This window comes from Massilia sp. 05N420, from assembly GCF_056397205.1.
The window spans coordinates 1-54,356 of record NZ_JBFTMX010000032.1 but is presented as its reverse complement, the minus strand read 5'-3'; the positions used below and the strand labels follow the sequence as shown (position 1 = coordinate 54,356).

The 54,356-nt window shown below is 65.5% G+C and carries 58 protein-coding genes and 1 tRNA gene (1 of these 59 running past the window's edge); 29 read left to right on the top strand and 30 right to left on the bottom strand.

The features are described from left to right. The 3 genes from AC1DIX_RS19545 to AC1DIX_RS19535 form a co-directional block, all read left to right on the top strand. Positions 1-1,147: the 3' portion of an EAL and HDOD domain-containing protein gene (locus tag AC1DIX_RS19545; RefSeq protein WP_477326639.1), read on the top strand. It extends 11 nt beyond the left edge of the window; 1,147 of the gene's 1,158 nt are visible here — the last part of the coding sequence; its start codon lies off the left edge, out of view; the stop codon is at positions 1,145-1,147. Continuing rightward, positions 1,140-3,197 (top strand): putative bifunctional diguanylate cyclase/phosphodiesterase, encoded by a 2,058-nt coding sequence (locus AC1DIX_RS19540; RefSeq protein WP_477326637.1) that lies wholly within the window; start codon positions 1,140-1,142, stop codon positions 3,195-3,197. The genes AC1DIX_RS19545 and AC1DIX_RS19540 overlap by 8 nt, the downstream gene beginning before the upstream one ends. 141 nt (positions 3,198-3,338) lie before the next feature. Further along, positions 3,339-3,428: transfer RNA gene (locus AC1DIX_RS19535), tRNA-Ser, on the top strand. A gap of 228 nt (positions 3,429-3,656) precedes the next feature. Here the strand turns inward: AC1DIX_RS19535 and AC1DIX_RS19530 are convergent. Continuing rightward, entirely contained in the window at positions 3,657-5,432 is a 1,776-nt protein-coding gene (locus AC1DIX_RS19530; protein WP_477326635.1) for a class I SAM-dependent methyltransferase, read from the bottom strand. A gap of 105 nt (positions 5,433-5,537) precedes the next feature. Continuing rightward, a complete protein-coding gene (locus tag AC1DIX_RS19525; protein WP_477326633.1) occupies positions 5,538-5,909 on the bottom strand; it encodes a hypothetical protein in 372 nt (123 codons plus the stop codon). A gap of 154 nt (positions 5,910-6,063) precedes the next feature. Here AC1DIX_RS19525 and AC1DIX_RS19520 point away from each other — a divergent pair, with 154 nt between their 5' ends. Further along, the gene (locus AC1DIX_RS19520) at positions 6,064-6,456 is read left to right on the top strand and encodes a hypothetical protein (RefSeq protein WP_477326631.1); all 393 of its coding nucleotides are present in this window, start codon (positions 6,064-6,066) and stop codon (positions 6,454-6,456) included. A 52-nt stretch (positions 6,457-6,508) separates the two neighbouring features. Here the strand turns inward: AC1DIX_RS19520 and AC1DIX_RS19515 are convergent, their stop codons facing one another. Both AC1DIX_RS19515 and AC1DIX_RS19510 read right to left on the bottom strand, forming a co-directional pair. After that, positions 6,509-7,072 (bottom strand): PEP-CTERM sorting domain-containing protein, encoded by a 564-nt coding sequence (locus AC1DIX_RS19515; protein WP_477326629.1) that lies wholly within the window; start codon positions 7,070-7,072, stop codon positions 6,509-6,511. Positions 7,073-7,185: 113 nt separating this feature from the next. Continuing rightward, positions 7,186-8,682 (bottom strand): amidase, encoded by a 1,497-nt coding sequence (locus tag AC1DIX_RS19510; RefSeq protein WP_477326627.1) that lies wholly within the window; start codon positions 8,680-8,682, stop codon positions 7,186-7,188. A 67-nt stretch (positions 8,683-8,749) separates the two neighbouring features. On the opposite strand from AC1DIX_RS19510, the gene AC1DIX_RS19505 reads away from it, so the two are divergent. Further along, positions 8,750-9,481: a transcriptional regulator gene (locus tag AC1DIX_RS19505; protein ID WP_477326625.1), complete on the top strand. Its 732-nt coding sequence runs from the start codon at positions 8,750-8,752 to the stop codon at positions 9,479-9,481. A 6-nt stretch (positions 9,482-9,487) separates the two neighbouring features. Here AC1DIX_RS19505 and AC1DIX_RS19500 read toward each other — a convergent pair whose 3' ends face one another. Next, the gene (locus AC1DIX_RS19500; RefSeq protein ID WP_477326623.1) at positions 9,488-11,632 is read right to left on the bottom strand and encodes a TonB-dependent receptor plug domain-containing protein; all 2,145 of its coding nucleotides are present in this window, start codon (positions 11,630-11,632) and stop codon (positions 9,488-9,490) included. A gap of 138 nt (positions 11,633-11,770) precedes the next feature. Between AC1DIX_RS19500 and AC1DIX_RS19495 the strand changes: the two genes are divergently transcribed. The 3 genes from AC1DIX_RS19495 to AC1DIX_RS19485 are packed head-to-tail and all read left to right on the top strand — an operon-like array spanning position 11,771 to position 12,844. Next, positions 11,771-12,100, top strand: a complete 330-nt coding sequence (locus AC1DIX_RS19495; RefSeq protein ID WP_442124072.1) for an ArsR/SmtB family transcription factor — start codon at positions 11,771-11,773, stop codon at positions 12,098-12,100. Between the two features lie 8 nt (positions 12,101-12,108). After that, positions 12,109-12,366: a hypothetical protein gene (locus AC1DIX_RS19490; RefSeq protein ID WP_442124073.1), complete on the top strand. Its 258-nt coding sequence runs from the start codon at positions 12,109-12,111 to the stop codon at positions 12,364-12,366. A gap of 43 nt (positions 12,367-12,409) precedes the next feature. After that, complete coding sequence (locus AC1DIX_RS19485) at positions 12,410-12,844, top strand: hypothetical protein (protein WP_442124074.1); 435 nt, start codon at positions 12,410-12,412, stop codon at positions 12,842-12,844. On the opposite strand, the gene AC1DIX_RS19480 is transcribed toward AC1DIX_RS19485, so the two are convergent. After that, positions 12,811-14,154, bottom strand: a complete 1,344-nt coding sequence (locus tag AC1DIX_RS19480; protein ID WP_477326621.1) for an alpha-amylase family glycosyl hydrolase — start codon at positions 14,152-14,154, stop codon at positions 12,811-12,813. The two genes, AC1DIX_RS19485 and AC1DIX_RS19480, sit on opposite strands and share 34 nt — an antisense overlap. Positions 14,155-14,359: 205 nt before the next feature. Between AC1DIX_RS19480 and AC1DIX_RS19475 the strand changes: the two genes are divergently transcribed. Further along, positions 14,360-15,352, top strand: coding sequence for a porin (locus tag AC1DIX_RS19475; RefSeq protein ID WP_477326619.1), 993 nt, complete (start codon positions 14,360-14,362; stop codon positions 15,350-15,352). Between the two features lie 49 nt (positions 15,353-15,401). Beyond that, complete coding sequence (locus AC1DIX_RS19470; RefSeq protein ID WP_442124077.1) at positions 15,402-15,839, top strand: hypothetical protein; 438 nt, start codon at positions 15,402-15,404, stop codon at positions 15,837-15,839. A 138-nt stretch (positions 15,840-15,977) separates the two neighbouring features. Here the strand turns inward: AC1DIX_RS19470 and AC1DIX_RS19465 are convergent, their stop codons facing one another. Both AC1DIX_RS19465 and AC1DIX_RS19460 read right to left on the bottom strand, forming a co-directional pair. After that, complete coding sequence (locus AC1DIX_RS19465; protein WP_477326617.1) at positions 15,978-17,000, bottom strand: sulfate ABC transporter substrate-binding protein; 1,023 nt, start codon at positions 16,998-17,000, stop codon at positions 15,978-15,980. 119 nt (positions 17,001-17,119) lie between these two features. Further along, entirely contained in the window at positions 17,120-17,332 is a 213-nt protein-coding gene (locus AC1DIX_RS19460; RefSeq protein WP_258845858.1) for a hypothetical protein, read from the bottom strand. A 218-nt stretch (positions 17,333-17,550) separates the two neighbouring features. Between AC1DIX_RS19460 and AC1DIX_RS19455 the strand changes: the two genes are divergently transcribed. From AC1DIX_RS19455 to AC1DIX_RS19445, 3 genes are read left to right on the top strand one after another with little or no spacing between them, the layout of a single operon-like run. Beyond that, positions 17,551-18,216 (top strand): phosphatase PAP2 family protein, encoded by a 666-nt coding sequence (locus tag AC1DIX_RS19455; protein ID WP_477326615.1) that lies wholly within the window; start codon positions 17,551-17,553, stop codon positions 18,214-18,216. Further along, the gene (locus AC1DIX_RS19450) at positions 18,213-19,190 is read left to right on the top strand and encodes a diacylglycerol/lipid kinase family protein (protein WP_477326613.1); all 978 of its coding nucleotides are present in this window, start codon (positions 18,213-18,215) and stop codon (positions 19,188-19,190) included. Before AC1DIX_RS19455 ends, AC1DIX_RS19450 begins: the two co-directional genes overlap by 4 nt. Next, positions 19,165-20,004: a metallophosphoesterase family protein gene (locus tag AC1DIX_RS19445; protein WP_477326611.1), complete on the top strand. Its 840-nt coding sequence runs from the start codon at positions 19,165-19,167 to the stop codon at positions 20,002-20,004. The genes AC1DIX_RS19450 and AC1DIX_RS19445 overlap by 26 nt, the downstream gene beginning before the upstream one ends. 82 nt (positions 20,005-20,086) lie before the next feature. Here AC1DIX_RS19445 and cls read toward each other — a convergent pair whose 3' ends face one another. After that, complete coding sequence (gene cls / locus AC1DIX_RS19440; RefSeq protein ID WP_442124082.1) at positions 20,087-21,469, bottom strand: cardiolipin synthase; 1,383 nt, start codon at positions 21,467-21,469, stop codon at positions 20,087-20,089. After that, on the bottom strand, positions 21,466-23,565 hold the full coding sequence (locus tag AC1DIX_RS19435; protein WP_477326610.1) for a site-specific recombinase: 2,100 nt from the start codon (positions 23,563-23,565) through the stop codon (positions 21,466-21,468). Before AC1DIX_RS19435 ends, cls begins: the two co-directional genes overlap by 4 nt. 173 nt (positions 23,566-23,738) lie before the next feature. Here AC1DIX_RS19435 and AC1DIX_RS19430 point away from each other — a divergent pair, with 173 nt between their 5' ends. Next, positions 23,739-24,575: a branched-chain amino acid aminotransferase gene (locus AC1DIX_RS19430; protein WP_477326608.1), complete on the top strand. Its 837-nt coding sequence runs from the start codon at positions 23,739-23,741 to the stop codon at positions 24,573-24,575. Positions 24,576-24,862: 287 nt separating this feature from the next. On the opposite strand, the gene AC1DIX_RS19425 is transcribed toward AC1DIX_RS19430, so the two are convergent. The 7 genes from AC1DIX_RS19425 to AC1DIX_RS19395 form a co-directional block, all read right to left on the bottom strand. After that, positions 24,863-25,426 carry a DUF3617 domain-containing protein gene (locus tag AC1DIX_RS19425; RefSeq protein WP_477326606.1) on the bottom strand — a complete coding sequence of 188 codons (564 nt, stop codon included), beginning with the start codon at positions 25,424-25,426 and terminating at the stop codon, positions 24,863-24,865. 81 nt (positions 25,427-25,507) lie between these two features. After that, complete coding sequence (locus AC1DIX_RS19420; RefSeq protein ID WP_477326604.1) at positions 25,508-26,116, bottom strand: NUDIX domain-containing protein; 609 nt, start codon at positions 26,114-26,116, stop codon at positions 25,508-25,510. Between the two features lie 110 nt (positions 26,117-26,226). Beyond that, the gene (locus tag AC1DIX_RS19415; protein WP_477326602.1) at positions 26,227-29,082 is read right to left on the bottom strand and encodes a TonB-dependent receptor plug domain-containing protein; all 2,856 of its coding nucleotides are present in this window, start codon (positions 29,080-29,082) and stop codon (positions 26,227-26,229) included. 379 nt (positions 29,083-29,461) lie between these two features. Beyond that, positions 29,462-30,133 carry a YiaD family glycine zipper/OmpA-like lipoprotein gene (locus AC1DIX_RS19410; RefSeq protein WP_477326600.1) on the bottom strand — a complete coding sequence of 224 codons (672 nt, stop codon included), beginning with the start codon at positions 30,131-30,133 and terminating at the stop codon, positions 29,462-29,464. A gap of 104 nt (positions 30,134-30,237) precedes the next feature. Beyond that, positions 30,238-30,384, bottom strand: coding sequence for a lmo0937 family membrane protein (locus AC1DIX_RS19405; RefSeq protein ID WP_105378160.1), 147 nt, complete (start codon positions 30,382-30,384; stop codon positions 30,238-30,240). Between the two features lie 90 nt (positions 30,385-30,474). Then, positions 30,475-30,705, bottom strand: a complete 231-nt coding sequence (locus AC1DIX_RS19400) for a hypothetical protein (protein ID WP_442124089.1) — start codon at positions 30,703-30,705, stop codon at positions 30,475-30,477. 187 nt (positions 30,706-30,892) lie between these two features. Next, on the bottom strand, positions 30,893-31,750 hold the full coding sequence (locus AC1DIX_RS19395) for an outer membrane lipoprotein (RefSeq protein WP_477326598.1): 858 nt from the start codon (positions 31,748-31,750) through the stop codon (positions 30,893-30,895). A gap of 178 nt (positions 31,751-31,928) precedes the next feature. On the opposite strand from AC1DIX_RS19395, the gene AC1DIX_RS19390 reads away from it, so the two are divergent. After that, positions 31,929-32,660, top strand: a complete 732-nt coding sequence (locus AC1DIX_RS19390; protein ID WP_477326596.1) for a Crp/Fnr family transcriptional regulator — start codon at positions 31,929-31,931, stop codon at positions 32,658-32,660. A gap of 115 nt (positions 32,661-32,775) precedes the next feature. On the opposite strand, the gene AC1DIX_RS19385 is transcribed toward AC1DIX_RS19390, so the two are convergent. The 3 genes from AC1DIX_RS19385 to AC1DIX_RS19375 all read right to left on the bottom strand — a co-directional run bounded on the left by AC1DIX_RS19385 (position 32,776) and on the right by AC1DIX_RS19375 (position 35,546). Continuing rightward, positions 32,776-32,997, bottom strand: a complete 222-nt coding sequence (locus AC1DIX_RS19385) for a glycine zipper 2TM domain-containing protein (RefSeq protein WP_442124092.1) — start codon at positions 32,995-32,997, stop codon at positions 32,776-32,778. A 24-nt stretch (positions 32,998-33,021) separates the two neighbouring features. After that, a complete protein-coding gene (locus tag AC1DIX_RS19380; protein ID WP_442124093.1) occupies positions 33,022-33,333 on the bottom strand; it encodes a BON domain-containing protein in 312 nt (103 codons plus the stop codon). A gap of 89 nt (positions 33,334-33,422) precedes the next feature. After that, entirely contained in the window at positions 33,423-35,546 is a 2,124-nt protein-coding gene (locus tag AC1DIX_RS19375; protein WP_477326594.1) for an AsmA family protein, read from the bottom strand. A gap of 188 nt (positions 35,547-35,734) precedes the next feature. On the opposite strand from AC1DIX_RS19375, the gene AC1DIX_RS19370 reads away from it, so the two are divergent. The 6 genes from AC1DIX_RS19370 to AC1DIX_RS19345 all read left to right on the top strand — a co-directional run bounded on the left by AC1DIX_RS19370 (position 35,735) and on the right by AC1DIX_RS19345 (position 38,872). After that, entirely contained in the window at positions 35,735-36,130 is a 396-nt protein-coding gene (locus AC1DIX_RS19370) for a DUF4398 domain-containing protein (protein WP_477326592.1), read from the top strand. Positions 36,131-36,186: 56 nt separating this feature from the next. Continuing rightward, positions 36,187-37,110 carry an OmpA family protein gene (locus AC1DIX_RS19365; RefSeq protein ID WP_442124095.1) on the top strand — a complete coding sequence of 308 codons (924 nt, stop codon included), beginning with the start codon at positions 36,187-36,189 and terminating at the stop codon, positions 37,108-37,110. Between the two features lie 39 nt (positions 37,111-37,149). Beyond that, positions 37,150-37,686 carry a ferritin-like domain-containing protein gene (locus AC1DIX_RS19360; protein ID WP_477326590.1) on the top strand — a complete coding sequence of 179 codons (537 nt, stop codon included), beginning with the start codon at positions 37,150-37,152 and terminating at the stop codon, positions 37,684-37,686. A gap of 135 nt (positions 37,687-37,821) precedes the next feature. Beyond that, positions 37,822-38,088, top strand: a complete 267-nt coding sequence (locus AC1DIX_RS19355) for an ElaB/YgaM/YqjD family protein (RefSeq protein WP_442124134.1) — start codon at positions 37,822-37,824, stop codon at positions 38,086-38,088. A gap of 18 nt (positions 38,089-38,106) precedes the next feature. After that, positions 38,107-38,493, top strand: a complete 387-nt coding sequence (locus AC1DIX_RS19350) for a phage holin family protein (RefSeq protein ID WP_442124097.1) — start codon at positions 38,107-38,109, stop codon at positions 38,491-38,493. Positions 38,494-38,518: 25 nt separating this feature from the next. Continuing rightward, on the top strand, positions 38,519-38,872 hold the full coding sequence (locus AC1DIX_RS19345) for a hypothetical protein (RefSeq protein ID WP_442124098.1): 354 nt from the start codon (positions 38,519-38,521) through the stop codon (positions 38,870-38,872). A 136-nt stretch (positions 38,873-39,008) separates the two neighbouring features. Here AC1DIX_RS19345 and AC1DIX_RS19340 read toward each other — a convergent pair whose 3' ends face one another. After that, on the bottom strand, positions 39,009-39,452 hold the full coding sequence (locus tag AC1DIX_RS19340; protein WP_477326588.1) for a hypothetical protein: 444 nt from the start codon (positions 39,450-39,452) through the stop codon (positions 39,009-39,011). Between the two features lie 61 nt (positions 39,453-39,513). Then, the gene (locus AC1DIX_RS19335) at positions 39,514-40,020 is read right to left on the bottom strand and encodes an outer membrane lipoprotein (RefSeq protein ID WP_477326586.1); all 507 of its coding nucleotides are present in this window, start codon (positions 40,018-40,020) and stop codon (positions 39,514-39,516) included. A gap of 208 nt (positions 40,021-40,228) precedes the next feature. Here AC1DIX_RS19335 and AC1DIX_RS19330 point away from each other — a divergent pair, with 208 nt between their 5' ends. From AC1DIX_RS19330 to AC1DIX_RS19320, 3 genes are all read left to right on the top strand, one after another. Then, positions 40,229-40,759 carry a hypothetical protein gene (locus AC1DIX_RS19330; protein WP_442124101.1) on the top strand — a complete coding sequence of 177 codons (531 nt, stop codon included), beginning with the start codon at positions 40,229-40,231 and terminating at the stop codon, positions 40,757-40,759. Positions 40,760-40,847: 88 nt separating this feature from the next. Beyond that, the gene (locus tag AC1DIX_RS19325; RefSeq protein WP_477326584.1) at positions 40,848-41,162 is read left to right on the top strand and encodes a BON domain-containing protein; all 315 of its coding nucleotides are present in this window, start codon (positions 40,848-40,850) and stop codon (positions 41,160-41,162) included. Positions 41,163-41,315: 153 nt separating this feature from the next. Next, the gene (locus AC1DIX_RS19320) at positions 41,316-42,599 is read left to right on the top strand and encodes an AI-2E family transporter (protein WP_477326582.1); all 1,284 of its coding nucleotides are present in this window, start codon (positions 41,316-41,318) and stop codon (positions 42,597-42,599) included. 173 nt (positions 42,600-42,772) lie between these two features. Here the strand turns inward: AC1DIX_RS19320 and AC1DIX_RS19315 are convergent, their stop codons facing one another. Together AC1DIX_RS19315 and AC1DIX_RS19310 are read right to left on the bottom strand one after the other, a co-directional pair. Continuing rightward, positions 42,773-43,792, bottom strand: coding sequence for a YihY/virulence factor BrkB family protein (locus tag AC1DIX_RS19315; RefSeq protein WP_477326580.1), 1,020 nt, complete (start codon positions 43,790-43,792; stop codon positions 42,773-42,775). Positions 43,793-43,913: 121 nt separating this feature from the next. Then, complete coding sequence (locus AC1DIX_RS19310) at positions 43,914-44,945, bottom strand: OmpA family protein (protein WP_477326578.1); 1,032 nt, start codon at positions 44,943-44,945, stop codon at positions 43,914-43,916. A gap of 608 nt (positions 44,946-45,553) precedes the next feature. On the opposite strand from AC1DIX_RS19310, the gene AC1DIX_RS19305 reads away from it, so the two are divergent. From AC1DIX_RS19305 to phbB, 5 genes are all read left to right on the top strand, one after another. After that, the gene (locus tag AC1DIX_RS19305; RefSeq protein WP_047825542.1) at positions 45,554-46,159 is read left to right on the top strand and encodes a winged helix-turn-helix domain-containing protein; all 606 of its coding nucleotides are present in this window, start codon (positions 45,554-45,556) and stop codon (positions 46,157-46,159) included. A gap of 186 nt (positions 46,160-46,345) precedes the next feature. Further along, the gene (locus AC1DIX_RS19300) at positions 46,346-47,116 is read left to right on the top strand and encodes a glutathione peroxidase (RefSeq protein WP_442124106.1); all 771 of its coding nucleotides are present in this window, start codon (positions 46,346-46,348) and stop codon (positions 47,114-47,116) included. Beyond that, a complete protein-coding gene (locus tag AC1DIX_RS19295; RefSeq protein WP_477326656.1) occupies positions 47,116-47,991 on the top strand; it encodes a M90 family metallopeptidase in 876 nt (291 codons plus the stop codon). The genes AC1DIX_RS19300 and AC1DIX_RS19295 overlap by 1 nt, the downstream gene beginning before the upstream one ends. An 89-nt stretch (positions 47,992-48,080) precedes the next feature. Beyond that, positions 48,081-48,635 (top strand): hypothetical protein, encoded by a 555-nt coding sequence (locus tag AC1DIX_RS19290; protein WP_477326576.1) that lies wholly within the window; start codon positions 48,081-48,083, stop codon positions 48,633-48,635. A 127-nt stretch (positions 48,636-48,762) separates the two neighbouring features. Further along, positions 48,763-49,521 (top strand): acetoacetyl-CoA reductase, encoded by a 759-nt coding sequence (phbB, locus tag AC1DIX_RS19285; RefSeq protein ID WP_477326574.1) that lies wholly within the window; start codon positions 48,763-48,765, stop codon positions 49,519-49,521. Between the two features lie 12 nt (positions 49,522-49,533). Here the strand turns inward: phbB and AC1DIX_RS19280 are convergent, their stop codons facing one another. The 6 genes from AC1DIX_RS19280 to AC1DIX_RS19255 all read right to left on the bottom strand — a co-directional run bounded on the left by AC1DIX_RS19280 (position 49,534) and on the right by AC1DIX_RS19255 (position 54,026). Next, positions 49,534-49,917, bottom strand: a complete 384-nt coding sequence (locus AC1DIX_RS19280; protein ID WP_442124109.1) for a TraR/DksA family transcriptional regulator — start codon at positions 49,915-49,917, stop codon at positions 49,534-49,536. An 82-nt stretch (positions 49,918-49,999) separates the two neighbouring features. Further along, positions 50,000-50,509 carry a hypothetical protein gene (locus AC1DIX_RS19275; protein WP_477326572.1) on the bottom strand — a complete coding sequence of 170 codons (510 nt, stop codon included), beginning with the start codon at positions 50,507-50,509 and terminating at the stop codon, positions 50,000-50,002. A gap of 21 nt (positions 50,510-50,530) precedes the next feature. Further along, positions 50,531-51,397, bottom strand: coding sequence for a hypothetical protein (locus AC1DIX_RS19270; RefSeq protein ID WP_477326570.1), 867 nt, complete (start codon positions 51,395-51,397; stop codon positions 50,531-50,533). 84 nt (positions 51,398-51,481) lie between these two features. Further along, on the bottom strand, positions 51,482-52,261 hold the full coding sequence (gene otnI / locus AC1DIX_RS19265; RefSeq protein ID WP_477326568.1) for a 2-oxo-tetronate isomerase: 780 nt from the start codon (positions 52,259-52,261) through the stop codon (positions 51,482-51,484). 10 nt (positions 52,262-52,271) lie between these two features. Further along, positions 52,272-53,570: an MFS transporter gene (locus tag AC1DIX_RS19260; protein WP_477326566.1), complete on the bottom strand. Its 1,299-nt coding sequence runs from the start codon at positions 53,568-53,570 to the stop codon at positions 52,272-52,274. 21 nt (positions 53,571-53,591) lie between these two features. Then, positions 53,592-54,026, bottom strand: coding sequence for a MarR family winged helix-turn-helix transcriptional regulator (locus AC1DIX_RS19255; RefSeq protein ID WP_477326564.1), 435 nt, complete (start codon positions 54,024-54,026; stop codon positions 53,592-53,594). Positions 54,027-54,356 lie beyond the last annotated feature (330 nt).

Genomic DNA, 54,356 nt, shown 5'->3' with positions numbered 1-54,356 from the left:
ACGCTCGGTAGCCAACGCGCAGAACGAGTGGGTTGCGCTGCTGCTGCGCGCGGCCGAGGGCGGACTCGACGACCCGACGCTGCAGGCCATGTTCGGCCCGCCGGACCTGCTGGCCGCGGTGGCGCCCCTGGATTGCATCGTGCTGCTGGATTCCCCGGCGCTGCTGACACCCCCGATCCTGAAACTGCTGCCGCCGAACCGCGTCGTGCTGGCGGTCGACGCACGTTCGATGGCGGGCGAGGGTGCGGCCAAGCGCCTGGCCGAGCTGCAGATGGACGGCTACCGAGTGCTGCTGGACGGCGACCTGCCGGAAGGGATGAGCCGCCCGGCGGCGCTGCGCAGCGTCTCGCGCGACGTGTCAAGCGATGCCGAGCCGCTGCCGCCAGGCTCGCTGCCGACCCTGTTCGGCCCCCACCTGGCGCGCGGCGTCGACACCCTGGATGCCATGCGCGACTGCGAGAACGCGGGCTTCGCCTGGTTTTCCGGCCGCTACGCGCTCGACGATGCCGGCGCCCAGGACGCGGCCCGCCAGGACGACGGCACCACGCGCCGACGCTTGCTGACCATGCTGGCGCTGCTGGCCCGGGACGCCGATTCGCGCGAGCTCGAAGCCCAGCTGAAACAGGATCCGGGCCTGTCTTTCCACCTGCTCAAGCTGGTGAATTCCGCCGCCTTCTCGGTGGGCGCCCAGATCACCAGCTTCGGCCAGGCCATCAGCCGCATCGGCCGGCGCCAGCTGCAGCGCTGGCTGCAACTGCTGCTGTACGCGCGCCAGCATCCGGACGGCCCGCCGAATCTGCTGCTGCCGATCGCCGCACGGCGCGGCGCGGTGCTGGAAGAACTCTGCAAGCGCGACGGCGGCGACCGCGACGAACAGGATATGGCCTTCATGGCCGGCGTCTTCTCCCTGCTCGACCGCCTGTTCCACATGCCAATGGCCGAGCTGCTGCTCGACCTGAACCTGCCGGAGGAGGTGGAACAAGCCCTGCTGGTCCGCGAAGGCCGGCTGGGCCAGCGCCTGCGCCTGTGCGAACTGCCGGGCCCAAGCCGAGCCGTGCTGGAAGCGGCCGGCGTCGACGGTCTGGCTTGGTGGCAGGCCCAACTCCACGCCTATCACTGGGCAATCCAGGTAGCACGCAATGTCTGAGCTGCCAGCCGCTGCGCCACAGGATCTCATCGGCAGCAGCGCTGCCCTCTGCCAGGCCGTACTCAAGCTGCGCGGCGACACCCTCCACAAGGAGCTGGGACGCATCGCCGCCGGTCTGCTGGCCTGCCCGCAGGCCGACTTCATCGCCGGCGCTGCACCGGCCGATATACGCGCCGAGGCGCCGGGCGGCGCGCTGGCCGCGCCGGTGACCTTGAACGGCGATTGCCTGGGCCGCTACGAAATCCAGGGCCGGCCCTTCCTTGAGGACGACCGCCGCCAGCTCGACGCCCTCGCCACCTTGACCGCGACCCTGATGCAGATGCACGGCCTGGCCCAGCGCACCACCCACGCCTACGCCCAGGTCGAGGCCCAGCTGGCGCACCAGTCGCAGATCCTGGACCAGATCCACGAATCGGTGCTGACCATGGACCGCATGGGCTACATCACCAGCTGGAACCGCGGCGCCGAGCAGCTGTTCGGCTACACCTCGGTGGAAGCGGTGGGACGGCACATCCTGTTCCTCTACGTCGACGAGATGGAGGACGAAGGCGCCGACTTCCCGGACGCCTTCGCCGAACAGGGCGGTCGCATGATGGAGGTAAGGCGCCGAAAAAAGTCCGGCGAGGTGTTCTGGGCCAGCCTGTCGCTGTCGCCGCTGCGCGACCTCGAAGACAATCCAATCGGCCTGATCGCCTACCTGACCGACATCACCGAGCGCAAGCTGGCCGAGGAACGCCTGCACCACCTGGCTTACTACCAGGAGCTGAGCGGCCTGCCGAACCGCACGCTGTTCGCGCGCCTGGTCGACCAGGGCCTGATGTCCGCCCAGCGCAACGAAGGCACGGCCTGCGTGCTGTACGTGGACCTGAACCGCTTCAAGCTGATTAACGGCACCCTGGGCCGCACCGTCGGCGACGAGCTGCTGCGCCAGGTCGCCCAGCGCTTCCGCGGCGCCCTGCGCGACGAGGACGTCGTCGCCCACCTGGCCGCCGACGAATTCGCGATCGGCCTGTTCGACGTGCGCCAGCACTTCGAAGCCACCACGGTGGCGCAGAAGCTGCAGGCGGTGCTCGAAGCCCCGTTCCCGATCGGCGGCCACGACCTGCGCGTCGGCGCCAGCGTCGGCATCAGCGTCTATCCACAGGACGGCACCGACGCCGAAACCCTGCTGCGCATGGCCGACATCGCGATGCAGCGCGTCAAGGAGAGAGTGGAGAACCCCGACCAGAGCGTGGCCTTCTACCGCCTCGACATGAACGAGGGGATGCAGCAGCGCATGCACATCGAGTCCGGCCTGCGCCACGCCCTCGGCAACGGCGAGCTGCTGCTGCACTACCAGCCGAAATTCGAGATCGGCAGCGGACGTTTGGTGGGCGCCGAAGCCCTGGTGCGCTGGATGCATCCGCAGCGCGGCATGGTGGCGCCGGACGAATTCATCCCGCTGGCCGAGACCACGGGCCTGATCGTGCAGGTGGGAGAGTGGGTGCTGGAACAGGCCTGCGCCCAGGCCGCGGTCTGGCAGCGCGCCGGCCTGCCGCCGTTCCGCCTGGCGGTGAACGTCTCGGCGCGCGAATTCACGTCCTCGCTGCCGGGCAGGGTGGAGGGCACGCTGAACCGCTACCGCATCGACGCCTCCTGGCTCGAGCTGGAGATCACCGAGAGCACGCTGATGCACGACATCGACTACGTCATCGGCATCATGGACCGCATCAGCGCCCTGGGTGTGGCCCTGTCGCTGGACGACTTCGGCACCGGATATTCGAGCCTCTCCTACCTGAAGCGCTTCCCGATCGACACCCTGAAGATCGACCGCTCGTTCACGACCGGGATCCCGGTCGACGTGAGCGACTGCGCGATCGCCAGCACCATCATCAGCATGGGCCGCAAGCTGGGGCACCGCGTGATTGCCGAGGGTGTCGAGACGGTGGAGCAGACCGAGTTCCTGCGGCAGGCAGGGTGTGACGAGGTGCAGGGGTATTTGTATGGGAAGCCGCTGCCGGCGTATGAGTTCGAGAAGGCGCTGCGGGAGAATTGGTTGCTGGTGGCCTGAGGCTGCACGAGTTGGGCGGGGAATATGCACCGTCGTCCCCGCGAAGGCGGGGATTCAAGTTTGCCTGCACTACGTTAGCTCACACTTGGCCGTCGAAGCCCGCCTGTCAGGCAACGATTTATGTATAATGCCGGTTCCCAAGGAAGCGTGGCCGAGTGGTTGAAGGCAGCAGTCTTGAAAACTGCCGACGGGTTAAACCGTTCGTGAGTTCGAATCTCACCGCTTCCGCCAAGCATACTGAACTAAAGCCCCACATATTGGGGCTTTTTTCGTTTCATCATATTGCTACGAGAATGAAGTGTAGTCCGAAGCCGCCTCCTCTCCCGGCAAAATATAGGAATTGAATAAAATTGCCGTCCAGATAAAATTGGACGTGTTGACTCGCTAGAGGTTTGGCATTGGTGCATGAACTTGGCGCGCAGACGCGTGATTCGACCGCCCAGCCACATGGCGTTGCCATTACCATGAGCGCACTTCGGTCATCGATGCATCCGTGTCGACAGGCTGGCGATCATCTGTCCTGCCGCGATTCCCGGCGTAGGATGGCTCCCAAGCCCGCAATCCCTGATCCTTGCTCAATCTAATGCGATGTACTTTCATCGCGTCGATGACGTCCGCCGGTTCTGGATCGGTGACGAGTATCGGTAGGGTCTGCGAAGCTTCGAGGAAGAACTGGCGGCGCATGTCCTCGCCCTGGCTCAGGAAGGCATCGCTCCACCATTCACTGATGGTATCGCTGGCACGCTCCAGTGCCGCCTGGGTGACCAGGCGATTCGATTTCTGGATGTTGATCTGCCGTGACGCCGGCACCAAGTTCCATGCGTCGCCGCAGGGCCATGCAGCAAATGGGAAGCAGTGGTCTACGTCGTACTCGTCGCGCAGGCGCGCACCCGACCACACACAGTACACCGGCTTGCCGGCCACGCGGATGCGATCCACGGCCGCCCTGGCGAAGCTGGTGTCGCGTGCAGGGTCCACCCATGTGAGCAGCGAATACGCGAGCGTGCGGACGTCCGGCCGCCCGTCGTTGCAATAGGAATCGATCAACCTCACCCATTCCGACACCAGCACCGGCTCGATCCATACGTTGTAATGCGTCAGCGCCTGCCAGATCTCAAGCGGGATGCGGAAGTCGCCGAGGCTCCACAGGAAGGGTTCGTCGATCTGGAGTTGAACTGGTGTAGCGATCATGCGGCGCCGCGTGACCTCGAAGATCGGATTGTCGCTCGATGGCCAGCGCAGGTAGGTCGCAGGCATATTGCGGATCACCTGTGAAATCTCCGACAGGCTGCGATGGAGATGCTTCGCTGACTGTCCATTGAATACGGACCCAATCCGCAATTCAACTGTGGTGACAGGTCGAAGCGCAAGAAAGCTATCGGTGAGAAAGCCAGGACCGTTCCCAGACTGAGAACCCGGCATTTGCGGCAGCGCGTTTTCGATCAGCGGCTTGTACATGCGCATCCAGAAGAGCGATACCAGCCCCAATGGTACGACCACGGAATCAGCTTCATAGCGGGCCGTACCCGCCGCGGCATCGGCAATCCGGGCCAGCACGCGAAGAAGCGCAATCTTGTAAGTCGACGACTTTCCGTCGACCAGGATCAGATGCCGCAACAAGGGCAGGGCGCCCAGACCGTCATCGGGAAGTCCAAGTACGACGTTTGTCCATGAGACCTCGTTCCGGCCAAGTTTGTCATGGCTATCGCTTGTGCGCACGACCCGCAGTCCGAACTGTTGGGCGAGGCTCGCCAATTCTGGCAATGAGACCTCATGCATTGCTCGCTCGGTATCGGGCCTCCCCAGCCGGAGACTGATCGCGATGCGTCCTTTCGGCGCCAGCAGCGTTGCCAGCTTTCTTAGCGAACGCTGACGCGCTGCCGGAGGAATATGCATCCAGACGGCGGACAAGAGAATGAGATCGAAGCTTAGGCCGAGGCGCCGAACGTTCGCAAGGTCCGGCAGGCTATCGGATACCCAGTGAATTCGCGTTGACGGATGTAGCTTGCGCGCATGGGCGAGCATGGCGTCCGAGGGCTCGACGGCAACGACGTCATATCCATTTGCCGCGAACCAGGCCGCGTCACGGCCGGAGCCGGCGCCAATGTCGAGCACTGTGCCACCAGGTGGCGGAAGCAAGTCAAGCAGGCTTGCGTGAACCTCTTGAAAGGATAGCGACTCATACTGCTCAACCAGCCGGGAGGCATGCTGTTCGTAGTGAGGAATGAGGGCCATCGACGGTAGTTCAATATTGTTGAGCTACCGTCGATTGTAGTCCGGAAACGAGCGTCATTAAACTTTGTTTGCCCCGCTTATGGAATTTCCAGCGCGGAGCAATGATCAGGACTTGGCTGCGCAAGCCTTCCCATGCTCCCCATGAAAGCCCTTGGCCTTGGCATCCGCCTCGGTCATGTATTCGCCTTTCTTGGTCTTGCCATAGTACTTGTCACCCTCGCAGTGATACACCTTGCTGGACGTATTCACCCAAACCTTCCCGTTACCGCCACCCGGCGCCTGTTCCATCGGCGCGGCCTTGGCCTTGGTGGTTTTTTCAGCAGCCTTGGTGGCCTTCTCGTGGGTCTCGTGCATCTTGGCCGGCGCCGCCTGGCTGGTCGTGCTCGACGGTGCAACCGGATTCGGTACGGTGGTCTGGGCAAATGCGGAAGTCGCCGCAAACATGACCAGGCCGGCCAGCAGTGAGAGTTTTTTCATGATTCTTTCCTTCGAGCGGACACGAATATACGTGCGTGTTCAAATAACGTAGCCCGGCTGCGACGGTTGACCGCAGCATGCATGAAAATGTGTCCAAATGTTTTCGAGTCTTGGCAATACAATATAGTATCGAAACGATAACTGGAGCGACCAAATGCCAAAGCAGCCCAAGCAGCAGCCTCGCCAGGTCCAATGGCTCGAAGACGCGATCGACGAAGACTATGGCGCAGCAGCGCACTACCTGTCGCTGCTCGAGGTCCAGAAAAACGTGGATAAAGCCGTCGCAGAAATGCGATCCGTAGCGATCACGAAGTTCAAGGCGACGGATCTGCTCCGCGCCGCTCAGCTCACGGTGCCGAAAGCGGACGACCGCCCGACTCGCGAGCAGATCAAGAAGATCAAGAATGGCGAAGCGATTTCGCCGGTGCTGCTGATGCGCGCGAGTGCGCTGAAGAAGGTGATCATTGCGGACGGATTTCACCGCGTGTGTGCGGCCTACCGGATCGATCCGGACGTCGTCCTGCATTGCAAACTCGTCGGATCCTGAGTGCCAAGCCAGGGAGACGATCGAAGAGCGCCTCCCTGCGCAAGAAGACAGCTTAATGAACCCGGCGCCGCCGAGCCATCACCCCCAGCAATCCCAACCCACCCAGCATCAAGGCGTACGCCCCAGGCTCCGGCACTGCCGAAATATTCACCAGCACACTGGACGTCGAGGTCAAAGTCTGGCCCGCCTCATTCACATAGATGGTATCGGGACCGAAGCTCACCACCGGGACATAGGTACTCGATGGATCGACTGTTGCACCAGTGATCGTGGGCGCATCCGCAAACGAGAACGCGAAGCCGTTGAATCCGCCCGGCGCCACCGGCCCGCCCGCCGTGTAGCTGATCCGGATCGTCGAGGCGCCGACGTCGACGGTGACGGGCAGTACGTCGAAGCCCACCGCGGTGGACATGAAGCGCCCTTCCGGGAACTCCACGGTCGGGCCGACGGTCGCGGTGAGCGTATTCGTCACCAGGTCGGATGGGGTAACGGCCGTGCAGCAGTAGCCGGCGACGGTGACTTGCGAACCGGTCAGGCTCTGCGCCTGCGCCGCCGGACTGAGCGCGATTGCGGCTGTAGCGGCGGCAAATAAAGCAGATAAGGCTCTGGTTGCCATGATCTCTCCTTTGTCCGAGTCATTCGGGTAGTGGAAAGACCTAATCTCGATGATTGACCGAGTGAGCGTTTGATACTGATCAATTGGAACTCATCGATTTTGAGTTAGCGCACTCAGCCTCGCGCCAGTGACGGCAGGCGGTCGAACCAGGGCTGGGCCTGTTCGAGCTGGCGGGCCAGCTGCAGCAGCCGGTCTTCGCTGCCGAAGGGGCCGACGAATTGCACGCCCAGCGGCAGGCCCTCGTCGGTCCAGTGCAGCGGCACGCTCATCGACGGCGTGCCGGTCAGGTTCGAGAGCTGGGTGAAGGGTACGTAGCGCAGGTTGTCGGTCGCGATTTTCCGGATCGTGCCGTCGAGCAGGCCGAGGCGGGCAAGCACGCCGAGCACGCCAGTGCCGTGCAGGAAGCCCAGCAGCGCCTTTTCCGCGCCCGACTGGTCGCCGGTGCCGTGCTTGACGGGCGGCGCGGCCAGGGTCGGCGTCAGCAGCAGGTCATAGCGCTGGTGGAAGGCGGCGAGGGCGCGCGCGTACTCATTCCAGCGGTTCAGTTGCGCGGTGAGCGACGTCGCCGAGATGCTGTTCCCGAGCGTGACCAGCAGGCGGTTGGTGAGCTCCAGGTCGCTCGCCTTCGCGCCCAGCTTTTTCGCGTGCGTGACGGCGGCCGGGATTTGGCCGAAGTAGATGTGCAGGTAGCTCTGGGCCAATGCGGCGCCGTCGATGCTTGGGGCCGCTTCTTCGACGTGGTGCCCCAGGCTTTCCAGCAGCCGGGCGGCATGCTCGACCGCCTTCACCGCTTCCGGATGCACCTCGGTGCCGATCGGCGAGGCCGTCGTGAAGCCGATGCGCAGCCGTCCCGGCTCGCGCAGCATCGCCTGGGCGTAGGGTTCGGTAGGCGGCGCGATCACGAAGGGATCGCCCGGTTCGGCGCCCTGCAGGACGTCCAGCGCCAGCGCCGAATCGCGCACGCTGCGCGAGATCACGCCTTCGCTGGAGGCGCCGAACCAGCCTTCGGCGGCGCCGGGGCCGGACGAGACCCTTCCGCGGGAGGGCCGCAGGCCGAACAGGCCGCAGCAGGCGGCGGGAATGCGGATCGAGCCGCCACCGTCGTTCCCGGCCGCCATCGGCACGATGCCGGCGGCCACCGCCGCCGCCGCACCGCCGCTGGAGCCGCCCGGGGTTCGGGTCAGGTCCCAGGGATTGCTGGTGCGGCCGTACAGCTCGGGGTCGGTGACGGCGCGGATCGCGAATTCCGGCAGGTTGGTCTTGCCGAAGATGACCAGGCCGGACTTCAGGAAGCGCTCGACCACATGGGAGTGGCGGGCGGGGACGATGTTCTGCATGGCGCGGCTGCCGTAGCTGGTGGGCAGGCCGGCGTAATCCTGCCGGCCGTCCTTGATCAGGAAGGGCACGCCGGCGAAGGGGCCGCCCAGCGGGCCGCCGAGCTGGCCGCGCGCCTGGTCTTCCATCAGCCGCACGACGGCGTTCACGCTGCCGTGCACGCGCCGGTGCTGGGCCAGGGCCAGGTCCAGCAGTTCTCCGGGACGGACGTCGCCGCGCGCTACCTGCTGGGCGAGGGACGTGGCGTCGTTGGCAAGATAATCGGCAAGCTGCATTGGCATCCCCTATATTGTTATGGTGTAATCTGACAGCACATATTGTCATAGAAGAMATCTCGCCGCAATGTCCGAAGTTTCCCAACTCATCACGACCATCAAACGCCAGCTCAAGCTGCAGGGCAAGACCTACCGCGACGYCGCCAGCGCGCTGAGACTGTCGGAAGCCAGCGTCAAGCGCCTGCTGACCTCGGATAACCTGGGCGTCGACCGCGTGGTCGAGATCAGCAATATGCTCGGCTTCACCCTGGCCGAACTGGCCCAGGAAGCGGCGGTGACGGAAAGCCGCGTGCGCACCCTCACGCCGGCCCAGGAAAAGGAGCTGGTGTCGGATACGCGGCTGCTGCTGGTGGCCGTGTGCGCGCTGAACCACTGGACCCTGCAGGACATCCTGGCCGTCTACAAGCTGAGCGAGCCGGAGTGCCTGCAGAAGCTGTTGCACCTGGACCGCCTGCACCTGATCGCCCTGATGCCCGGCAACCGGATACGCCTGAACGTGGCGCGCGATTTCGACTGGCTGCCCGACGGGCCGATCCGCCAGTACTTCCGCACCGAAGGCCTGAACGACTTCCTCGACAGCGGCTTCGACAAGCCCGAGCAGTCGCTCGCCTTCACCCACGGCATGCTGACCGAGAGCGCGCTTGCCCGCATGCAGGCCGAGCTGCGCCAGCTGCGCGCCCGCTTCGCCGAGCTGCATGAAGAGAGCCTGGCGTCGCCGCTGCCCAAGCGCCGCGGCAGCGCGCTGCTGCTGGCCTTGCGCGAGTGGGAGCCGGCGGCGTTCACGGCGCTCCGCCGTTAAGCCGGCTTAGAGGTTCTGCTCCCATTGGAGCCGCAAAGTGGTGCGGGCGTGGTAGACGTAGCTGGTCGCCAGGTCATCCTCGCCGCCGTAGACGCTGCGGCCGAAGGAGTTACTATGCAGCAGGTCGGACACCGACAGCCGCAGCTTGCTTTTCCGGTCGCGCTTCCACACCGCGTAGAGGTCGAGCTGGCGCTTGGGGCTGCCATAGTCGGCCAGCAGGGGACTCTGGCGCGAGGCGACACGCCCCCGGTAGCTCATCGTCCCGCCCAGATCGAGCGGCAGTGTCGACGCGCCGACATCGAGTCCCAGGTTGCCGCTCCATGCCGGCTGGCCGGCGATGCGATTGTCCGGCCCCGCCACCGCTTCCAGCCGCGACCAGTTGCGCGCGACATTCACCCGTGCCGCCAGCGCGCCGCGCCGGGTCCTGGCTTCGAATTCCAGTCCCCGCACGGTGGCGCTGCCGGCATTGTCCGGGGTGACGATCCAGACGCCGTTCTGCAGGATCACGCGGTCCAGCGTGATGTCGCGGATGCGCTTGGCGAAGGCGCTGATGCTGAGCATGTCGTCCTTGCCCGCATAATGTTCCCAGGCCAGGTCGGCGCCAAGCGAGAGTTCCGGGCGCAGGTTCGGATTGCCCTGCTGGTCGGGGTTGGTGGCGCTGTTGTTGTTGTCCACCGTGTAGCGGCGCGGCATGAGCTGGACGATCTGCGGCGCCTTGTAGGTGCGGCTGAGGGCAAAGCGGAACTGGTCACCCTTGTTATCCTGGCCGCCGGGCTTGAACAGGGTCTGGAAGATCGGGCTCCAGACACCTGAATCGACGTCCACCGGCGCGTGCGCGCTGCCTTCGCCGGTGGTGCGCAAGTCTTCGCGGCGCAGGCCCAGGTAGGCCGACCAGCCCTCATCGATGTCCCACTCATCCTGGATCCAGAAGGCGGTGCGGACCACCTTGGCACGGTAGTCCTCGTCGCTGTCCAGCAGCGGCCGGCCGGCGGCATCGGCCTGGTGCTCGCGCCGGAATTCCTCGCGCCGCGTGCGGCCCGCTTCCCAGCCCAGGGCCAGCGCGTGGGTCTTCAGGAGCGGCCGGCGGTAGCTGCCGTTGAACGTCAGCCCGCGCTCGGACTGGCCGGAGTCCACGTGGTGGGTTTCGAGCAGGGTATCGGCAAGGTCCATGCCGCGGTAGAGGAAGCCGGCGCCGATCGACTTCGTATAGCCTGACAGCTTGGCCGAGAGGCGCGCGCCCTGGTCCAGCTTGCGGGTCCACGACAGGTCCGCATAGGCTTGCGGCGGCGAGTGGGCGCGGTAGCTGCTGGCGCCGTGCGGGAAACTGCTCGGCGATCCGATCTCCGTGCTCTCCAGCTCGGACTTGGCGTTGTCGATGCGCTTCCAGCGCACCCAGCTTTGCGAAGACAGGGTGTCGTTCGCCGTCGGCTGCCAATCCAGGCGCGGCGCCAGTTCTAGCTGGTCGTTAATCTGCCGGTCTTCCCAGGCCGTATGCCGCAGCAGCGGATGCGCGCGGCGCTCGTCGGTCGTCACGCCGGTATAGGTCTCGTCGCGGCGCTTGAGCGTGGCCGCGAGCGTGTAGGCCAGCGCGTTCGCGCGGCCGGAGTGCTGGAGGCTCAGGCTGGGCGCCGGGTGGCCGTCGGCAATCGAGGCGCCGGCCTTCAGCTCGGTCTGCGGCGCGGCAAGCTTGCCGGCCTTGCGCAGGACGATGTTGATGGCGCCGGCCACCGCCTGGCCGCTGGTCTCGGCGGTGGGCGCGCGCAGGATCTCGATGCGCTCGACCAGCTCGGGATCGATCTCTTCCAGCGAAAAGCCGCCGGGCGCGGGCGTGCCGTTGAGGAGGATGGCCACATAGCCGCTGCCGAGTCCGCGCATGCGGATCGCCGGCTTGCCCGGGGCGCCGTCGATGGTGATGCCGGGCTGGCGCTTCAGCACTTCGATGAGGCTGGCGTCGCCCTGGCGCACGATCTCGTCGCGGGTGACGACGAGGGCGGTGGTGGTCGATTGCGCGCGCTGCTGGAGGGCGCTGGCGCTGACCATCACCTGCTGCACCGCCGCTTGGGACTGTGATGGAGCCTGGGCCTGCGCGCTGGCGCAGGCGTGGACGGCGAGCAGGAGCGCCGCCGGAGTGCCGGTTCGGAGTGTCTTCATCGGATCGCATGGTTTCTGGATGAAAAAAGTATGCGATCCGCTTGCGGTGGCCGGCAAGCGCGGTGGGACGAATGCCCGCATGCCGGTGACGGCATGATTTCGCTTGACTTGTTTTCACGTGTAAGGAATTATTGACACGTGAAAGACGAAACTAAAAAGATCGATGGCGACCGCCTGCTGCTGATGCTGGCGGCGCTCGCGAATCCGCACCGGCTGCGCATCGTCGCGGCGCTCGCGACGGGCGGACGCAACTATGTCAGCCAGCTGGCGCGGGACATCGGCCTGAGCCGGCCGCTGCTGCACCTGCACCTGCAGAAGCTGGCGGAGGCGGGCCTGGTCACCAGCCGGATGGAGTTGTCGGCGGACGGCAAGGCGCTGAATTATTTCGAGGTGGCGGCGTTCGCGGTGCCGCTGGCGCCCGGCCTCATTGCCGAAGCCGTGAAGACCCTGAACAACAAGGAAGAGTAGAGGTTGCCATGTCCACTAGCGTTTATCTGYTGACTCTCTGCCTGCCGCTCGTCACGGTGCTGCTGGTCTTCGGCATGAAGTATTTTGCGTCCGTGCAGCAGGCGAGAAGCCGGCTGGCCCACGACGAGGCCTGGCGCCAGCTGGCGGCCCAGGTGGCCCAATCGCAGGCCGACACGGCCGCCCAGCTTGCCGCCATGAGCGCCACGCTGGCGCGGCTGGAGTCGCGTACTGCCAGCGTCGAGCAGATTCTGAAGCAAGTCGAGTAGGAGCGGTCGCTCCAAACACAAACTTCATTCTACGGAGGCTGTCATGGTCGAGGTATCCCTGTTCCGGCTGTACCTGTTGCGCGCAATGTACCTGTTCATCGTGGTCGGTTTCGGGACCTTCATCTTGCCCGGCATCCTGCACCACCAGGGCCCGTGGGCGCTGACCCAGGGCGTGGTCAACTGCATGCTGGTCGCCTTCTGGATGTTGGCCATCCTCGGGGTGCGCTATCCGCTGCAGATGCTGCCCGTGCTGTTGTGGGAATTCGTGTGGAAGATGGTGTGGCTGCTGGCGGTCGCGCTGCCGGCCTGGCGCAGCGGAACGATGGACGAGGCGACGCAGGCGAATGTCTTCGACTGCGCCCTGGCACTGATCATTCCCTTCGTGCTGCCCTGGCGCTACCTTGTCGCCCACTATGTGAACAAAGCGGGCGACCCGTGGCGTTCTCAGCGCGCCGAGCCCGGCGCCTCGATGCGGTAATCCCAGGCCGCCAGCGACTGCTGCCTGCCGCCGGGCAGGGTGTACTTCTGCGCCGCGTTCGACAGGTTGACGCTGACCTTCACGATATTGCCGTCGCGCTTGCGCTGGAAGGCGAAGACCTTGTCGTTGCCGGTCGCCAGCACCTCGGTGCCGCCGCCGTACTGGCCGTTCCACAGTGCCGGATTATCGTGCTTGAGCTTGAGCAGGCTGGCGTAGAAGGGGGCGTACTGGTAATTCTTCCACTGGATCGGGTCCTTCTCGAAGAACTCGATGCGCTTGTCGAGGCCGGCTTCCTGGCCGCCGTAGATGAGCGGCATGCCGGGCAGGGTGGCGGCCAGCACGGCCATCGCCTTGAAGGCCGGGCCGTAGAGTTCGACGTCGCTGCCGGCCCAGGAGTTCTCGTCGTGGTTCGAGGTGAAGCGCATGCGGTAGGCGCCCGGCGGATAGGCCCTGGGCGGATGCTCCAGGAAGTCCTTCAGCGCACGCGCATCCTTCTTGCCCTTGGCGACGTCCTTGAACAGGTCCTTGGTATCCCAGCCATAGGTCATGTCGAAGGCGTGTTCGTGCAGCTCGGGCTTGTCCGCCTCGGCCAGCATGAAGACGGGCTTGATGCGGTCGAGGGCATCGCGCGCCTGGTTCCAGAACGGGGTCGGCACCTTGCCGGCGACGTCGCAGCGGAAGCCGTCGATGTCGGTTTCGCGCACCCAGTACGCCATCGCCTCGGTCATGCCTTTCCACAGGGCCGGCTTGCTGTAGTCGAGGCCGGTGACGTCGGTCCAGTATTCCGGTTCGGCGCCGTCGGTGTAGGTGACCGGGAAGATTTCGCCCTTGTCGTTCAGCAGGTACCAGTCCTTGTGCTCGACCGTCCACGGATTGTCGAAGGCCGTGTGGTTGGCGACCCAGTCGATCAGCACCTTCATGCCCAGCCCGTGTGCCTGCTTCACGAGGGCCTTGAAATCGGCCAGGGTACCGAATTCCGGATTCACGGCCGTGTAGTCGCGCACCGCGTAATAGCTGCCCAGCGTGCCCTTGCGGTTCTTTTCGCCGATCGGCTGGACCGGCATCAGCCACAGGATGTCGACACCCATTTTCTTGAGGCGCGGAAGGTGGGCGGCGAAGGCCTTGAAAGTCCCTTCCTTCGTGTACTGGCGAATATTGACTTCGTAGATGTTGGCATTCTTCGACCAGGCCACGTGGGCCATCGGCGCTGCGCTTGCGGGGGCAGGCTCGGCGGCAAGGCTGGGGAAGGAGGCGAACACGCCGCTCATGGCGAGGGTGGCTGTAGCAAGGGTACGGGTAAGCTGTCTCATTATCGTCGCTTTCATGTAGTTTAATTACAGCGGTCGACAGATTCTAAACTGGAAACCCGGTAGTGACCAGCGCAACGCACGAGCCCGATTGCTACGTCGGAATACACCGACAAAAACACGAGCCAAGTTGTCGTGCATATTGTGCGATTCTGGACAGAGCGAAGCAGTAGAGTGGGAATACTGTAGGCGTACTGAGGATTTCGCCATGAAGACGCCGCCCATCATCGCCATCGTATTTTGCGGAGCCGCCCGCCTTGCGTTCGCGCAGGATGCCGGCACCGGAACCGCACCCGCGGCACCCGCCGGCACCACGCAGGGCGCGACGGGCGCCCACGACATCGCGGTATTCACCGGCGTTCCCACCCGTACCCGCGGCGGGGACTGGGGGACGCCGCCGCGCCGCGGTTATGGCCAGTTCGGCCGCTCGGCCTTCGGCGACATCGAAGGCTTCACCCTCGGCCGCCAGTACAACCTGGAATACCTGTCGCTGGCCGATGTCGGCGATCCCTTCCACACCGGCACGGCCGGCCGGGCCAGCAACCTGGTCGGGCGCAACGGCATGCGGTCGAACGAGAATGTGCGCTACTACGGCAGCAGCATGAACGGCTTCAGCACCGGCGGCTCCTGGACCGTCGACACCCTCGGCGGCGACCCGCTGGCCGACCGCGCCTGGGGCATGACGGTAGGCGTCGACATGGGCAGCTTCTCGTTGCGCGCCGCCCACCAGAACCGCCACGTGGCCCAGATCCGCCTGTTCGACCTGGTCGGCAGCAGCATGGACGCGAAGAACTCGCTGATCGCCGCCAACCTGCGCATGCGCTGGGGCACGGCCTACGCGGCCTATGCGGCCAACCGCGGCTGGGGCAGCTCGCCCCTGTACAACCCGGACAATCCCTACGGTGCCGGGGTCGCCAGCACCTCGTCGACGGACAGCCGGGACACGCTGGCGGGGGTGGCGGTGCCGGTGACGCGCAACACGACTTTCCTGGCCTCCTATATCCACAAGGACGACCGCGACCTCGCCAACCGCGACGCCAACCAGTTCGCGGTGGGCGCCAGCTATGTCGTGTCGCGCAAGACGGATTTCTACGCGGCCATCTCCCACACGGTCACTACCAAGGGCAACGGGGTACTGATCGGCGGCGCGGCGCATCCCGGTAGTTCCGCAGTGAACGTCGGCATGCGCCATGCGTTTTGAATTTGGGGTAGCCTGACTTTATGACTTATTGCATTGAATCGGAGGACACATGACTGGCTCGAGCACACTTGATCCGGATAACTTTCCCGGAGCACCAGACCGTAGCCTTGGCAAAGGCCACGGCATCGATGCCCTTGGCCCGAGCGACGTGACCGACAGCGGCAGCGACGTCGTCGGCGGCCCGGGCTTCGCGGCCAATCTGGACGACGACCAGGTGCTGGACCTGGACACCGGCACCACCTCGGACAACGAGGAAAGCTATGCCCACGATACCGCCGGGGCCGACATGGGCGACCCCAACCTGGAGAGCGACAGCGATTTCGGCGGCACCGGCGAACGTGCGGCCGCCGGCCGCGACCTGCGCGTCAGGGACGGCAACGACATCGACACCGACCACATCGAATCGATCCCGGACCTGCCGCTGACGGACGAGGACGTGGACTTCCTCGGCAGCCAGCCGCCGAAGGGGCCGGCGCCGGGCAAATGATCGAAGTTTTTACGGATGGTAAAAAACCGGGCGTTGCCCGGTTTTTTCGTAGGGTGGGCGCGGCCGGCGCAGGCACCCTTGCCCATCGCCGATCACGCCTGGTCGAGCGCCTCGCCGTTGCGGGCGGTGTTTCTATCTTTACTTCTTACCCGGCTGATAAATCTGATCGAAAATCCCCCCGTCCGCAAAGTGCGCCTTCTGCGCCTTGGTCCAGCCGCCGGCGATCTCGTCGATGGTGAACAGCTTGACGGCCGGGAATTGTGCCGCGTATTGCTTGGCGTAGGGCTCGACCACCGGGCGGTAATAGTGCTTGGCGGCGATCTGCTGGCCTTCGGCGCTGTACAGGTATTGCAGGTAGGCTTCGGCCACCGCGCGGGTGCCGCGCTTGTCGACGACCTTGTCGACCACCGACACCGGCGGCTGGGCCAGGATGCTCACCGACGGGGCCACGACTTCGAACTTGTCCGGGCCCAGTTCCTTCACCGCCAGCAGGGCTTCGTTTTCCCAGGCCAGCAGGACGTCGCCGATGCCGCGTTCGACGAAAGTGGTGGTGGCGCCGCGGGCGCCGGAGTCCAGCACCGGCACGTTCTTGTACAGCTTGGCCAGGTAGTCGCGGGCGCTGGCGTCGGTGCCGCCCGGCAGGCGCAGGGCGTAGCCGTAGGCGGCCAGGTGGTTCCAGCGCGCGCCGCCCGAGGTCTTCGGGTTCGGCGTGATCACGGAGACGCCCGGCTTGATCAGGTCGGCCCAATCCTTGATGTGCTTCGGATTGCCCTTGCGGACCAGGAACACGATGGTCGAGGCGTAGGGCGTGCTGTTGTGGGCCAGGCGCTGTTGCCAGTTGTGCGCGATAAGGCCGCGTTCGCTGATAGCATCGATGTCATAGGCCAGCGCCAGGGTGACGACGTCGGCCTGCAGGCCGTCGATCACCGAACGCGCCTGCTTGCCGGAGCCGCCGTGCGATTGCTTGACGGTGACGTTGTCGCCGGTCTTGGCTTTCCACTGGCGGGCAAAAGCCTGGTTGAAATCCTGGTAGAGCTCACGGGTCGGGTCGTACGACACGTTCAGCAGGGTGATGTCCGCGGCGAAGGCGACGGACTGGCCCAAGGCGGAGCTGAAAAGCGCTACGAGGGCCAGCGTGGCGGCGATTTTTTTATGAAACATCGTTTTCTTTCGGGCAGGTGAGGAAGCCTCAGCTTAGGTGCCTGCTCAGCGAAAGAAAACGAATTTAAACGATGAACCTTATGCGCTTTTTAATGCGACGCTTTATAACGCGCCGACTTTCACTTGGCCTTCGACAGGATCAGCAGCCAGCGGCGGAACAGCAGCACTTCGAGGTGGCCCGGCACGACCCCGGTATCGAATTCGATGACCGGATTGACTGCGTAGAAGCGCTTGCGAAAATCGCGGGTAACGAGAATCTCGCGGCGGCCGAGGCGGACCAGGAACGGAGTCGGTGCGTATTCAAGGCCAAAAGAGCTGTTCAGAGTAGTCATGACGATCCCTTTGTCGAGTGTTGTTGGTCAACGTGTTGTTCAAGTGCATTCAGAATATCACAACTACTGTATAAATCCACAGTTACTGTACAAAAATCCAGTTCTATTTCGCAACTGTGGTTTTTTCACCAACTGGCCCCATCTGGAGCCGCATGCTGACATCCGTCCACCGCTCAGTTCATCGATTCCTCGCCCGGCGCTTCTCTCCGAAGGAGGAGATGGGCCTGCATCTCACCATCGGCGTGATCCTGATCCTGTGCGCCGCCTGGGCCTTCGGCGAGATCGCCGAGGACCTGATCGAGGGCGACACCATCACCCTGATCGACGTCCGCCTGGCACACTGGTTCCGCGCCCACGCCAACGCCGGCTTCACCGATGCCATGCTCTTCATCACGCACTGGAACGGCATCCTCGGCTCCAGCATCATGGGCTTGCTGCTGGCGCTCTGGTTCTGGTACCGCAAGGCGCATTACTGGCTGGTCGTGGTATTGGTGTCGGTGCCGGGCGGGATGCTGCTCAACGTCGCCCTCAAACACATTTTCCGCCGCGCCCGGCCCAGCCTGGAGGACCCCTTGCTGACGCTGTCGACCTATAGCTTCCCCAGCGGCCACACCGCGGCCGCCACCGTGTTCTACGGCCTGCTGGCCTGCTACCTGGTGCGCCGCGTGCATGCCTGGCCGGCGCGCGCCGCGATCGTCGCCGCCTGCGTGCTGATGGTGATGCTGGTGGCGCTGTCGCGCATGTACCTGGGCGTGCACTACCTGTCCGACGTGCTGGCGGCCAGCGCGGAAGGCGCGGCCTGGCTGGCGATCTGCATCACGGCGGTGTCGACCCTGCACCGCCGCCGCAGGGCGGGTGCGCAGGGCAGGGAGGTGGCGCCATGAAGCCGGTGACCGTGATTGTCAACGGCGGCGCCGGCCACGGCCACGACGACCAGGCCTGCGCGGAACTGCGCGCCAAGCTGAGCGAGGCCGGCCTGGACGCCGAACTGGTACTGGCCAAGGACGGCCAGGAGATGATCGCCACCGCCAGGCGCGCGCTCGAGCAGGGCGCCGAACTGGTCGCGGCCGGCGGCGGCGACGGCACCATCAACGCGGTCGCCTCCGTGATGGTGGGCAGCGGCGTGCGCTTCGGCGTGCTGCCGCTGGGGACCCTGAACCATTTCGCGAAAGACCTCGGTGTTCCGCTCGAGCTCGACGAAGCCGTGCGCAACCTGGCGAGCGGGGTGCCGCGCCAGGTCGACGTCGGCGAAGTCAACGGCCGCATCTTCCTCAACAATTCCAGCCTCGGGATCTACCCTGACATCGTGCGCGATCGCGAGAAGCAGCAGCGCCGTCTGGGGCGCGGCAAATGGCCGGCGGCCCTGTGGGCGACGCTGGCGGCGCTGCGCCGCTATCCTTTCCTGTCGATGCGCCTGATGGTGAATGGCGAAACGCTGGCGCGCCGCACGCCCTTCGTCTTCATCGGCAACAACCGCTACACCATGCAGGGCCTGGCGATCGGCGAGCGCGAGCGCCTCGACGACGGCGTGCTGAGCCTGTACGTGGCCCAGCATCCGACCCGCCTGGGCCTGCTGCGCTTCGCCATCGACGCCCTGCTCGGCAGGCTGGGCAGCGAGCGCGACTTCGACATCCTGGAGGCGGCGGAATTCGAGATCGCCACCCACCACGCGCACCTGCACGTCGCCACCGACGGCGAAGTCACGCAGATGCATGCGCCGCTGCGCTACCGGGTGAGGCCTGGCGCACTGACGGTGCTGGTTCCCGCGGCGACAATGGAAGGAACCAGCATCACAACGCTAACAGCGACACCAGGAAAGGAAGCGGAAGATCATGCGCACACTCGTTCACCTCTCTGACCTGCATTTCGGCCGCGTCGATCCGGAACTGCTCGACCCACTGCGCGACCTCGTCCACCGCATCGCCCCGAGCGTGGTGGTGGTGTCGGGCGACCTGACGCAGCGGGCGAAAAGCGAGCAGTTCGAGGAGGCGCGCGCCTGGCTCGACACCTTGCCCGGTCCGCAGATCGTCGTCCCCGGCAACCACGACATCTCGCTGTACAACGTGTTCCGCCGCTTCGCGCTGCCGCTCGAACGCTACAAGCGCTACATCACCGACGATCTGGACCCGGTCTTCATCGACGACGAGGTCGCGGTGCTGGGCGTGAACACGGCACGCTCCCTCACCTGGAAGGACGGCCGCGTCAACAAGGAGCAGGTCGACAAGATCCGCGCCACCCTGGCCAGCATGCCGAAGGATATCGTGAGGGTGGTGGTGACCCACCATCCCTTCGACCTGCCCGAAGGCTCCACCGACGAGGACGACCTGGTCGACCGCGCCCACATGGCGATGGATGCCTTCGCCGACGTCGGCGTCGACCTGCTGCTGGCCGGCCACCTGCACAAGAGCCACGCCGGCAACACCCAGGCGCGCTACAAGATCAGCGAGTACGCGGCCCTGGTGGTGCAGGCCGGCACGGCAACGTCCACGCGCGGCCGCGGCGAGGTGAACTCCTTCAACGTGATCCGCACCGAGCCGCAGAAGATCGAGGTCGATCGTTATGGCTGGGATTCCGTGCACAAGCAGTTCCAGCTGCTGGCGACCGAGAAGTTCATGCGCAGCGGGAATGTGTGGGCGGAGGTGAACGAGGGCTTGCTGGCGGCGGGGATTTAAGCCGCCGCCGTTTGAACCGTCATCCCCGCGGAAGCGGGGACGACTGTGGGCAGCGCGGGAACGGCGGTTCAGCGCAGCCTGCTCAAATCCAGTACTCCCCCAGGCGCGCCACCCACTCCCGCAGCCGATCCTTCCACGGCCGGTGCCGCCACCGCTCCAGGGTCACTTCCTTCGAATCGCGCAAGTCCTCGTTGAAGGCGCTCTCCATGTCGCCTCCGAAGGCCGGGTCCATCACCACCACGTTCAGCTCGTAGTTGTGCAGGAAGCTGCGGCGGTCGATGTTGGCCGAGCCGATGGTCGACCAGCCGCCGTCGATCACCGCCGTCTTCGCGTGCAGCACGGCGATCTGCAGTTCGTAGATCTTGACGCCGGCCTTTAGCAGCTGGTCGTAGAAGGCCTGGCCGGCGTAGCGGATCAGGCTGTGGTCGGACACGCCCGGCAGCACCAGCTTGACGTCGACGCCGCGCTTCGCCGCATTGGCGAGGGCGTCGACGATCTGCTGGTCGGGGACGAAGTAGGCGGACGTGATGTGAATGCTCTGCCTGGCTTCCGAGATCGCCACCACCAGCGCCTTGTAGATGTCGGAATCGCCTTCCGGATTGCCGGCCAGGACGCGGATCAGCTTGTCACCCTCGCGGGACAGGCGGGGGAAGTACTCGGCCTTGGGCAGCTCGCCGCCTTCCTGCTGGATCCACAGTTTGACGAAGGAGTACTGCAGGGCGGTCACCGCCGGGCCCTCGATCTTGACGTGGGTGTCGCGCCAGCCGACTTTCGATTCGTCGACGTTGTCCGGCTTGCTCCGCGAGCGGAACAGCGAGCTGTTGGCATAGGTCGAGCTGATGTTGATGCCGCCGGTGAAGGCGATGCGGCCGTCGACCACCATCAGCTTGCGGTGGTTGCGATTGTTCAGGTCCCAGTGGCGCTTGGCCTTGGCCGGGTTGACCGGATTGAAGATCAGAACCCGGATGCCGGCCGCGCGCATGCGGTCGAAGAAGGCGGCCGGGGTGGCGATGGCGCCGACGGCGTCGACCATGATGTTCACCGCCACGCCCTGGCGCTGCTTGTCGATCAGCACGTCCGCGAACTCGTTGCCGATCTCGTCCTGGTCGAAGATATAGGTTTCCATATTGATCGAGCTGGTGGCGGCGCGCGCCGCGGCCATCATCTCGCGCATGGTGGCGGGGCCGTCGAACAGCAGGCCCACCCGGTTGCCGGCGATGAGCGGCACGCCGGTCACCTGTTCTTCCAGCAGCGCCAGCGAGGTCAGGTCGGTCGAGGCGTTCGCCCAGCGCTTCTGCACCAGCGACGACGCCACCTTCGGCGGCAGCGCTCCCTTCGTGCCCGCGACCGTGGGCGTGCCCTTGGCGGGGGCGCCGGGATCGACCTCGGGCAGGGCCTTGCAGGAGGCCAGGGCCAGGCCGAGGCACAGGGCCAGGAGCCAGGAGGGCAGGCTTGGGGATCTCATTCGATACCTCTCAGTGGTTGGCCCAGGGATTCGGCCTTGGGCCCGATGAAGAAGTCCAGCGGCGCGGCGCGCAGGCGCCGGCCCAGCGCGCGCAGCAGGCGGAATCCGTGGTAGAAGCGGATCTTGCGGGCGCGCAGCGCCACCCACAGCGCGAGCCCGAAGCTCACCAGCAGGTTGACCACGGCGATCAGGGCAATCCCCAGCAGGGCGATGCCGGCCGTCTCCCAGTCGAGCTGGTAGTCGAGGCCGACGAAGCCGATCGCCAGGTTGGCCGAGGAGAAGGTCACGTGGCGGACGTCGAGCGGCAGGCCGAGCAGGAAGCCGACCAGGGCGGTGGTGCCCATCAGGATGCCGAACACGGCGTTGCCCATCAGGCCGCCGAGGTTGTCCTCGACGTAGCGGCCGAAGCGTTCCAGGCGCTCGCGCCCCAGCAGGCGCCGCAGGCCGTGCAGCTGCTGCACGCGCTGGCCCATGCGGGTGTAGAGCGCCTTGTTGTCGTAGTAGCCGGATACCAGCCCCGAGACGAACAGCCAGACCCCGGCAATGGCCGCATGCAGCAGGGCCAGCGAATGCCAGGGATGGCTGTCCTCGATCAGGTGGCGCGCCTTGAACACGTTCACCAGATGGTGGCCGCTCAGGTATTGGTAGCCGAGCGCGAGCAGGAAGGAGATCGGGATCACCGTCGCCAGGTTGCCGAGCACGGCCACCACCTGGGTGCGGAACACCTTGTTGACCAGGGCCGCCATGCTGTCGACGTCGGCCTGGCGGTAACCTTTGCCCTTCTGGTCGCTTTCGTGGAGGGCGGCGGCGATGCGCGCGGCCGTCATCGCGGGCTGCTTGGTGGCGACCGTGAAGTGCAGCACGTGGATGAGCATGAAGCCGAACGAATAGTTCATGCAGTACAGCGCGGCCTCGATCAGCGGCGCCTGGTGCAGATAGGACATCAAGATCTTGATGACCGCCATCACGCTGATGATGAAACCGGCGCCGGCGGCCTGGTTGAACATCTGGCGCATGGCGCCGCGGTCCTCGGCGACGTAATGCTCGCCGGTGCGGCTGGCGTTCTCCGTCACGTTACGCGCCAGCAGGTCGACGTTGTCGCGCACCAGGCCGCGCACCTGGTATTTGGTGTTGTGGGCTTCCGCCAGTTCCTGGGCCAGGGACAGCGCGGCCGCGCGGCGCAGCGAGGTCGGCGGCTCGGACGGCGGCGTGGCCTCGTTGGCCAGCGCATGCAGGTCGATGGTCGGCGCGCCCGGCAGCTCGCCGCTGACGTCGACCAGGAACAGGAGCTTGCGCAGGCGGTCGATGCTCTGGGTGACCGCCACCAGCAGATAGGTCAGCGAGACGCTGGTGCCGGCCCCCAGCGCGCGGCGCCGGACCTTCAATACCACTTCTTCGCACTGGTCGAGCATCACCAGCAGGTGGCGCGCGTCTTCCATCTGCTCGATCTCGCCGGCCAGCAGGCGGCCGTACTGGTCGAGGTAGTTGTTGGCCTCGATGTTCTGCATCAGGAAGGGCGAATCGACTTCCTCGATTTCCATGTGGGCGTGGATCAGGCGCGGCTCCAGTCCCAGTGCGCAGACGCGGCAGGAGAGGGTGCGGATCGCGTCGAGCAGGCCGAGCACCGTCACCTGGCGGGCGCGGTCCGGGACAGCGTCCGCGGGCGGCGGGGCGTTGGCGATGGTGTCGAAGAGCTCGAGCCAGTCGGCGTTCGGGATCGCGCGGATCCACAGGTAATCGTCCTCGCGGCACAGCAGGCGTTCGAGGGTATCGGACAGGTAGTGGTCGTCGAGGGCGGGCGGCAGGATGCGGTAGGCGATGCGGCGCTTCAGTTCGGTAAAGAAGCCGTCGTTCGAGAGAATACCGACATCGGAATACAGGCTCGTGTGGCGGCGGGTTTCCAGCAGGGTGGCGAGGTAGCGGCGCAGCGCCCAGGCCTGGCCGGGATGGCCTTTGAGGAGCTGGCACAGCGTGCGCACCTGGGCGCGCGCGTAGTCGTAATCGGACGCGCGGCGTGGACGCAGTTTGTCGACCAGGTCGATCAGCAGGTCGATGCGATCGCTGTCCGGGTCGATACGTTCTAGGATGTCGAGCATGAAGTACTTGTAGTGCTGGGCGAAAGGACTGCCCGGAAAGCGTAGTGTACTCGTGGATATGTGAAAGCTGTGTACGCCAACGAACTGAGCGGCCGTGGACTCTGGCGTACCGGATGCCGGCGCCTGGGTTAAACTTGATGCGTTACGTCATCGCTTTTTACTAGGGAAAACCAATGTACCTGACTTATTACAACGGCGAATGGGCCGAAGGAAATACGCCGCTGTTCGGCGCCATGGACCATAGCGTCTGGCTGGGTTCTTCCGTGTTCGACGGCGCGCGCGCCCTGCGCGGCCACCTGCCGGACCTGCGTCCTCACCTGCAGCGCGTGATCGACTCGGCCGAGAAGCTGGGCCTGCGCTGCCCGCTGTCGGTGGACCAGATGGAAGCGCTGGTGCGCGAAGGCCTGGCCAGGTTCCCGGCCGATGCCGAGCTCTACATTCGTCCGCTGGTGTTCGCTTCCGAAGGCTTCCTGATCCCGGTGCCGGAAAAGGCCGGCTTCGCCCTGACCCTGTTCGACGCGCCGCTGCCGCCGTTTACCGGTTTTTCGGCCTGCCTGTCGGAACTGCAGCGCCCGCAGCCGACCATGGCGCCGACCGACGCCAAGGCCTCGGCCCTGTACGCCAACACCGCCCGCGCCCTGCGCGAAGCTAGGACCCGCGGCTTCGACAACGCCATCATGCTGGACGCCGCCGGCGACGTGGCCGAGTTCGCTTCCTCGAACCTGTTCCTGGTCACCGCCGACGGCGCCGTCGTCACCCCGGCCCTGAACGGCACCTTCCTGGCCGGCATTACCCGCGCCCGCGTCATCGCGCTGCTGAAGGACGCCGGCGTGACGGTCGAGGAACGCACGGTCAAGCCGGAAGAACTCGACACCGCCCGCGAAATCTTCAGCACCGGCAACTACGGCAAAGTCACCCCCTGCATCCGCTACGAAACCCGCGACCTCCCGGCCGGCCCGGTAGCCAAACAGGCGCGCGACCTCTACCTCGCCTTCAGCGAAACCACCTGAGCCCATAATTCGGGGTCAGTAATTCGGGGTCAGAGCACATTTCGCCTTCAATTCGGGGTCAGAGCGCTTTTTCGATCAATGGCCATGCGGCTAAGACATCGGGCGGAGCAGGGGCGCCACCAGGCCAGGGGCAACATAGGGGCATCATTTTTTACGGCTGAGATATTGCCCAAAAAGTGCTCTGACCCCGAATTAGCGGAATAATGTGCTCTGACCCCGAATTTGGGGAGTAAAAAAGGCCAGGCTGGCGAACCAGTCCTGGCCAAATCCCGTGGGGGTCGTTGCTGCTATTGCGCTTGCGGGATGCTGATTGGTCGGAGATTGCCGCAGTCGGCGCCCAGCCATTTGCCGGCGACGTCCATGTCCACTGTCTGTTGCCTGCCGCCGTCGTTGCCTTTGACGTGCATCTGGGCGCGGTAGCTGGTGTCGCTGTCGAAGCTCATTTCGCCTTCGCCGCTGGCCGGTGGCTTGCTGCAGCTGAAGGCGACCTTCATCCTGTTGCCGGAGACCGGCGTCAGTTTCTGCTTGCAGTCGCCTTCCTGAACTGGAAATTCCTTCCGCTGGATCATTTCCTTGGTCATGCACATGCGCGAGGTGAGGGCGCCGCCGGCGCCGACGTTCATCTGCACGCCGTTGCGTTCCATCATTTGCTGCATGGCCTTGTGCTGTTCCGGCGACATATTGGCGAGCTGCTTCTGCATCTCGGCCATGGCCGACTGCATCTGGCCGTCGGAGGAGCTGACCTTGTTGCTCAGCTCCCAGAGCCCGGGTTTCATATTGAGGTTCTGGGCGCCGGCCGGCAGCGCCAGTGCGGCCGCGCAAGCCGAAAGGATCAGGGCAAGGGTCTTCATGGGGGATGTTCTCCTGTAACTGGAATGCATTGTGGCGGGCGCGCCGGTTTCCCGGCAGCACCACCAATGGGGGGAAACGGGTCAGGAGGCTTCGTGCCGGCCCAGCACGCGGCGCTCCAGGTGCAGCATGAGCAGCACGGTCTTGGCGTCGACGATGCCGCCGGTGTCGATCAGCGCCAGCGCATCGTCGAAGTCCATCTCGATCACCTCGATGTCTTCGCCTTCCTCGGCCTTGCCGCCGCCGTCGCCGCTGCGGCGCGCCGGATCGTACTCGGCGACGAACAGGTGGATCTTCTCGGTCAGCGAGCCGGGACTCGGAAACAGCTGCATCACGGCGTCAAGGCGCTCGATCTCGTAGCCGGTTTCCTCGCGGGCCTCGATCCTGGCGCGCTCTTCGGGCGGCGCATCGTCGTCCAGCACCCCGGCGACGGCCTCCAGCAAGAAGCCGTCGTGGCCGCCGATGGGCGCACTGAGGCGGGCGCCGAGCCGGAACTGGCGCGTCAGCACCACGGTGCGGCGTTCGCGGTTGTACAGCAGCACGGCGGCGCCGCTGGCGGCGTCGTAGACTTCGCGCTGCTGCTCCTGCCAGCCGCCGTCGCGGCGCAGCTGTTCGTAGGTGACCTTCTTGAGCGGATAGAAATCGTCGGAGAGGATCTCCTCGCCGGCGATGCGGATGCGTGGTTCTGCCATGGCGTCTCCTGGTGATATGCCGGCCGAGCATACACCGCGGCCACGAAAAAAGCCGCCCGGCTTGCGCGGGGCGGCTTTCGATCGTACTAGACGTTCAAGCGTTCAGCAGATTACTTGAACTTGTACGAAGCGGTCAGGCGGAAGTAACGGCCCATGCCATTGTGCAGCTGGGTGTTGAAGCCGGTGACTGCTTCACGCGGATCGTAAGGGGCCTTGGTGTCGAACAGGTTGCGGATGTTCGCCGACAGGGTCCAGTTCTTGAAGCCGGTGTACGAGTAGGCGGCACCGAAGGTCAGCCATTCGTCGACGTTGCAATCCGCGTTCGTCAGGCCGAAGTTCGGCAGGCCGCCCAGCGAGTAAGCGGTCGACGGCTGGCCCTTGCCGTAGTGGCAGTACGGCTGCGGGTAGGTCACGTCGTTGTCGTAGCGGCGCATCAGCGAGATGTCGGAGACGTAGTCGGCCGACAGGGTCGTTGCGTGGTTGCCGTAGGTCCAGGTCGACGCGACGTTCAGGCGGTGACGCGGGATGTCGCCGACCGAGGTGGCCCAGTCGGACAGACCGCCGTTGGTGCCCACCAGGTTGTGCGACACTTCGCCCGGACGCTCGGCACGCTTGAAGGTCAGCGTGTAGCTGTAGTTCACGCGCGTCGTGATGCGGCCCATCTCGCCCAGGTTCAGGCGATGTGCGGCTTCGACGTCGATGCCCGAGGTGTCGGTGCTGCCCTGGTTGACGAAGGTACGGTTGATCGCCAGCAGCTGGCCGGAGTTCGGGATCGGCTTGCCGCTCGCGTCGACCAGGTTGTTGTTGTCACGCACGGCCAGGCCCGGGTACAGGTCCGGGTGCTGGGCCACGAAGGTCGACGACAGCAGCGCGGTCTCGTTTTCCTTGCGGATGCGGTAGTAGTCGATCAGCAGGTCGACGTTCTTGGTCGGGTTGATGATCGCGCCGAACGAGTAGCTCTTCGAGGTTTCGTTCTTCAGGTTCGGGTTCGGAGCCGAGATCGACGAGATGCTGCGCGAGCAGTCCAGCGGATCGGCGCCTGCTACCGGCGTACGGCCGTCCGGGCAGCGGATCGGATCGGCGAAGCCGTTGTTGAACGACTGTACGCCGCCCGGCGACACTTGCGACAGCGCCGGTGCGCGGAAGCCCTTGGCGAAGGAGCCGCGGAAGGTGACCTTGTCGGTCGCTTCCCACTTGGCGCCGACCTTCGGCACGAAGCTGCGTGCGGTCGGGTACTTGTCGACGCGACCGGCGAAGTCCATCTCGAAGGTCTTGGTGAACGGCGTACGCAGTTCGACGAAGCCCGACTTGACCACGCGCTGGCCTTGCAGGACCGAGTTCGACAGGCCGATGATGTTGCCGCTTGCCAGTTCCGGATCGGAGGTCAGGCCCAGTTTTTCCTGGCGGATTTCGCCGCCGAAGGCCAGGCCGATTTCGCCGCCGGCCAGCTTGCCGAACGAGGTCGAGGCCTTGGCGTCCAGCTGGGTGACTTGCGAGAAGCCGGTGTTGTCGACGTCACGCACCGCGTTCGGATCGGCGATGGTCGCAGCGATGGTGCGGCCTTCGGTCACGATGCGGTTGACGACCGGGAAGTACAGGTAGCCATGGCCCAGGTCGTCACGCTCTGCGCGGTTGTACAGCAGGCCGGTTTCCCAGTCGAAGGCCCCGGCGGTGCCTTTCAGGCCGGTCAGGAAGCGGTAGGTCTTGTTGACGGTCTCGGAGCCGCCGTTGGTGCCGACGAAGCGGAACGCTGCCGCAGCGCTGTAGCCGGTGTACGGGTTGTCCGGGTGGCCCGACGGCAGCAGCAGCTGGTAGCTGGTCGGCAGGCCGTTGACGCGGAACACGGTGGTCGGGGTGGTCGACGCGATGGTCTTCGGTGCGCCGGTGTATTCACGCTCGACGCGCGAGAAGCCGATCTCGGTGAACGAGGTCACGTTCTCGCCCAGCTTGACGGTGATGCGCGACAGCAGGTTGACGTCGGTGCCCTTGGACTGCGCTTCCTGGTACTCGTTGGTGTCGAAGCTGCAGAACGAACGGCCGGTCAGCATCGAGGTGTTGGTGATGCCGATGCCGTGCTCCGGACCGCCGGTGATGACCTTGCCGACGCAGCCGGCGGTGCTGTTGCTGATGTAGCGGCCGGCGGCGGCGCTGGTCGAGAAGGCTGCGCCCGGGGCCGATTGGCGGAAGATGAACGGGTTGTTCGAGACGTAGCTGCTGTAGTCGTTCAGGCGGTAGTTGATCGCCGCGTACTGGTCCTGCTCGATGTCCTTGACATCCTTGATGCCGGTGCGGCCGCGCTGCGAGACGTCGAAGCTGAGCAGGGCATTGAAACGGTCCTTGTCGAGGTCGCCGAAGCCGACCGAGCCGCTGATGTTGTTGCGGTTGAACTCGCCATTGTCGTTGGCAGCGACCGAGGCGGAAATTTCGCCGCCTTGGTAGTCATCCTTGGTGATGAAGTTGACGACGCCGGCGATCGCGTCGGAGCCGTACACGGCCGAGGCGCCATCCTTGAACACTTCGACGCGGGCGATGGCCGACACCGGGATGCTGTTCAGGTCATAAATGGTCGACTTGCCCTGGTTCGGATCGGCATAGGCCGAGGCGGCAATGCGGCGGCCATTCAGCAGGATCAGGGTCGACGAGGTGCCCAGGTTGCGCAGGGACGCGGTCGACGCGCCTTTCGAGAAGCCGTTGTCGTCGCGGATGTCATTCGCGGTACCCGAACCGAAGGCCGGGATGTTGTGCAGCAGTTCGGCGACGGTGTTGGCACCGGTCGCGGTGATTTCCTTGGCGGTCATCACGGTGATCGGCGAGGAGTCTTCCTTGTCGGCACGCTTGATGTTCGAACCGGTCACGTACACCTTCTGGACGGACGCCTGTTCGGCTTGCGCGAACACGAAGCCTGGCGCTGCCAGGGTGAGGGCGACAGCGAGGACGCTGTGCTTAACTGCGATTTGCTTAGTCAAAATCTCTCCAATACTTAATCTCGAAGCCGGGGGCTTCTCTTATCGACCTCGGCGGGTAAAGACCAGCCAAGGGGGACGATAAGAACATTTCTCATGTGAAAAAGTCAAATCGGAGGACTTTTTTTGTGTGCATCTTGCAACAGGTATAAAGACAGGTAATGATGCTATGCGCAGATGTAAATATTTCCGTATATGCATAAGAAAAACTTATGCATATATATCAAGCTGCCCGGAGATGTCTGCCGGAGCCTGGATGTTTGCTTGTGTGCGGAGGCGGAACGACGAGGGGGGAGAGGATCTTGCGCTGCGCCGCAAAATGTGAACTTATGCGTTTGGGGTACAGCGGGCGCCGCCCTGGCGGCACGGCGCCCGGCAGGGTTCAGCCGGCGCGGTTCGGCTCGTTCACGAAGATCTCGACGCGGCGGTTGCGCGCGCGGCCGGCAGGATCGTCGTTGGAAGCGACCGGCTCGCGGGCGGCGCGGCCCTCGACCGTGATGCGGTTCGGATCGATGCCGCGCGCGGTGAGGTAGTCGCGCGTATGGGCGGCGCGGTCGAGCGAGAGCGGCTGGTTGATCTGGTCGCCGCCGGTATTGTCGGTGTGGCCGATGATGGTCACGTAGGTGCCCGGATTCTCGTTCAGGGTGGTGGCGAAGCGCTCGAGGATGGGCCGGAAATTCGGCTTGATGTCGGCGCGGTTGGTGTCGAACGAGATGTCGCTCGGGATCTCGAGCTTGAGCCGGTTGTCGGCGGTCTGCGAGACCTGCACGCCGGTGCCGCGGGTCGCCTGTTCCATCGCCTGGCGCTGCTGCTCCATGTGCTTGGACCAGACGTTGCCGGCCACCGCGCCGGCCAGGCCGCCCAGCACTGCGCCACGGGTGGCGCGGCCGCTGCCGCCCCCGCCCGTGCTGGCGCCGAGGATGGCACCGAGGCCCGCGCCGACGCCGGCGCCGGTGGCGGTGCCGCGCTGGGTGGCATTCATGTCCGCGCAGCCGCTGGCGGCGACGGYGAATACGGTCGCGCACAATGTCGACCGGATGAAAGCAGTGTGCATGGTGTTCTCCTTACAAAGAAATATCCGTTTCGAGGTCGCGCCCGTCAACAGGGCACGACCGCGAAACGGACCGCGCGGTCTTGCAGAATGTTGCGTGACGGGTCTTATATTCCGCGTCCACTGATCAGGCGCACCAGGATCATGATGACGGCAACGACCAGCAGGATGTGGATGAAGCCGCCGACGGTGTAGGAAGTGACCAGACCAAGCAGCCACAGAATAATGAGAATGACAGCGATAGTGTAGAGCATGATAGTGTCCTCTTCGAATGAACCGGCGATGTCTTTGCCGTGAGTTCAGTATCCCGGGATCCATCCATATGCTCCGTTCGCTGACGTACATTAAGCTGCGCTTTTTTGTTCTTTTCGCAATCCCGGAACCCAGCCCATGAAGCCCATCAGGCCGATGAAACCGATCAGGCAAGTCAGCATGCCGCCGGTGATCACGAAGAACACGTCGTGGGCGGCGATGTCGGCGCTGCCGGGCTGGGGCGCCGGACCGGCGCTGACGAGGCCGAAACAGGTGAGAAGCAGACCCCAGAGGATGATCCCGATCCATGCGATGCTGTTCATTGGACTCCCTTTCGTGTGGATGTTCTCCGCCGTCCTGCCGGCGTGAATCGATTCTTGACCGCCGTACGGCCGCGTTCCGTGCGCTAGCGCACATTGCGAAAAAGAAAACAAAAACGGGGCCGCAGCCCCGTTTTCCATGACCCGTCCTGCATGGCCGGGCACTGTTCTGGTGCGTTATCCGGTTCGACTATGCGGCGCGCAGCGCCCCCTTGACGATGCGGACGCGGTCGCCGGTACGCCATTGGGGCGCGTTCTGCTGGTGGAAGGTGCGCAGGGTGCCGTCGTCCAGGCGGACCCGGATCTCGTAGCTGTGGCTGGCCTTCATATTGCCTTCGACCTGGTTGCCCATCACGGCGCCGCCGACCGCGCCGGCCACCGTCGCCAGCTGGCGTCCATGGCCGCTGCCGACCTGGTTGCCCAGCAGGCCGCCGAGGATGGCGCCGCCGGCCGCGCCCACGCCGCTGCCTTGGGCGCGGGTCGTGATCTGGCGGATCGATTCGACGTTGCCGCAGTTGCCGCACCAGTTGCCCGCGGATTCCGCCTGGGCCACGCGGGCCGGGGTCCTGGCTTTCGGATAGCTCTCGCGCACCGGCGCCGGTTCGTCGTAGCCGGAGGCGGCGCTGCCCGCGGCGCTAGTGCCGTATGCGCCGGTGGCCGGCGCCGCATAGCCCGGCGGGTAGGCGCTGGCGGTGGTCGGTGCGATCGAGCTGGCCGGGGCGGCCGGCAGCGGGGCGGTGGTGCTGGGCGTTGCCGGCACATAGCTGCCGACCGCGGCCTGGGCCGGGTAGGCCGGCGGCAGYGTGCCCGGCGCCGTGTAGCCCGGCTGGCCGGGTTGCTGCAGGCTGGCGTTGAGGGCGGCGCGGTCGGCGTCGCTCAATTCGCTCCTGGCGGGTGCCATCCCGCGCGCCGTGCCGCCTTTCGACGACGGCAGCCAGCCCATGATGGCCGCGGTGCCGACCGCGCAGAACAGGATCACGGCGAGCGCCGCCAGGATCAGGAGAGGGTGCTGTCCGACGCGTGTTGGGGGTGTCTGGTGTGTGTTCATGGCTGGTCCTTTTTTTCTTCAGTCCGGTTTGACCATTGTCCCTGTCAACAACACCAGGTTCCGTGCGTCACCGTACATACTTCCCCCGGCCGGGCCGGTACGCTGACCAAAAGTTGTTAGCAAATGATACCGCGACGTCAGCCGCAGAATTGCCCTGGCGTCCAACCGCGAGGGTCCGATGAATTCTCCTGCTGCACCCATGGTCGCTGAGCATAACGCCAACCAGTTGCTGGCCGCGCTTCCTCCGGAAGACCTGGCCCGCATGCTCCCGGCGCTCGACCAGGTCCAGGTGGAGGTCGGGGCCGTGCTGTGCGAGCCCGGCGACGCCATCCGCCACATCTACTTCCCGCACGACTGCCTGATCTCGATGATGGCGGTGGCCGAAGTGCGCATGACCCTGGAGGTCGGCCTGGTCGGCCGCGAAGGCATGCTGGGCGCCACCGTCGCCCTCGGCCACGACACCACCCAGGTGCGCGCCGTGGTCCAGCGCGCCGGCAGCGCCAGCCGTATCGACGCCAGCCTGTTCCGCGCAGCCTTCGCACGCAGCCCGACCCTGCAGCGCGTGCTGTACCGCTACACGGACACCCTGCTGGCCCAGGCCATCCAGATTGCCGTCTGCAGCCGCTACCACGTGCTGGAGGCGCGCCTGGCGCGCTCGCTGCTGGTCACCCGCGACCGCCTGCAGTCCGACCGCTTCCACCTGACCCACGAATTCCTCGCCCACGCGCTGGGCGTGCGCCGGGTCGGCGTCACCAAGGCCGCCAGCGCCCTGCAGCAGCAGGGACTGATCAACTACAGCCGCGGCAATATCGAGATCCTCGACCCGGAAGGGCTGGCCCAGGCGGCCTGCACCTGCTACGAGATCGTGCGCGAAGCCGGCGCCGGCATACCCGCGCCGCTGTTCGTATAAACCGTATAAATCGTATAAACTGTTTTAGCCTTTCTTTCGGAGGGCGGCTTCCAAAAGTAAAACGCCCCGTCGAAACGGGGCGTTTGCCTTTGCGTGAACCGGACCGCGGATCGGCTTAGTGGGTCTTGCTGGTCTGGTTGCCGATCACGCCGCCGACGGCTGCGCCGCCCACGGTGCCGACGGCGCTGCCGCCGGTCAGGACCGAGCCTGCCACGGCGCCGACGCCGGCGCCRACGGCGGTGTTACGGTCCTGGTTGGACATGCCGGCGCAGCCGGTCAGGCCCAGTGCGACGGTTGCCAGCGAAGCGGTCACGACGAGTTGTTTGATGGTTTTCATGATGATCTCCTTACGGTGGGTTTTTTATCTCAAGCGCAGGTCATTCCTGACCGACTTCACGCCCTTTACTGTGCGGGCAGCCGCTGCTGCTGCCGCCACATCGTCCGCCGAGCTGACGAATCCTCTCAGCTGGACGACTCCCTGTCCGGTTTCCACTTCGAGCTCGGAAACCTTCAGGTTCGGATCCCCGTTGATGGCTGCCTTGACTCCGGTCGTGATGGTGGCGTCGTCGATGGCCTGGCCGGCATGTTCCCCGGTCGAGGCGCATCCCGAGACGGTCACCGGGCCCAGCACCAAGGCGGCCAGCAGCGTCGCGGTACATCCGAATTGCTTCATCTTCCTTCCTGGTCTTGTTGCGTGATGCAGTGATGACAGATTACTTCCGCACACATCCATGGTCTGTACGACATCTCACACTACCGTGCTCAACGTTTCTGCTTGCCCGGCGGCGGCGCCTGCGGCTTGGCGCCGGCCTCGGCCAGCAGTGCGGCGCAGGGGCTGTCCTTGCCCGGACCGGTGTTGATCAGCGGGAGCAGGGCGGCGGCCGGCGCGGCCACGATGGCCAGCGCGGCCGCGGCGCCGCCTTTCAGCGCCAGCACCTTTTTGTCGAGCTGCAGGTCCGGATGCTTGAAGGTGCCGCGCACGTAGAAGGGCGTGCGCAGGGTGAAGATGCGCAGCGCCTTGGTCTCCGGCTTGACGCGCAGGTCCATCTGCTCGCTGCTCAGGTTGACCGTGCCATTGATGTCGACGATCGCATCCTCGGTGTCGAGCACGAAGGTATTGGTCTTGGCCACGCCGTTGGTGACGTCGAGGTCGGAGGCCAGGCAGTTCAGCTTCACCTGCTTGTCGCCGAACAGCTTGGTGATGATGACGTTGGCAACGTTCAGGCCGGCTTCCTCGAGCAGCAACTTGCTGACCACGCCCTGGCTGACCAGGCCCTTCACTTCGCCGTTCGACTTCGCCAGCATCTCGCCCACCGAATCGCCGGTGGCGGTCAGCTTGGCCTGGGCATACACGTCGCCGGCGGTGGCCTGCTGGATCTTCTGGATCTGCGGGAACAGCTGCTTGACCTCGATCTCGCGCGCGGTGGCCTCGAGCGTGGCCTTGATCGCATCCTTGCCGCCGCCGCCGCTGCCATCCAGCGTGACGGTCGAGGTGACGCTGCCGCCGGCCATGCCGAAGTCCAGCGGCTTCAGGCGCAGCACGCCGTTGTCGAGGGTCAGGTGGGTCTTCAGTTTGCTGAGCGGCAGTTGCGCGGTCTTCACGATGCGGTCGGCCGAGAAGTGCACGTCGGCGTCCAGCACCTTCCACTTTTCGGTATGGAATTTCTCGACCGGCAAGGCCTTGTTTGCCGGCTGCACCGGCGCCACGCCGCGCTTGCGCTTGCTGGCATTCGAGTCGGCGCCGATCAGCGGGCCGAGGTCGGCAAAGCGCAGCTGGTTCGAGTGCACGGTACCGCTCAACTTGTTGCGCGGCTTCTGGCTCTGGAAAGTGAGGCTGCCGGCGATGTCGGACTCGCCGACCCGGCCCTTGAATTTCTCGTAGCTCCAGCGCCCACCCTTGCGGTCCGAGGCCCCGCCCAGCGAGCCGATCAGGTGGCCCTCGGTCGAGAACGGCGGGGTTTCCGGCAGTACCACGCCGGTGAAGGCGTACAGCCGCGCCATGCTGGGACCGGCCAGCTTCAGGCGCAGGTCGAGCCCGGCCAGCTTGGCCGGCCGCGTGACCGTGCCTTCGACCGCCAGCGCGTAGGGGCCGGAATGCACGTCGGCCTGGACCGGGAAGGGCGCGTCCTGGTCCCTCAGGGTCAGCACGCCCCCTAGCTTGCCCCCGCCCGTGACCGGGGCCTTGTTGTAGCTGCCATGGACCTTGAAGCCGATCCCGTAGGTGGGGTCGTTGGCGATGGTGTCGACGTCGGCCGTGATGTCGGCATCGGTGACCGCGTCCTTGATGTGGACCACGCCCTTCGACAGCACCAGGCGCTCGAGGTCCAGCTTCCACGTCGATTTCTTTTCCTCGTGTTTATAGACCCAGTTGTAGTGCGTGGCATCGGTACGCAGCAGCTCGACCTGCGGGCCGTCGAAGCGCAGCACCGGAATATTGATCGTGTGGCTGAGCAGGGCAAATGGATTCAGCGAGAACGAAAACTGGCGTACGCTGGCGGTGTCGCCCTTCGGCATGTTTTCAGGATTGCCGACGTGCACGTCGTTCGCGTACAGGTGGGGCCAGGGAATGTGGTCGCGCCAGGTGCGTTGGCCCGGAACGATGCTTTCCGACGGCCGCTCCCAGTGCACCGACAGGTCGCCGACGATGGCGAAGGGGCGGTCGATGGCGTTGCTGACCTTGGCGTTCAGCCAGGGCTTGGCGCGGTTCCAGTCGAAGGTCAGGAGGATGATGATGGCGATCACCGGAATCGCGATGAGGATGCCGAGGATCCACAGCACGGTCTTCATCGTGCGCGACATGGCGCGCCCGCCGTGGTGCTTGCCGGCTGCCTTGCCGTGGCTGTCCTGGTCCGCCGGCTTGTTCTCCTCATGCTGTCGGGTTGTCATGGGCAATCCTTCGGGTGGGATGTGTTGAGATCAGATTAACGTAAAGGTTCGCCGATCTATGTGCGATGCCGCACCCTACTGGCATGGGTCTTGCCCGGACACCGCCCAATGTGCGGCAGCGAACCGAACACTTTACGCATGAGGCTTATAACGTTACCAACACAATCTTTCTTCAAGGGAGAACCACGATGGACATGAAATCGATGAATGTGCTGCTGCGGGCAGGCGCGGTCGCCGCGGTCCTGGGCCTGGCCGCTTGCGCCAGCCCGGAAAAGACCCCGGCCACGGCTGCCGTCGCGGTGTCGCACAACGCCGTCGATAACGCAGTGAGCGCCGGCGCGCCCGAACTGGCGCCCGAGGAAATCAGCGCGGCGCGCGCCAAGATGATGCGCGCCAACCAGGCGCTGGCCGCCAAGGACTACAAGCTGGCGCGCGAACTTGCCGTGCAGGCCCAGGCCGATGCCAAGCTGGCCCAGGCCAAGGCCAGTTCGGCCAAGGCGACCGCGGCCTCGAACCAGCTCAACGAAGACCTGCGCGTGCTGCGCCAGGAAGTCGACCGCGCCAATTCGGACCAGCAGCAGTAAGCCGAGCTTCATGACAACCGCGCCCGCCAGGCGCACATAAGAAGAAAGGACCCACGATGAAATCGCATTTTCTGACATCGGCGATCTTCGCCGGCGCCGTGCTGCTGGCCGGCTGCAGCACCGTGCCGACCACCACCCCGACCCTTGACGAGGCGCGCGCCGACTACGTCGCGGCCAGCAATAATCCGCAGGTGTCGGCCAATGCCCCGCTGGAATTCCGCCAGGCCAGCGAAGCCCTCGACCGCGCCAACCAGGCCGCCGCCAAGCGCGAGAGCCTGGACACCATCGACCGCCTGGCCTATGTGGCCAAGCAGCGCATCGCCACCGCCCAGGAAGTGGCGAAGGCCAAGAGCGCGGAAGCCGACATCGCCAACGCCGGCCGCGAGCGCGACCGCGTGCAGCTGGAAGCCCGTACCGCCGAGGCCGAACGTGCCAAGCGCGAAGCCGCCGCCGCCAATGCCCAGGCCGCCGCCGCCCAGCAGCAGGCCCAGGATGCCCAGGCCCAGGCCGCCGCGGCCCAGCAGCAGAACGCCCAGCTGGCCGAGCGCGCCGCGCGCCTGGAAGCCATCCTGGTCGAGCTGCATGCGCAGAAGACCGAGCGCGGCATGGTGGTCACGATCGGCGACGTGCTGTTCGCCACCGACCGCGCCGAACTGAACGCGAACGGCATGGCGACCGTGCGTAAACTGGCCGAGGTCATGATGCAGAACCCCGACCGCACTGTGCTGGTCGAAGGATTTACCGACAGCACCGGCAGCCACGCCCACAACCAGGACCTGTCGGAGCGCCGTGCGCAATCCGTGGCCCAGGCCCTGACCAGCCTCGGCGTGGAGCGCCAGCGCGTCGCGACGCGCGGCTACGGCGAAGCCTATCCGGTGGCGTCCAACGACAGCGCCTCCAACCGCCAGCTGAACCGCCGCGTCGAGATCGTGCTGTCGAACGAGAACGCGCCGATTCCGCCGCGAGCGGCGGTGCGTTGATTTTTGCTTGAGTTTTATTGATAAAGGGGTAGATTGACCATGAACGAGACGACTTCCAAGCTGGCCCACGGCTTCGACATCGCGGAGATCCGCCGTGCGGCCGCCAACCTCGAGGACGGCGCCGTCACCGAAGGCTACGCCGCCGACCGCGAGGCGGTGATCGCGATGCTGAACGCCGCCCTGGCCACCGAGCTGCTGTGCGTGCTGCGCTACAAGCGCCACTATTACACGGTCAGCGGCCCGAACACCGGCCACATCAAGGCCGAGTTCCTCGAGCATGCCCAGCAGGAACAGGACCATGCCGACCGCATCGCCGAGCGCATCGTCCAGCTGAACGGCTCGCCGAACTTCAATCCGGCCACGCTGACCCAGCGCAGCCACGCCGAGTACGACGACTCCGAAGACGTGCAGGCGATGATCCGCGCCGACCTGATCGCCGAGCGCGTGGCGATCGAGTCCTACCGCCAGATGATCCAGGCGATCGGCGACAAGGACCCGACCACCAGGAACATGCTGGTCGAGATCCTCGCCACCGAAGAGGAACACGCCGACGACATGCGCGACCTGCTGGCCTGACACGAACGCTTTCCATAACCCACCAAGAACAAGGAGTACAACATGCTCGATTCCATCCGCGCCAACGCCAATTCCGTACGCGCCAAAGCCAACGCCGCCGACATCGACGACAAGCTGGACGATGCCGGCACCGACATGAAAACCCTGGTCAAGGATGCCCAGTCGCTGCTGACCGCGGCCGCTTCCCTGACCGGCACCAAGGCCGACGAGCTGCGCGCACGTGGCATGCGCATGCTGGATGCGGCGCTGGGCAAGGGCAGCGAGTACAAGGATCAAGCCATGGTCAAGGGCAAGGAACTGGCGAAGAATGCCGATGTCTACGTGAAGGACAATCCGTGGCGCACCGTTGCCGCGGCGGCCGGTGTCGGCCTGCTGATCGGTGTCCTGCTGGGCCGCAAATAATCCGAGCCGGGGGCAGCCATGGAAAATAACGAAACCGTCGTGCAGAGCCCCGGCCTCATGGGTGGGATCACGGGCCTGGCGAAAAACCTGTTCGGCCTGGTGGTGTCGCGTGTGGAGCTTGCCGCCCTCGAACTGACCGAGGTGCGCAACCACCTGATCGAACTCGTCGCCATCTTCGCGATGGCCGTGCTCGCGACCTGGTTCGCCCTCGCCTACGGAACGGCGACCATCGTCGCGCTGGCATGGGACGAAATGGGCTGGAAGATCCTGCTGGTCATGTTCGTCGTCTTCCTCGTCATCACCGGCATCCTGGTGGCCAGGGGCCTGTCCATGCTGAAGCAGGGCAAGCTTGCGTTCCCGGAGACGATGAAGGAACTGCGCAACGACCGCGACATGCTGATGTAAGCATGCCAGCCAAAAGGGGAAAAACATGCAGAAAAACGACCATCGCAGTCACGAGGAAAAGAAGCGCGCATTGCTGCGCGACGCCGAGTTCTTTCGCGCGGGCGTGGCCCATTCGCGCGCCCAGATCAGGCACGCGGCGCGGCCCGAGGTGATGTTCCACTCGGTCATCGATCACGCGACCTGGGCTCTGCGCGCGCGCGCCGACATGCTGCTGAAACCTTCCGGCACAAGTGTATCGGTGCTGGCGCCTTACGCCTTAACCGTGCTAGGCTTCATTCGTAGGCGGCGTCTCGGTAAACCGGCGCTGGGCATCGCAGCCCTGGTGGGTGTTGCCGCTTGGTATATACAGCGCAAACGCGCGCAACACATGGCATACTGAAGGCGAATCGCGGCCGGCCTTCGAATATGAAGGGCCGGTCCGCGTGACAGGATATGGTGGGGCTTGAGCGGCGTCGCAATCCTCGGATTGGACGCCGTCTTTTTGCAGACCTGCTCAGCGCCTTCTCAGCGCCTTCTCAATGCGAGTTCGGCATGGGAGCCGGCGTCGGTGCCGGTGCCGGCGCCGGGCCCTGGACGGTCTGGACCGTGGTCTCGACCGACCCTTTCGGCGCGTTGTCGAGCTGCGCCGGGGCATTCTTCATATCCCGCTCGTAGCCGGCGCGCGCTTCCTTCAGGCAGGCGCTGCGCCCCGACGCCGCGCTCCCGCGGCAGGCATTCTTCGCTTCCTCGTAGGCCGCGCCGATCTCCTTCTGCAGGATGCGCAGGCGCGCCTGGCGGCTCGTGTCTTCGCTGTGCCAGCGCGCCGGGTCGCCTTTCCGGATCTCGCTGGCCTGCTTGACGGCAACGTTCTTGTCGACCGTGCTGTCGTTGAAGGGCTGGCCCTGGGTCTGCGCCTGGGCGCCGGCCGCACACAGGGCGGCGAGTGTGGCGGCCATCGCGATCGCTTGTGCTTGTCTCATGGGACCTCCATTCTCTGGACGAACGAAAGCCGGCGCACACGCGCCGGCACTCTCATTACGCTTAATAACGATACACGCGGCCGTCGACGATGCGCACGCGGTTGCCCACGCGCAGGTCGTAGACATTGTCCTGCACGATGGTGCGGTATTCGCCGTTGTCCATGCGGATATTCACCGCATAGGTCTGCTGGCCGTCGCCGGCATTGCGGTTGCGCTCGACGTTGTTGCCGATCGCCGCGCCGGCCACGCCGCCGGCCACGGTGGCCGCGGTGCGTCCGCCGCCGCTGCCCACCTGGTTGCCGGCTAGTGCGCCGACCAGGCCGCCGACGATGGCGCCGGCGCCGCTGGTGCGGGCTTCCGCATTCGTCACCTGGATCGATTCGATGGTGCCGTAGCCGGCCGAGGCGCTGTCGCGGTAGCCGTCATTGCGATAGCCGTCGTTGCGGTAGCCGGTGTCGGCACCGCGGTAGCCATTATTGCCGTAATAGGGGTCAGGGCTGCTGCTGGCGCAACCGCCAAGGACTGCACCGGCCGCGACCAGGGCGGCGATAGTTCGGATAGCTTTCATGACTTGTTCTCCTGGCAAAGATGTAAGCCCAGATTAAGCAGCGGCATGCCTGAGGTCTGTGCGATGACGCACCCTATCTCCTTGCATCTGATCCATGTCCTTACAACACCTTTTGACTGTGTTCGGCACCGAACAGAACTCTTCGTTACGGCAGAGTAAAACATCACCTGAGTGTTGAAAAAGGAGAAAAACAATGAGGACACCCCATATGATTTTATTGCTCGGCGCCGCCATGCTGTGGGCAGCGCACGTGCGGGCGGCAACCCCGGAGTCCAAGCTCGCCTACCAGCAGGCGCGTGAACAGGCGGCCGCCAATTACAAGAACGCGCGCGCCCAGTGCGATGCCGTGACCGGCAATCCGAAGGATCTGTGCGTGGCAGAAGCCAAGGCGGTGCGCGTGCGGGCTGAGGAAGAGGCGCGTGCGAAATACGAAGACACGCTGAAGGCTTACACCCGCGCCCGCCTGAAGATCGCGGATGCCAACTACGACCGCGACAAGACGCGTTGCGCCGGCCTGGCCGGCAACGACAGGGACGTCTGCCAGGCCCAGGCCAAGGCCACGCTGGTGGCCGCGCGCGCCGACGCCAAGGCCGACCAGAAGACCATCGAAGCGCGCAACGAGGCCCGTGACGACAAGCTGGAAGCCGCATGGAAAGTCGCCAAGGAACGCTGCGACGCCTTTGCCGGCGCCGCCCGCGACCAGTGCATGTCGGACGCCAAAGCCCAGTTCGGCAAATGATGTAAACGCGAACCACAACCCGATTTATAACCGGCCTCAAGGCCATCCCGTATCACCCGTGTGATGCATTGACAACAAGGAGCTCATCATGACCATGACCAAACGTATCGCCACCGCCGTCTTCACCGCCACTATCGCTTTCGCCGTCGTCGGCTGCGCCCAGACCGCCACCCACGAAAGCACCGGCCAGTACCTGGACGATGCCGGCATCACCACCAAGGTGAAGGCCGCCTTCGCCGCCGACCCGAACGTCAAGGCAACCGAGATCAACGTCGAGACCTATCAGGGCACCGTCCAGCTGTCGGGCTTCGTGGCCAATCCGGCCGACGCCCAGCGCGCCGCCGACATCGCGCGCGGCGTGAAAGGCGTGTCCTCGGTCAAGAACGACATTCGCGTGAAGTAAGCCGGCGCGTAGAATGAGCTGACGCCGGATGGTGTGTTCCGGCCGCGCGGGGGATCCCTGTTTGACTCACCAGGGGGTCCGCCCGGGCGCGTCGGCTGGACAGCAACATATCGGCCAGCCCCAGGGTTGGCCTTTCTTTTTTCAGGTATCGACATGCAGCTCGCTCCCCCCGCCAAGACTTCGGCCGAGCAATCGGACCACCCAACCCCGGCGTCAGCCACCGAGGAGCCGCGCTCGCCGGAAGAGGCGGCGCGCGAAACCGGCCTGCTGAGCGCCGAAGGCGCCCCTACCGGCGAAGAGCTGGGGGCCCAGCACGGCGCCCTGCGCCTGCCGGTCCACGTCAACGCACGCGGGATGTCGCTCGGCATCCTGGCCACCGTCGCCTTCATTTTCGCCATGCAATGGGCCAAGAATTTCCTCGTGCCGCTCCTGCTCGGCATCTTCCTCGCCTACACCCTCAGCCCGGTGGTGCGCTGGCTGGAGCGCTGGCACGTCAAGCGCGCGATCGGCGCCACCCTGGTCACGGCCGCGATCCTGGCCGGCATGGCGCTCACCGCCCAGCGCCTGCAGGGCGAGTTCTTCAATATCGTCGACGGCCTGCCGGCGCTGACCCACAAGGTCACCAGACTGATCACCCAGAATTCCGACGGCCAGCCCTCGACCATCCAGCAGGTGCAGGCCGCCGCCGCCGAGATCGAGCAGGCGGCCGCCCACGCCGCCGGTGCGGACGCGCGCCGCGCCCAGCAGCAAAAGCATCCGGCGCCGGCCGGCGTGCCGGGGGCCAGCAATTTCCGCGTGATGGACTGGCTGCTGGCCGGGTCGGTGGGCCTGGCCAGCTTCATCTCCCAGGCCACCATGGTGGTCTTCCTGGTGTTCTTCCTGCTGCTGGCGGGCGACACCTTCAAGCGCAAGCTGGTCAAGCTGACCGGGCCTTCGCTGACGCGCAAGAAGGTGACCGTGCACATCCTCGAGGACATCAACACCTCGATCCAGAACTATATGTTCATGCTGCTCGTCACCAACACCCTGCTGGCCCTGCTGATGTGGGGCGTGCTGCGCATGATCGGCCTGGAGAACGCCGGTGCCTGGGCCATCTTCGCCGGCGTGGCCCACGTCATGCCTTACTTCGGGCCGCTGCTGATCACCTCGGCAACCGGCCTGGTCGCCTTCCTGCAGTTCGAATCGCTGCGCATGGTGATCCTGGTGGCGGGCGCCTCGCTGGCGATCGCGACCCTGGTGGGCATGGTGGTGACCACCTGGATGACCGGCAAGATCGCAAAGATGAACCCGGCCGCCGTGTTCGTCAGCCTGCTGTTCTGGGGCTGGCTGTGGGGTATGTGGGGCTTGCTGCTCGGCGTGCCGGTGGTGGTGGTGGTGAAGGTTGTGGCCGAGCGGGTGGAAGGGATGGAGGTGGTGGCGGAGTTGTTGGGGGAGTGATTYCACCCGTCGTTCCCGCACCTCCCCGTCATTCCCTCCACGCCGAGCGGCCGAAGCCGGTACTCTCCGAAACGCGGCAGGGATATCGGAGGGCCTGAATCCGGTTGTTCAGCATGGATCCCCGCCGGCGCGGGGAGTCGTTTCGGGCAATGTCCGGAAAGACGCTGACGTGTTCAGGCATTGTGGCCGACAGCCACTCCCAACCGCCGATCCGGCGCCCCGCCCATGCGCCGATCACGCGAGCCCGCGTTACGGCGTTCGCGGATGCGGCGTTCCGGCCGGCCATCCGGCAGGTCGCCCAGCGGGGACACTTCCTTGCCTTCCTTCTTGCTCAGGCTGCCCATCTGGATCGCGTACTGGCGGGCGAATTCGGCGCCCAGGAAGAAGATCTGCGCCGAGTAGTACACCCACAGCAGCAGGGCGATCAGGGAGCCGGCCGCGCCGAAGCTGTTGGTGGTGCCGCTGTTGCCGATGTACAGGCCGATCACGTATTTCCCCAAGGTGAACAGGACCGCAGTGCCGAGCGCGCCGATGGTGACGTCGTGCCAGGACAGCTTGATGCGCGGCAGCAGCTTGTAGATCACGCCGAACAGGGTGGCGATCACCAGGAAGCTGAAGGCCCAGGCGACCCAGCCGAAGATGACGGTGGCGTTATGCCAGTAGCCGCCGAGGAATTTCTCGGCCACGGTCAGCGCCGCCGATACCACGAGCGAGGTCATCAGCAGCAGGGCCAGGGTCAGGATCAGGCCGAAGGACAGCAGGCGGGTGCGGATCGTGTCCCAAAAGCTGGCGTCCTTGGGCGGCGGCACGCCCCAGATCTCGTCCAGGCTGTCCTTCAGTTCGGCAAAGGCGGTAGTGGCGCCGATCACCAGCAGCACGGTGGCGACGATGGTGGCGAACAGGCCGCTGTCCTTGTTCTGGGCGCCGGCCAGGATGGCTTCGATGGTTTGCGCGCCCTTCGGGCCGACCAGGCCGCGCAGTTCGCCGATCAGCTGGCCCTGGGCCGCTTCGGCGCCGTAGAAGAAGCCGGCGACGGCGATCACCAGCACCAGGATGGGCGCGAGCGAAAACAGCGAATAGAAGGCCAGGGCCGCGCCCTTGCTGGATGCGCGGTGCTCCATCCATTCGGTGACGGCGCAGCGCATCACGTGGATGACCTTGCGCGAAAACGGTGCCCAGTTTTTTACATCCATATCGCTTCTCCAAAAAAAGAACGCGCCCGAGGGCGCGTCGAGTGACCAGCACGGGTCGGGGCCCTGCGGGTGGCCGGGCCGGCGGGAACGCGTGCGCTCCCGCTCATGTTCACCCTACTGCTTACTGCACGCGGCGTTCGACGGTGATCTGCTCGACTTCCACGCGACGGTTCGGCGCCAGGCACGCGATCAGCTCCGAACGCTTCTTCTGGTGGCAGTCGGTGACCACCGGATTCTTCTCGCCCTTGCCGTAGGCCTTCAGGCGGTTCGCGTCGACGCCCTTGCCGACCAGGTATTCGCGCACGGCGTTGGCGCGGCGCTCCGACAGCTTCTGGTTGTACTTCGGCGAACCGATGCGGTCGGTGTAGCCGGTGATGTCGACGTCGGTGATCGACGGATCCGCCTGCAGGGCGGCGGCGATGTCGTCCAGCTTGGGTTGCGGCATCGACAGGGTGGCGCTGTCGAAGGCGAACATTTCGGTCGCCGACAGGGTCACCTTCTCGAAGCGGGCCGGCGGCGGCGGCGGCGGCGGGGCTTCCACGACCGGGGCCGGTGCCGGTGCCGGGGCTTCCACGACCGGCGCAGGGGCCGGTGCCGGCGGTGCCGGCGGCGGGTTGAAGGAGTAGATCAGGCTGAAGTTCACGTACTTGGTCAGGGCTTTCGAGAAGCCGAACTCATCGTCGTGGCGCAGGTTGCTCTTCACCGCACGGGCGTCGAGCTGGACCGCCCAGCGGTCGTTGATGCTGGACTGCAGGCCCAGTCCGGCGGTGTAGTACGGCGACCAGCCGGACGCATTGAAGCCGGCGCGGCTGGCGTGGTCACGCTCGCCGCCGGCACCAATCAGCAGGAAAGGACGCACTTCCTTGCGCGACAACATCAGCAGCGCGTCGACGCCAACCAAGGTCTGGCGGTAGTCGGTGCCATTGTTCGAGATACGTGCATTGCTCGCACCGACCTGGATGTCCCACAGCGGGTGCACCGGCTTACCGAATTTCAACCCGCCGCCCAGGTGCTTGCCGCCGACACCGAAATCGTGGTCGGGCTTCATATCGACGAGGGTCGGCGCAACGTACCACGACGGATTGATGACTTCTTGAGCCAGCGTCGAACCAGCCGAGCAGAGCAGGGCGGCAGCCAGAGCGATCTTCTTCATATTATTCACAGGTAACTCCCAGAGGTTGTAAATGTACTTACATCGCGTGCCTAAACAGTGATGTTGTAGTCAACAATACAAGACCGCGTTTCCCAAGGTCCGTGCGCTACCGCACAAAGGCTACTGTGTTTGTGACAAATTCGCAACGCGACAGTTCCATTTTTTCCTGCTCAGCCACAAAGGGTGGCTTAAGATGGGCTCATCTTCGGCTATGTCGTCGATAAATTCCCCGTACGCAAGAAAAATAGAGAAAGTGTTATCACTAACTGTTTCATTTTGTAATAGTTGTTCGATCGCGGTGTAACGATCTTTATCTTCTTCCCCGGACATACAGCCTGGGACACCCGGTCACTTACTACCGTGGCTGTCATAAAAACCGCTGTTCTTTCCCGTTTTCTCAATTGAACGCTTGTGCCGCGTCAATACGCTGGCTCACTTAATAACTTTGAGAAATTTTCGGCAATGTTGGCTGGCGCACAGAACTCCGGGTCTGACGCAGGCAACCTTGTATCCAGTTAAGCGGAACCGGCGAGTTGTCTGGGGGTCATACAGAAAAACGCCGGTCCGGGCCACACAGAACACAGTCTCATTAAATGGAGTAAACCAACATGCATGCAGCGACTCACCACAATGCGGTGCAAGGCGACATCGGCGCAGTGCACACTTCCAGCAACTCTGCACTGATCGAACGTGTCCCGCCGCAACCGACCGAACGCGCGCCCATCTCGCTGGCGCCGATCGAGCGTGTGCGGTCGACCTCGGCCACCCAGCGCCGCATCGAGAACATGCAGAAGCTGATTGGCGAGCTGCAGACGCACGAAATGCTGGCCGACGAAATCGCCTGGTTCCTGAAATTCTCGCCGTCGGGCGCCCGCAAATACATCCGCGACCTGCGCGAAGCCGGCGTGATCGAACTGGCCCGCTATATCGAGGGTACCGCCACCTACCTGGGCAAGGCCGTGTACCGCATCTCCCCGGATCCGGAACGCGTCAAGGCCTTCCTGGCCGCGATCTGCCAGCCGAAGCGCGAAGGCGCCGCCCCGCGCAAGGAGCGCCCGGGCCTGCGCGAACAGAGCATGGCCGGCACCGGCCGCCATTTCCACATCCTGGCCGACGACACCCACTACGCGATCCGCGTGAACCGCAGCCCGGTCTCCCGCGATCCGCTGGTCGCCGCCCTGTTTGGCCCGGCCCCGAGCCAGGTCGCCAAATAAGCCGGCCGGCACCGAATCTGCCCTGATCCCGTACGCGGCCCAGACAGCCGCCATGCGGGGAAACGGCACGATGCGCGCCACCGCCTCCGGGCGGTGGCTTTTTTTTACCAATTGAAAAGTCGATAAGGGCTCCCATATGCGGCGGGAAGCGGCAAGTCGCCGCACCCGTCAACCACAGGAGATCCCATGTTACCGAGTGCCGAATCGCTGGAAGGAAAGCCCGTCCCCCAGGTCACGTTCAAGGCGCGGCCCGACGAGCAGTGGCGCGACATCACGACCGACGAGCTGTTCAAGGGCAAGACCGTGGTCGTGTTCGCCTTGCCGGGCGCCTATACGCCGACCTGTTCTTCCGCCCACCTGCCGCGCTATAACGAACTGGCGCCGGTGTTGCGCGATAATGGCGTGGACGACATCGTCTGCATCACCGTCAACGATCCCTTCGTCGTCAACGAGTGGCAGCGCAGCCAGGAAGCGGACAATATCACCATGATCCCGGACGGCAACGGCGATTTCAGCGAAGGCATGGGACTGCTGGTCGACAAGCGCGAGCTCGGCTTCGGCAAGCGCTCCTGGCGCTATTCGATGCTGGTGAAGGACGGCATCGTCGACAAGATCTTCATCGAGCCGGACAAGGAGGGCGATCCCTTCGAAGTGTCGGACGCCGACACCATGCTGCGCCATATTAATCCGGAAGCGAAGCCGATCGAGCCGGTGGTCATGTTCTCGAAACCCGGCTGCCCGTTCTGCGCACGCGCCAAGGCGGTGCTGAAGGCGCGCGGCATCGCCTTCACCGACATCCCGCAGGACCAGAAGATCACCACCAGCGTGCTGCGTGCCGTCTCGGGCGAGATGACCTGGCCGCAGGTCTTCGTCGGCGGCACGCGGATCGGCGGCGCCGATGCGGTCGAGGCGCATTTCGGGCAGTCCGGCGCGCCGGCGGGCGCCCAGGCCGCGTGATGGAGACCGGCGCCGCCATCGCCTGCGCCGCCATCGCGGCCGGGCTGCTGCTGGCCTGGGGCCTGCCGCGCTGGCGCCTGGGGCGGGCGCTGGCGCGTCCGCTCGACGCCGCCCAGCTGGGATTCATCGAGCGCAACGTGGTCCAGTACCGCGGCATGCCGGCGCCGCTGCGCGAGCAGCTGCAGGTCCTGGTCAAGCGCTTCCTGCACGAGAAGACCTTCGTCGGCTGCGCCGGGCTCGAGATCACCGAGGAGATGCGGGTGACGATCGCGGCCCAGGCCTGCCTGCTGCTGCTCAACCGCACTACCGAGGTGTACCCGGGCCTGCACGCGGTGCTGGTGTATCCGGGCGCCTTCCTGGTGCCGCGCAAGGAGGTCGATGCCGGCGGCGTGGTCACCGAGACGCGCCAGGACCTGCTGGGCGAATCCTGGGGCGACGGCCGCGTGATCCTGTCCTGGGACCACGTGCAGCGCGCCGGCCACCAGCCGGAAGGCGCGCAGAACGTGGTGCTGCACGAGTTCGCGCACCAGCTCGACAGCGAATCCGGCAGCACCAACGGTGCGCCCATCCTCGGCAGCACGGAAAGCTACCAGCGCTGGTCGGCGATCCTGTCGCGCGACTTCGAGCTGCTGCGCCGCGATACTTACTGGGGCTACCGCGACGTGCTCGATCCCTACGGCGCCAGCAGCCCGGCCGAATTCTTCGCGGTCGCCACCGAGAGCTTCTTCGAGCAGCCGCACGCGCTGGCGGCGCGCCATCCGGACCTGTACGCCGAATTCAGGCGTTATTTCCGCGTCGATCCGCGCGACTGGTTCCCGCAGCCGCTATGGCAGGAAGCGGAGCCGCAGGGCGTGGTCTACGGCCAGTGGCGCTGACTGCGCCAGGCTGCGTGCGTTTGCGCACAGAGCGCCGGCAGCCGCTCGCGCATGCTCTGCAGTAATAACGAATCCAGGAGGGTTGACCAATGTCCATGATCATTGCAGGGCACTTTCAGCTGCTGGAAGACATCGAGCAGGCGCGCCGCGCGCTGCTCGACGCCGGCTTCGCGGGCGAGCGTATCAGCGGTTTCTACCTGAGCCAGCCTGGCCAGCACGACCAGACCCCGATCGGCGGCGACCACATCCAGTCGCCGGGCGCCAAGGAAACGCCCTTAGGCGTGGTGGAGGGCGCCAGCGCTGGCGCGGTGATCGGCGCGGTGGCGGGCGCGGCCACGATCCCGTTCACCGGGCCGCTGGGGCCGGTGGTCGGCGGCCTGGTCGGCGCCCACGTCGGCTCGCTGTTCAGCTTTTCGAAGATGAAGGAAGCCGGCGAGCGTGAACAGGGCGGCGAGGCGCCGGCCGAGATCCGGCATGCCGGCATGCTGGTCGCGGTCGCTTTCGACGATCCCGGCATGGAGGCGCGGGCGGTGGACGTGCTGCGTGGCCTGGGTGCCACCCAGATCGAGCGCGCAAGGGGTAATATCGTGGATGGCGACTGGGCCGATTTCGAGCCGTGCAGCACCCCCGACATCATCCGCTGAGCATTTCCCGGACATTCCGCCGGGGCAGGGCTGTTGAGATTTGTCAACGCTGAGTACGGCAGCGCTTCTAGACTCGGTGTTTCCGCCGCGCTCACGGCGCGGCCTAACCGGCGAGGAGACGACAGACATGCACGAAGACAAAGCAGCTGCAAAAGTAGCCTTGGTAACGGGTGGAATGGGCGGGCTGGGCACGGCGATCTGCCGGCGCCTGCACGACGAGGGATTCCAGGTGGCGGCGACCTGGTCGCCGCACAACTCCGCGCCGGAAGCCTGGCTGGCGGCCCAGCGCGACGACGGCTACCGCTTCCAGGCCTACAAGGTCGACGTCACCGACTACGGCGACTGCGAGTGGATGATGCAGAAGCTCTTGTCCGAGATGGGCCGGCTGGACGTGCTGGTGAATAATGCCGGCATCACGCGCGACCGCAGCCTGCGCAAGATGAGCCTGGAGGATTGGCAGGCCGTGCTGCGCGCCAACCTCGACAGCGTATTCAACCTGAGCAAGCAGGCCATCGAACCGATGATGGCGCGGCGCTGGGGCCGCATCGTCAACATCTCCTCGGTCAACGGCCAACAGGGCGCCTTCGGCCAGACCAACTACGCCGCCGCCAAGGCCGGCATGCACGGCTTCACCAAGGCGCTGGCGCTGGAGATGGCGCGCCACGGCATCACCGTCAACACGGTGTCGCCCGGCTACCTGCGTACCCGCATGGTGGAGGCGGTGCCGCCGGATGTGATGAGCGGCAAGATCCTGCCGCAGATTCCGATGGGCCGCCTGGGCGAGCCGGACGAGGTGGCCGGCCTGGTGGCCTATCTGGTGTCCGAGGATGCCGGCTTCATGACGGGGTCGAATTTTGCCATCAACGGCGGCCAGCACATGTACTGATCGTCGGGATCGTCAGCGGGAGCGCTCGGCGCGCGTCTGGCAGGCGATACACAGGCGCGCTTCGGGCTTCGCCAGCAGGCGCGACTCGCCGATAGCCTGGCCGCACATTTCGCACAAGCCATAGCTGCCGTCTTCGAACTTGGCCAGCGCGTGGCGCAGCACCTGCATCTCGGCCGCATGGTGGCCCGCCGCTTCGCGCGAAAGGTCGTTCAGCAGGCGCACGGTGGCGCGGTCGAGCGGCGAACTTTCCACTTCCGAAACCGGCAGCTCGCCCTCGGCGGCCTGGGGCGGCGCCGCGCTCTCCAGCGCCCGCAGGCGCTGCTCCAGCATCGATTTCAGACGTGCGAGCAGGTCCAGGTCCGCGCCGCCGGACTGGACGCTTGGATTGACGCTCATGGAAGGGCCCTCCGATGGATGCTGCGCGAGAACCCAGTGTAGCGCAAACTTCGAGCGCCTAACAAAAACCCTGGGGCTTCTGTCAGACGCTCGCGGCCGGCGGCGCCTCGTGCACGGCAATGACGTCGAGCTGGGTCTTGAGCTGGTCGACCGCGGCCAGGATCGGCAACACCTGGCCGGTGCTGGCCGCCGCGGCCAGGCCCAGCAGGCGGGCGACCAGGGTGATGCCGTCGCCGATGCGGGTGATCTTGCGGATCTTGTCGGCGGCGTCCAGAGTGAGGGCGACCAGGTGCTGCTGGGACTGGCCGAGCGAGCCGACCACGCAGGCGGCGGCGTCGTCGTAGAGGCGGTTGGCGCGCTGGCGCAGCTCGATCTCGGCGTCGAGGAGGGTACGGGCCACGGCCTGCTCGGATTCCGGCACCTCGCCGTGGTGCTGTTCCTGGCTCTGGTGGATGTCGCGCATCACCCGCTCGTGGATGCTGTCGGCGCAGGCGGACAGCTTGTCGGCCAGTTCCTCGACCTGCTTCGCGGTGGACAGGGCCTCGGCCGGGGTCGGCGGCGCCTTGGGCGGGGTGGGCTTGTCGTTTGCCATGGGTTTCCTCGGGCTCGGGAATCAGGGGGAGTCGGACAGGGCGTCGCGCAGGGCGATCAGGTCGCGCCCATAGGCGGACAGCAGCGCGCGCACCTCCGGCGACGTCAGATTGTGCAGGTTCTCGCGCATCTTCTGGTGGCCTTGCGCCACCTTGGTCAGGCCCTGCATGGCCGCGTCGTAGCGCTTGTCGATCAGCTTGTATTCGTTGGCCTTGCTCATGTAGTGCACCTTGGCCAGGGTCACCAGCATGCGGTCCGAATTCCTGGTCGAGAACGGGATCTCGACGTCGAAGATGCCGAGGATGGTCTTCTTCTCGTTCTCGTTGGTCTTCGCGTACAGGCGGGTCAGGGCGATCATCGCGTCAAGCAATATCTGCACGTCGGCGTCGCCGTCGCGCACCATGGTCTCGACGCTGCGGTTCTGGTAGCCGGAGGCGATCGCCCGGGTCAGCAGGCGGGTCAGCCCGGTATAGGCGGCGATGTGGCGCTGCTGCAGGCCGGACTCGGCATTCGCCTTCAGGCCGTTGCCGAGGTCGTCGAGCTGGGGCGAGAGGTCATAGCGGGCATCGCCGGCCAGCAGGCTCAGGGTCTGCATATACAGCACCAGGCTCTTCTGGATGCTGATGTAGTCTTCGTAGACGGCCTTGCGGCGCGCATCGTTCTCTTTCGCGATGCGGTCGGCGGCCGGCGACAGGTAGGGCTGCTCGCGCTCGTAGGTGTCGCGGTAGCGCCTGGACAGCTCGGCATGGCCGCCGAGGCGGGCCGAAGCGTCGGCGAACTGCCGGACTTCAGCCAGGCTGACCTGGCCGCCGGGACCGGCACAGGCGGCCAGCGTGAGGCCGGCGGCAAGGACAAGCAGGTAACGCGTGAGAGTGCGACAGATGTCCATGGGTCCTTTCTAGCCGGCAAAAGGCCGCGCTCGAAAAACCCATTCTTTCAAAGTTGCCTGCTGGCTACCTTGCCTCGGATCAAGTCAGCGGACGAAAGCCTCACGCCAGCCCAGGCCCGCCACGGTATCGCCCTGCGGGATGTATTCGCAGCCTACCCAGCCTTCGTAGCCGAGCTGGTCCAACAGGCGGAACAGGAAGGGGTAGTTGATCTCGCCGGTGCCCGGTTCGTGGCGGCCCGGCACGTCGGCGATCTGGATGTGGCGGATCAGCGGCAGGCGCTCGCGCAAGGTATTGGCGAGTTCTCCCTCCATGCGCTGCATGTGGTAGACGTCATACTGCAGGAAGAGGTTGGGGGCGCCGCATTCCTCGATGATGGCGGCGGCCTGGCTGCTGTGCGTCAGGAAGTAGCCGGGCATGTCGCGATCGTTGATCGGCTCGATCAGGACCTCGATGCCGTGGCGCGCGCAGGCGTCGGCGGCGAAGCGCAGGTTGGCCACGAAGGTGGCGTGGGCGCGCGCCGGCGCCACGTTCGACGGCAGCTTGCCGGCCATGCAGTGCAGGCGCGGCACGCCGAGTTCGGTCGCATGGTCGAGGGCCTGCTCGACGCTGTCCTGGAATTCGCCGACCCGGCGCGGATCGCAGGCGAAGCCGCGCTCGCCCGCGGCCCAGTCGCCGGGTGGGAAATTGTGCAGGACCAGCTGCAGCTTGTAGCGCTGCAGGCGGGCCAGGATCTGTTCCGGCTCGAAGGCATAGGGGAACAGGAACTCGACCGCGTCGAAGCCCGCCGCGCGCGCCGCGGCGAAGCGTTCGAGGAAGCCGAGTTCGTTGAACATCAGGCTCAGGTTGGCGGCGAATTTTGGCATAAGATTAATTTTAGCTTATTGACGCCGGCGGCGCGGCGTCGGCCATCTTCGCCATCGGCGTGAACAGCCAGGCCGCCAGGGCCGCCACGCTCAGGCCCAGGCCGGCGCCGACGAACAGGCTCGCCAGGGTGACGGCGCTGGCCAGCCAGCCGGCGACCGCCGCGGCCAGCGGCGCCAGGCCCATGAAGACGAACATGAAGATGCTCATCATGCGTCCCAGCATGCTCGGCGCCACGCGCTGCTGGATCCAGGTGAACACGGCCACTTGCACATAGCCGCCCAGCACCCCGATCGCCGCGAGGATCAGCATGCCCTGCCAGCTCGCCGTGACCAGCCCCAGCGGCATCAGGAGGAAGCCGGCCAGGCCGTCGACCAGCAGCAGGGTCAGGCCGAGACTGCCCAGGCGGCGCCTGCCGAAGCTGCCGGACAGGGCCATGCCGGCCAGCGCGCCGGCGCCGTGGGCGCCCATCAGCAGGCCGAGGGCGGAGGCGCCGTGCAGGCGCTCGCTGGCCAGCAGCGGCATCGCCACCTGCATCACGCCGCCGGTCACGCAGGCGCACAGGCCCCAGTAGAAGAAGGCGGTGCGCAGGGTGGTGTCGCGCCATACGGTCGCCAGGCCGGCGCCGACCGCGCGCAGCACCGGCTCGCGTGCCTGCTGCGGCGCGCTTGCCGCCAGCGGCCTGACTTTCGCCAGGGTCCAGGCCGACAGCGCGAAGCTGAAGGCGTCGAAGCCGAAGGCCAGGCCGAGGCCGGCGGCAGCGCCGCCGCGAACGCCGGCGCTGCCGTCGCCGGCCAGCAGGAACAGCAGGCCGGCCAGCAGCGGCCCGGCCAGCATCGTTACCTGGCGCACCGCCATCATCATGCCGTTGGCCGCCTGCAGGTGCTGCGGCGCCACCGCCTGCGGCAGCATCGAGGTGCCGGCCGGGATACTGAAGGCCGAGGCGATGCTCAGGACCACGGCCAGCGCCGTCACCAGCGGCAAAGTCGCGCGGCCGCTCAGCACCAGGGCCGCAAGCAGGCCCAGCAGCACCGTGTTGACGTGCTTGGTCAGCATCAGCACCCGCTTGGGCGAATGGCGGTCGACCAGGGCGCCGCCGAACAGGATCAGGATGGCGCGCGGCACGCCCAGCACGGCCACCATCATGCCGAGCGCGAGCGGATCGTGGGTCAGCTGCAGCACCAGCCAGGGCAGGGCGATCATGGTGAACTGGTCGCCGAGGGCGGAAATCACGCCGCCGCTCATCAGCCAGGCGAAGTTGGGGTCGCGCAGCAGGGCGCCGCGCCGATGGTGTTGATCCTTGTTGTGCATGGCGTTCCGATTGAAGAAGGATTATTGGCCGCCGCCCGCCAGCTGGGCCAGCAAGGCCGAGGTCGCTTCCAGCTGGGTCCGCGACGGCGCGCCCAGCATGGCGCGGCTGATGTCGTCGACCACGGCGGTGGCATTGCTTACCATGTCGTTGCCGGTGGCCGTGATGATGGCGTAGCCGACGCGGGCGTCGCGCGGATCGCTCTGGCGGTCGACCAGGCCGATCTTTTCAAGAGGCAGCAGCGAGCGGGTCACGCCGGAAGCGGTCAGGCCCAGCTTCTCGGCCAGGTCGACGCGGCGCAGGCGTCCGCCGGGCGCGCGCTGCAGGTGCAGCAGCATCTGGTAGTCGGCAAAGCTGATGCCGAAGTGGCCGCCGAGGGCGCTGTCGAGGCGGCGCGAGAGGGTGGCCCAGGCGCGTCCCATGCGCAGGCAGAATTCGGTGGTGAGGGTGTCGCTCATGATGGTCCTCCAATATTTGAAAAGTACTTGACTACTCAAATATATAGAGTTTCGCAACGCTTGTAAAGTACTTGAGTGCTCAACTATCTTATCAGGGCGTAAAAAAACCGGGGCCGCGCAACAGGGAAGTTTGCGCGGCCCCGGTTTCTCAGGCCCTGAGGCGTCTGTCCGGCTTAGCGGCCACCGCCGCTGCGTGCATTGGCCGGACGCGGACCACGGCCGCCACCGCCGCCATTGCCACCGTTGCCGCGTGCGCCGCCGCCATTGCCGCCGCGGTTGGCGYCGGGCTGGCCGCCGTTACGCGGCGCGCCGCCTGCCGGTGCGCTGCCG

Bases quoted from the DNA above. Each gene is read 5' to 3' on its own strand.
- AC1DIX_RS19430 (WP_477326608.1), top strand. From the start codon at position 23,739: ATGTACCTGACTTATTACAACGGCGAATGGGCCGAAGGAAATACGCCG.
- AC1DIX_RS19325 (WP_477326584.1), top strand. From the start codon at position 40,848: ATGACCATGACCAAACGTATCGCCACCGCCGTCTTCACCGCCACTATC.
- AC1DIX_RS19480 (WP_477326621.1), bottom strand. From the start codon at position 14,154: ATGAGACAGCTTACCCGTACCCTTGCTACAGCCACCCTCGCCATGAGC.
- AC1DIX_RS19340 (WP_477326588.1), bottom strand. From the start codon at position 39,452: ATGAGACAAGCACAAGCGATCGCGATGGCCGCCACACTCGCCGCCCTG.
- AC1DIX_RS19485 (WP_442124074.1), top strand. From the start codon at position 12,410: ATGGTCGAGGTATCCCTGTTCCGGCTGTACCTGTTGCGCGCAATGTAC.
- AC1DIX_RS19355 (WP_442124134.1), top strand. From the start codon at position 37,822: ATGAAAACCCTGGTCAAGGATGCCCAGTCGCTGCTGACCGCGGCCGCT.
- AC1DIX_RS19375 (WP_477326594.1), bottom strand. From the start codon at position 35,546: ATGACAACCCGACAGCATGAGGAGAACAAGCCGGCGGACCAGGACAGC.
- cls (WP_442124082.1), bottom strand. From the start codon at position 21,469: ATGAGATCCCCAAGCCTGCCCTCCTGGCTCCTGGCCCTGTGCCTCGGC.
- otnI (WP_477326568.1), bottom strand. From the start codon at position 52,261: ATGCCAAAATTCGCCGCCAACCTGAGCCTGATGTTCAACGAACTCGGC.
- AC1DIX_RS19330 (WP_442124101.1), top strand. From the start codon at position 40,229: ATGATTTTATTGCTCGGCGCCGCCATGCTGTGGGCAGCGCACGTGCGG.
- AC1DIX_RS19460 (WP_258845858.1), bottom strand. From the start codon at position 17,332: ATGACTACTCTGAACAGCTCTTTTGGCCTTGAATACGCACCGACTCCG.
- AC1DIX_RS19390 (WP_477326596.1), top strand. From the start codon at position 31,929: ATGAATTCTCCTGCTGCACCCATGGTCGCTGAGCATAACGCCAACCAG.
- AC1DIX_RS19380 (WP_442124093.1), bottom strand. From the start codon at position 33,333: ATGAAGCAATTCGGATGTACCGCGACGCTGCTGGCCGCCTTGGTGCTG.
- AC1DIX_RS19525 (WP_477326633.1), bottom strand. From the start codon at position 5,909: ATGAAAAAACTCTCACTGCTGGCCGGCCTGGTCATGTTTGCGGCGACT.
- AC1DIX_RS19295 (WP_477326656.1), top strand. From the start codon at position 47,116: ATGGAGACCGGCGCCGCCATCGCCTGCGCCGCCATCGCGGCCGGGCTG.
- AC1DIX_RS19425 (WP_477326606.1), bottom strand. From the start codon at position 25,426: ATGAAGACCCTTGCCCTGATCCTTTCGGCTTGCGCGGCCGCACTGGCG.
- AC1DIX_RS19365 (WP_442124095.1), top strand. From the start codon at position 36,187: ATGAAATCGCATTTTCTGACATCGGCGATCTTCGCCGGCGCCGTGCTG.
- AC1DIX_RS19275 (WP_477326572.1), bottom strand. From the start codon at position 50,509: ATGGCAAACGACAAGCCCACCCCGCCCAAGGCGCCGCCGACCCCGGCC.
- AC1DIX_RS19305 (WP_047825542.1), top strand. From the start codon at position 45,554: ATGCATGCAGCGACTCACCACAATGCGGTGCAAGGCGACATCGGCGCA.
- AC1DIX_RS19260 (WP_477326566.1), bottom strand. From the start codon at position 53,570: ATGCACAACAAGGATCAACACCATCGGCGCGGCGCCCTGCTGCGCGAC.
- AC1DIX_RS19470 (WP_442124077.1), top strand. From the start codon at position 15,402: ATGACTGGCTCGAGCACACTTGATCCGGATAACTTTCCCGGAGCACCA.
- AC1DIX_RS19300 (WP_442124106.1), top strand. From the start codon at position 46,346: ATGTTACCGAGTGCCGAATCGCTGGAAGGAAAGCCCGTCCCCCAGGTC.
- AC1DIX_RS19510 (WP_477326627.1), bottom strand. From the start codon at position 8,682: ATGCAGCTTGCCGATTATCTTGCCAACGACGCCACGTCCCTCGCCCAG.
- AC1DIX_RS19255 (WP_477326564.1), bottom strand. From the start codon at position 54,026: ATGAGCGACACCCTCACCACCGAATTCTGCCTGCGCATGGGACGCGCC.
- AC1DIX_RS19290 (WP_477326576.1), top strand. From the start codon at position 48,081: ATGTCCATGATCATTGCAGGGCACTTTCAGCTGCTGGAAGACATCGAG.
- AC1DIX_RS19310 (WP_477326578.1), bottom strand. From the start codon at position 44,945: ATGAAGAAGATCGCTCTGGCTGCCGCCCTGCTCTGCTCGGCTGGTTCG.
- AC1DIX_RS19335 (WP_477326586.1), bottom strand. From the start codon at position 40,020: ATGAAAGCTATCCGAACTATCGCCGCCCTGGTCGCGGCCGGTGCAGTC.
- AC1DIX_RS19515 (WP_477326629.1), bottom strand. From the start codon at position 7,072: ATGGCAACCAGAGCCTTATCTGCTTTATTTGCCGCCGCTACAGCCGCA.
- AC1DIX_RS19445 (WP_477326611.1), top strand. From the start codon at position 19,165: ATGCGCACACTCGTTCACCTCTCTGACCTGCATTTCGGCCGCGTCGAT.
- AC1DIX_RS19345 (WP_442124098.1), top strand. From the start codon at position 38,519: ATGCAGAAAAACGACCATCGCAGTCACGAGGAAAAGAAGCGCGCATTG.
- AC1DIX_RS19540 (WP_477326637.1), top strand. From the start codon at position 1,140: ATGTCTGAGCTGCCAGCCGCTGCGCCACAGGATCTCATCGGCAGCAGC.
- AC1DIX_RS19350 (WP_442124097.1), top strand. From the start codon at position 38,107: ATGGAAAATAACGAAACCGTCGTGCAGAGCCCCGGCCTCATGGGTGGG.
- AC1DIX_RS19280 (WP_442124109.1), bottom strand. From the start codon at position 49,917: ATGAGCGTCAATCCAAGCGTCCAGTCCGGCGGCGCGGACCTGGACCTG.
- AC1DIX_RS19315 (WP_477326580.1), bottom strand. From the start codon at position 43,792: ATGGATGTAAAAAACTGGGCACCGTTTTCGCGCAAGGTCATCCACGTG.
- AC1DIX_RS19420 (WP_477326604.1), bottom strand. From the start codon at position 26,116: ATGGCAGAACCACGCATCCGCATCGCCGGCGAGGAGATCCTCTCCGAC.
- AC1DIX_RS19405 (WP_105378160.1), bottom strand. From the start codon at position 30,384: ATGCTCTACACTATCGCTGTCATTCTCATTATTCTGTGGCTGCTTGGT.
- AC1DIX_RS19400 (WP_442124089.1), bottom strand. From the start codon at position 30,705: ATGAACAGCATCGCATGGATCGGGATCATCCTCTGGGGTCTGCTTCTC.
- AC1DIX_RS19320 (WP_477326582.1), top strand. From the start codon at position 41,316: ATGCAGCTCGCTCCCCCCGCCAAGACTTCGGCCGAGCAATCGGACCAC.
- AC1DIX_RS19270 (WP_477326570.1), bottom strand. From the start codon at position 51,397: ATGGACATCTGTCGCACTCTCACGCGTTACCTGCTTGTCCTTGCCGCC.
- AC1DIX_RS19360 (WP_477326590.1), top strand. From the start codon at position 37,150: ATGAACGAGACGACTTCCAAGCTGGCCCACGGCTTCGACATCGCGGAG.
- AC1DIX_RS19465 (WP_477326617.1), bottom strand. From the start codon at position 17,000: ATGTTTCATAAAAAAATCGCCGCCACGCTGGCCCTCGTAGCGCTTTTC.
- AC1DIX_RS19500 (WP_477326623.1), bottom strand. From the start codon at position 11,632: ATGAAGACACTCCGAACCGGCACTCCGGCGGCGCTCCTGCTCGCCGTC.
- AC1DIX_RS19475 (WP_477326619.1), top strand. From the start codon at position 14,360: ATGAAGACGCCGCCCATCATCGCCATCGTATTTTGCGGAGCCGCCCGC.
- AC1DIX_RS19520 (WP_477326631.1), top strand. From the start codon at position 6,064: ATGCCAAAGCAGCCCAAGCAGCAGCCTCGCCAGGTCCAATGGCTCGAA.
- AC1DIX_RS19455 (WP_477326615.1), top strand. From the start codon at position 17,551: ATGGGCCTGCATCTCACCATCGGCGTGATCCTGATCCTGTGCGCCGCC.
- AC1DIX_RS19435 (WP_477326610.1), bottom strand. From the start codon at position 23,565: ATGCTCGACATCCTAGAACGTATCGACCCGGACAGCGATCGCATCGAC.
- phbB (WP_477326574.1), top strand. From the start codon at position 48,763: ATGCACGAAGACAAAGCAGCTGCAAAAGTAGCCTTGGTAACGGGTGGA.
- AC1DIX_RS19530 (WP_477326635.1), bottom strand. From the start codon at position 5,432: ATGGCCCTCATTCCTCACTACGAACAGCATGCCTCCCGGCTGGTTGAG.
- AC1DIX_RS19450 (WP_477326613.1), top strand. From the start codon at position 18,213: ATGAAGCCGGTGACCGTGATTGTCAACGGCGGCGCCGGCCACGGCCAC.
- AC1DIX_RS19370 (WP_477326592.1), top strand. From the start codon at position 35,735: ATGGACATGAAATCGATGAATGTGCTGCTGCGGGCAGGCGCGGTCGCC.